This window comes from Pseudanabaena minima str. Chao 2107 (assembly GCF_051131155.1).
In the GTDB taxonomy this organism is placed as follows: Bacteria; Cyanobacteriota; Cyanobacteriia; order Pseudanabaenales; family Pseudanabaenaceae; genus Pseudanabaena; species Pseudanabaena minima.
Genome location: NZ_CP159508.1, coordinates 2,363,935 through 2,421,605 on the forward strand (window position 1 = coordinate 2,363,935; position 57,671 = coordinate 2,421,605).

Below are 57,671 nucleotides of genomic sequence, written 5' to 3' on the forward strand. Positions count from 1 at the left end.
ATCTTGATCGTCATCGCGGGCATACTCGCGCTGAGAGTGACAAAATGACTTCCTGATAAGTCTGTCCCTGTAAAAATGTGAAACACTTTCCCACATTCCCGACACTTGTATTTGACGATTGGTGCGCGTTGGCGATCGTGTGGCGCTTGTCCTGCTGGTATTGCGTGTCCACTTGGACAATGCAATCCCTTCGGATGCAGGATCTTTAATAACCATTCATAGCACGCTTGTTCATCTAACAATTCGGTCAGGGGAAATTTGTTCATGGCATCTCTGGCGATTCTTGAAAATTACTTCCTCCTATTTTGCCATTTCACCTGCTTCCCCAGATGAGCGTACAGATTAACACCAAAGCAAAAAATAGCTACGCCATTTTTTGCTTTTAAAACCCTTACTGGGTTTGGTTTTCAATTCACAAAAGTGTCGTCACATTTTTGTGAACTAGTTCTGCATAGATTGCTCAGAGCGTGATTCCACTAAAATGACAGGGATAAGACTTGTTTCTATAACTGCTTGAGAAACGGAACCCACTAGAACCTGTTCCAAAGGTTGATGTCCTCGCTTGCCAATTACAATATCCGTTACTTTACGAGATTCAGCCACCCGAACAATCTCTTCGGGAACTGTACCTGACAGGCTTAAAAACTCATAGCGAATATCTGATAAGAGCTTCTGTGATTTTCCTTGCAAAAGCGCGATCGCCTGTTGATCGCCAAGGTTATCCACATACAAAACAATCACCTCACCATCACTACGCCTTGCTAAATCTGCGGTTTTAGTTAAAACATCTGTTGATAGGGGCGACTCATCGACAGCAGCAAGGAAAACTGGACAGCCCAAAATTGCTACTTTGGTGGGATCGACTTCACCTCGTTCTAGAAGTTTGGGGGCAAAGGTAGGAATCGCCCATGCCCCTAAAGGAGCAGTGACTAAAATCGAAAGAGCGGCGATCGCTAAAATTGTCTCACCACCAGCAAGCCCTTGAGCCAAAGGAATCGCCCCAATAGCAGCCTGTACTGTCGCCTTAGCTGAGTTGGCTGGCAATAAAAACAATTGCTCTTTCCATGTCCAATTACTCCCCACAGTAGACAAATACCAACCAAGCGATCGCCCGACCAAAGTTCCAATTCCTAATATCAACAGCCCTACTAGCAGATTATTACCTAAAACATTTAGTTGAATACTTGCTCCTAGTAGCACAAATAAAATTATTTCGGCGATCGTCCATAAACTATCAAAGCCGCTCCGTAGTCTGCGAGCTAGAGGTGCATCTAGTTCTATTAAGAAAAATCCCATCGCCATCACCGCCAAATAGCCAGAGAAAACAGGAAGATGGTCGGCTAGTACTACCAACCAGAGAGCGATACTTGCGGAAACTAAAGAATCTTGAACAGCATTTTGAGTCCAATTTTGCTTGATTAATAGCGATATTAGTATTTGAGCTGAAGCCCATCCCATTAGTACGCCTAATGTAATTTGGACGACGACTTGAAATGGAAGCAATTGCCAAGGGGCTAGGGTAATCCCTAGTAATGTGATACCCGTTGCTGTGCTTTGGGATAGAAATGTGAGCAATAGACTAAACACCAGCAATAGCATCACATCTGACAAGGCACTACCTGTGAGAATGGCATCGGGAATCCCTTTAGTGACTCCCCAACCCAAGCTTTTCAGTCGTAGCATCGCGGGTACAATGACAGCAGGAGATTCTGCGCCGATAATGCAGCCTAGTAATAGCCCCGTTAAAAAATCAAACTGAAGTAACCACATGGATGCAAAGGCGATCGCGATCGCTTCACAAGCAGCAGGTAAAAATCCCAGTCTTAAGGCTACCGTTCCTTGTTGAGCTAATTTTTCACGATCAAGTCCTAGCCCTGCTTTCATCAAAATCACCATCACAGCGATCGTGCGGAGGGACTTAGCCGCACCTAGCACTTCGGAACTAATTACATTGCCTACTTGCGTTCCTAAAAGAACGCCCACCACTATCATGCCAACAAGGGCAGGGATTTGCAGCCGTCGAGCGATCTGCCCGACCAAGAAACCCATCACCAAAATCCAAATAATACTTTCTAACATCGCGTCACGTTAATTTTGAAATGTAGAACGTGACTTGTAGAGGAAAGATTGATCTAGGCATCCGCGCAGTCCTACCCTTCCGCCACAAGTCGGAATAAGTAGGAGCCATCAGCCTTTTAAACGTTACAAAAACAATCGATAACGCAAAGCGGTTTCGGCAAGCTCCATTGCCATCTCTATTTTTATACCATTGAGTGAGACAAAAATGTAGAGGCAATTCATGAATTGCTTTTCAAAAGAACCCTGATATTCGCTATGATTCCCGCTTTGTTCTAAATTTGCAAATAGTTTTTATCCCAAACCACAAAATAGCTACGCCATTTTGTAGTTTTAAAACCCTCACTGGGTTTGTTTTTTATTTCACAAAAGTGTTGCCACACTTTCGTGAAATGGTATTACTTGCTCAGACAAAGACAGGGATATTAACCTATAATTTCAAAGCTTTCTTGCATATATAGTAATCCTAAATAGGTTGTGAGAGTGCGCCCCGAAGGGGCGCACTCTCACAAAACTCAAAATCCCACAAGTGAATTAGGAGCGTTATAGCAATCCTAATTCATTTGTGAGAGTAAATAGTTTGGGATAATGTGCCACGAGTGGCACATTATCCCAAACTATTTAGGGTTGATATAGCTGTAGCAATACAATCCTAGATCTCGATCTCTAATGAAAAAAAAGGATAGTTGGTTTCATATTGCCCTACGTTGGAAAGGCTCGGTAGTTCCAGAAGTCTTGCCGCGATCGCTATTATGTGGATTGTTTGGGGTTGTAATTTATATTCTTCATCTCTTAAACATCAAAGTTTCTCTACCAATTTTAGGTAGTATTATTCCTAATATCGTACTAGGTTTATTGCTCGTGTTCCGTACCAATACAGCCTATGAACGTTTTTGGGAAGGACGTAAAGCATGGGGAACTCTCGTAAATACAGTACGAAACCTATCGCGACAAATTTTAGTAGCAATTTCAGAGCATCAACCAAGAGATCGCCAAGCTAAAGTTGCGGCAGTTAAGCTATTACCAGCTTTTGCGATCGCCTTAAAACTACATTTGCGATCGGAACCAGTTAACGCTGAACTCGAAGCCAACCTCTCTTCAGAACAATTTCATCGCCTCAAGACGATGAATCATCCACCCCTTGAAATTGCCTTTTGGATTAGTAGCTATCTTCAAGAACAAGCTCAACAAGACAAGCTTGATCGCTATCAGCTTAGTGATATGGTTCAACTTTTAAACTACATGATTGATGTTGCAGGCATTTGTGAACGTATTCTTAGAACCCCAATTCCTCTTGCTTATTCTATCCATTTAAAGCAATTATTGATGCTCCACTCTTTGTCACTTCCCTTCCAAATGGTTGATCAACTAGAATGGATGACTGGACCAATCGTCGCTCTAATTAGTTTTACTCTCTTAGGAATTGAAGAAATTGGTATTCAAATTGAAGATCCCTTTGGTCATGATGCCAATGATTTACCACTAGATAATATCTGTAATAGCATGATGCGAAATATTGAAGATTTACTGTTGGTTAGCAATGATAAGGAGTCGGCAATCTAACAAGTAATCAATTTGTGATGGCACTGCAAAGCAGCGCCATCACAAATTGATTACTTGGTTTACGAAACCTTTAGCAAAATATCATTGATTATCGCTGGCACTTCATCCTGTGGACAATGCCCGGCATTGGGAATGTCAATAAATTCCTTGACGCAATCAAATCTTGTAAAAGACTTACGTCCCAATTCTATCGGCTCCCAAGGATCGCGATCGCCCCACAGCACGATTGCCTCACAGGGTAAAATCGCCAGCAAATCTTCAGGTCGTGGTCCCTGTGAATAACGCACAAAAGCCATAAACACATCAACAGCATTGGGATTTTGAGCAGGCTTGATTAAGATTTCAATTAACTCATCGGTAATAGCACTGCGATCTACATAGGCTTGTGACAAAATTTGTTTTACCGATCGCGGTTGGCGTACTTGATCAAAAAACAACTTGGCGATCGCCCGGTTACCCAAGATATTTTGAACAGTCTTTACGCCTAAGCGCTTCAACCAAGGCATAGATAATTGATTTTGTTCTTGTAATAGCCGTAATGAACAATTAATTAAGACTGTTTTGGCAATCATCTCAGGCGCATAGATCGCCGCTTGCATCGCCACCACTGCACCGATCGAATTACCCACCAATATGGCGCGATCGCCCACCACCTCACGCACAAAATCAGCAACCTGATGCCCCCAAGTCTCAAAGGTATAGGGCAAATCACTCGGTTTTGGCTGTGCAGAAGATCCAAAACCTATTAAATCGATCGCATAAACTCTAAATTTTTGGGCTAGAACTGGCACATTTTTGCGCCAATGCCCCACCGAAGCACCAAACCCATGAATCAGGACAATCGCAGGCTTATCTTTTTCTAATCCTTGATTCTCTAGTCCCTCAGCACAATAACCAATCTCATAGCCTCGCCATGTCCAAAAGCGATCAGCAAACTTACGGTAATCAAAAAACATGACAACAACTTAATTTATGGGCTAGAAAGAGGTAATACAAGGTTTCGTCTTCTTTCTGAAAAGTAAACTTATGTGAAGCAATTAGAACTAGCTAATTTCGCCTATCCTATCATTGACTAGAGATTAGCCTCTCGTAATTATATTTAGCTTATTTAGCCCCAAACTCATTGTATGTTTGGGAATAGGTATTTTTATAACTTTTCGATAACATTTTGGAGATTTAAACGTGGCTCTTCCTTTGTTGAATTACGCTCCAGCATCGCAAAATTCTCGCGTCGCTGGTTTTACAGTCGGTAGTGACAACACACCTCGCATTTATAACACTGCAAACTTGCTCTCTAGCAGTGATCTAGATGAGTTGATTGAAGCTGCATATCGTCAAATTTTCTTCCATGCTTTTGCAACTGATCGCGAAGTTGCTCTAGAGTCGCAATTGCGTTCTGGCAATATCTCGGTCAGACAGTTTGTGCGTGGACTAGTACTCTCCAAGACTTATAGAAGCAGTTTTTATGACAAAAACAGCAACTATCGTTTTGTAGAGCAAACTGTACAGCGTGTTCTTGGTCGTGATGTTTATAGCGAAAAAGAAAAAATTGCTTGGTCAATCGTAGTTGCGACCAAAGGTATTGAAGGCTTTATTGATGCATTGCTCAACAGCGACGAGTATCTTGAAGCTTTTGGCGATGACATCCTGCCTTACCAACGTCGTCGGGTTCTACCTAGCCAAAGAATTGGTGAAGTGCCTTTCAACCTCAAGTCTCCTCGCTACGATGCATACCATCGTGCACAGTTGGGCTTCCCTCAACTTATTTGGCAAAATACTGTCCGCAGCTATGTGGTTACCGACAGAGCACCAAAAACAGGCGATCCAGCCTTGTTCTTGAATATGGCTCGTAGCATTTCGGCTACTCCTTCTACCTCAACCCCTGTATCTGCTCAAAACCTTGACTACGAACGTTTAGTTCCTCGTCGCTAAATCTCAACTTAAAGAGCAAATTATAAAACGTCTTACTCTTTAAAACCCAGAAAGCAAAGGGGGCGCTAAGCGCCCCCTTTGCTTTGACTACAAATTACTATAAAATTTGTTGGTCTCCATAAGTCTTGTTTTTATTTTTCACTATTTTCACAAATGGATATTCATCAATTTCTCGAACTCTTTGTCGGTCGTTGGCGATCGCAACGCAGCGATCATCAATTTAGTAAGGGAAATGGTAGTGATACTCGTTCTGTGATTGAGATTACCGCCTTAAATGTTGATGATCCAGACTTAGTTGCAATTTGCCAGAAATACGACATTGCTCCCAATACTGTCATGCATCCGATGAAGATGTCGTGGGAAGAAGAATCTCTAAGCAGTAATAAACCCAAAGGTCATGCTTTAATTGTGCCTGTACCTAATGATTTCGCGTCGCCACAGAAAGGCTTGATTTTGACCAAACAAGGGAAGGGGGTATATGAGCTTGGTGCAGACGAAGCTCTAACAATCAATACAGTGACTGCCAACAATGTGATCGAAGAGCGCATTTGGTATGGAAATCCTAACTTAAGATTTCGTGTGGCAACTTTGTTAAAAGGTGATCCTTCTAGCGATCGCCGAGTCCAATCTTCCAAGTTTTATTCAGAAATCCGCAGTATTCCACCAAAGGCATAAAGTATAGTCGTCAAGCTAGAGATAGAGTTGTGTACTTTGCATCACAACTCTATCTCTAGCTTGATGCAGATACGTTACTGAGAGCCGCATTTATAGCTGTCGCTATTCTAAATAGTGTGAAACTGCGCTTTGCGTCGCCTCACACTATTTAGTTTTTGATTTGTACTGATAAAGGTGGCTATAGCTAAAATTTATGTCTTTAAGAAATGAGATATTAATGTCCAGACCTCTAAGCCGATAAAACCTGCTAACAAGACAAAAACTGCAATATTTAAACCAGCTTTAATTTTTTCCATATGCTTTTTATGGGCTCTGTAAATAAATTTAAAACGAACAATGCTTAGCCCCGCCCATCTTAATCTATTCCAGTATGTCGTATAGCATTTTTTGCTTAACTCCAAGCGAAAACGCATAACCTTTAAGCACCTGTGCAAAATAAATTGCCAAAACCCGTAGAGTTGCGCCTCTGCGGGGCGCAACTCTACGGGTTTTGGTTTGTAATTAATTATGCCTAGCTACTTACTGTGATTGTTTTTTGTTTTGCAGATGAGTACTGCTCATTTACAAAACGCTATATCCTGTCATATTTTGGTGAATTAGGTGCTTAAATAAACCAAATAATTTTGACTAGAAAAATCATCCCTTTATTCTAGTTGAGTTAAACTTAACCGTTATTACATTCAAGTGTGAGGATGTACTGCTGTGAATTTGGTCAAAAGGTTTAGTATTCTCGGCTCTGTGGCAATCGCATCTTTGACGATCTCCCAAGCCGCCTCGGCACGTTTTGTGATTTTTGTTGCAGGTAATGACGCTGCAACATTACAGAGAGTTCGCACCGTCTCCCCAACTGCTTTTGCAACCAAGATCAACGATCAACCTGTAGTCCAAGCAGGTACGTTTAATTCTGAAACTAGTGCTGATAGCCTCGCAATCGCCTTGCAACAATCGGGACTGTCTGCTCAAAAGTATTTTAGAGCTTCAGGCGGAAAGGAAAGTAATGTTCAAGTTCCTTTCCCAGAAACCACAGCCTCCTCAGTAGTCTCTTTGCCTAGCCCTCAACAAGTTGTCATTCAACCAAGTTCCACTGTTCAACCAGTAAGCTTTCAGGTAGATTCTCAACCCCAAGTTTTTAGCTCTGTGCCTCAGCAGGCGATCGCCTATAACCAAAACCAATACCAGCAGATCACAACTAATACTGTCGTTCCTCAAGTACAAACCCAACAGGTACTCGTACCCCGTTGGCAACAGGTATTAGTTCCAGAAACTCGCCAAGTTGTAACCCAGACAGTTGTACCCCAAACCCAAATTGTCCAAACAGGCTATGTGCAATCAGGTTATGTGCAACCAACTGCTTACGCTCAATCAACATCCTCATACGTACAACCAACTGTACAAGCAACAGGTTATACACAAACAACTGGTTATGTGCAGCCACAGACAGGATTTATTCCTACGTCATCAGCAACGGTAGTTCCCACAACCTATGACAACTCTATTGTCACAGCTAATAATAACTTTGCAGTGCAACCTCAGCCAATCTCTGCCTATAGTACAAGTGCAACTACTAGCGAGCCACAGTTACCTCAAGCAGCTCAAAATCCTAACTTTCGTTATGTTGCGGCAGTACCTGCTCTCACCAGTAATCAGTTCTTACTAGCGAGAGTCCGCCAATATATCCCTAATGCTTTTTTCTCTAATTCTGGGCGTGGTACATATATTCATGCAGGTGCTTACCAAAGTCGCGATTCAGCAGAAGCGGTATCTCGCTATCTGCGATCGCAAGGTGTTGACTCACGAGTTCTTTACTTCTAAATATGCCTGTGAATAACACTTCAGACATTACCCCTGACCCTAGCCAAAAATCAGTAGGTCGCCTCAAATGGCTTGAGCCTGTAGCCTTGCTTTTTCCTAGTGGCTTTTGGTTGATTGCATTTTTGATTATTCCGACAGCTTTTATTTTAATTCAGAGCCTTGTCCCTTTAGGTAAAACTGAGTTTGGGCTAGACAACTACCAAAGAGTATTTGAGTACGTTGGTGGTAACTTTATCTATCTAGTCGTCGTGTGGCGATCGCTGCTTTATGCAATGATCACGACGGGATTTTGTCTGGTTTTAGGTTTCCCTGTCGCTTACTGGCTGGCGGTGATTGCACCTAAGCGTTGGCGCAATATTTTACTACTTCTATTTGTCTTACCTTTATGGACTTCATCACTATTGCGATCCTATGCATGGATTACAATTTTGCGTCCGACAGGAGTTTTAAACAGTTTTCTTAACTTCATTGGACTATCAGGGATCAATGTGTTGAATAAGGCTGAAGGTGTAATTATTGGCATGATTTATACTTATCTGCCTTATATGGTTTTAGTTTTGTATACTTCACTGGAACGTCTAGATCTACGCCTACTTGAAGCGGCGGCTGACCTTGGTGCTAATGCTAAACAAACTTTCTGGCAGGTTACGGTTCCACAGGTTTCTTCAGGAATTATCGCGGGATCAGCGCTGGTATCAATTACTAGCTTTAGTGATTACATTAACCCTCAGCTATTAGGTGGACCTGGTAGTCGCACGATCGCATCCATTATTGAGTTGCAATTTCTAGGTGCAAGTAGTAACCGAGGGTTTGGATCGGCTCTGAGTATGGTGCTAATTCTTGCCGTCACCATCGTGATAGCTTTGCTAATTAAATATGGCGATCGCAGGGTGGTAAGTGATGGCTAATCAAATCAATGTGCCTACTGTTAAGCGCTGGCAAACTTGGTATACAGTACTCGCCTTCTTTTACATGTACTTGCCAATCGCTGTACTCACGATTTTTAGCTTTAATCAATCCCCTTCTCCGTCGAAATGGACTGGGTTTACTTGGCAATGGTATGCCAAGTTCCTGCAAAATCCAACCCTGCTAGCAGCCTTGAAAAACAGTCTTAGTGTTGCTCTAACTGCGGTATCGATCTCCGCCATATTAGGAACATTAACGGCTGTTGGGTTGGCACGCTATTACTTCCCAGGCAAGAGTCTATATCGTGGCATTACCTATTTACCTCTAATCATCCCTGACATTGCGATCGCGGTAGCAACGCTTGTATTTTTTGCAGCGCTTAAATTACCACTTAGTCTGATCACAATTGTCATTGCCCACATAGTTTTTTGTTTAGCCTATGTCGCTGTAGTCGTTTCCAGTCGTCTTGCCACGATTGATCCCAAACTTGAAGAAGCGGCTCTTGATTTAGGCGCTACACCTGTACAAGCTTTCTTACGAGTACTGCTGCCACAGCTTTTACCAGGGATTGTGTCAGGCTGTCTGCTAGCGTTTATTCTCAGCATGGATGACTTTGTAATTGCTTACTTCACCGCAGGCGTTGGCTCAACTACGCTACCAATCGCCATTTTCTCGTCACTACGAAGTGGGGGGGTTACGCCCGAATTAAATGCCCTCAGCGTATTACTAATTATTGCTTCAGCATCAATGGCGGCGATCGCAGAAGCTATCAGAAGTTGGGGCAATCATGATTAGACTTTGATAGGACTTACTAACTAATCTCAACCCAAGCTTCCATCAAAGTCAGATCTTTCCGTTTATTGTTTATCTAAAACAACGCCATTTGCGGCGTGCGAAGCACGCCGCAAATGGTGCTATATCGAAGTCACGTTGAAACAACGTAAATTTAAGCTTATAGTGGCAACATTTAACTATGTTGGCAATTATTGCAAAGATTGCCAACATAGTTAGATTAAAAACAGCAAAAGGGCTACGCCATTTTGTTCTTTAAATCCTTAACTGGGTTTATTTTTTAATTCACAAGAGTGTCGTGATACTTGTGTGAATTGGTACTAGCCCATAAATTAATGACAAAGTAAATCTCCGTAAAGCCTATAATTTCTGGCTTTTGATATTTACTCATCACTATGAAAAATGCTATCAAAAACTTGGAAATTATGATACTTTTTTGAAAAGCTTTATCAAAAATTAACTGGTTTTGCAAACATAGGTTAAAAACGTGTGGTATATTACATCTGGCAAAGCTAATCAAAGCTACAGAATGACTCCCCATGAGTGAGAAGCCTTTAAAGCTGCGAATCTCAATTCCACCCGTTGAGGGAATCGAGGACATTCCCATCGCAGCAGTCGAAGTACTCGCTACAAAAATGGGGTTTGATCCTGATGCTGTGCAAGATATCGTACAAGCTCTTACGGAAGCTTTAGTTAATGCGGTTCTTTACAGTACATCTGATCTTGACGTAGAAGTTGTAGTTTTCGCGGCACATACCAGCCTAATTGTAGAAGTCCATGATCGTGGATCGGGTTTTGATATTGATAGTGTACCCCCACCAGATTTTGATTTGATATCCGAGATTGGTGTCAAAAATGGTGGATTTGGTATACATATGATCAAAGCGCTGGTTGATAAGGTCGAGATCGAGTCTACTAATCAAGGTACAACAGTCCGTATGAGTAAGTTCCTGTCTATCCCCAAACCCATTCTCCAATCATGACTCATTCCTCATTTTTACAAGATGAACTCAAGATCGTCGAACAAATTGATGGCGATCAAGTTATTCTCAAACTGAATGGTGCTTTGAGTGTAACCACGGTTCCCTATTTTAGACAAGCCGTGCAACCATTTATTGACCGCAAATTATCAGCGATCGTTTTGGATTTTGAAGGAGTGACCAAGATCGTCAGTAGAGGCGTAGGCGCAGCGATCGATATGGCAGTGCAAGCTAAAAAGCAAGGCGGCAAATTGCGCCTAGAGAACGTTGGTAAATATGGTCGCTCACTATATATCCAAGGTGTACATTTAGTAGCCGAAGTTCCTGAATTAGAGGGATTTGAACCTTAAACATTTTTTAAAGGCACAAATACAAATAGCTAAAGCTATTTGTATTTGTGCCTTTTTTAGTCTTCTTTAGCTATTCATGGATAATACAAATTTGCACCAGTTTTACGACACTCATGTGAATTGAAAACTAAACCCAGCAAGGGTTTTAAATTCACAAAATGGCTATGGCATTTTGTGCTTCATGTAGCTCTTTGTAAGTATTTTTTGGGGTCAGAAAATGAAAATCGTCAGTCGTCAATCGTTGGGCATACAATGTGTTTTCGATATCGGCTTAGAGCAGGATCACAATTTTTTACTAGACAATGGCTATATTGCATCCAATTGCTTTAATAAATCTCATAGCGTCGCCTATGGATATGTAACTTATCAAACCGCATATCTCAAAGCGAATTATCCCGTTGAATATATGGCGGCTCTGTTGTCTTCGGTTAGTGGTGACCAAGACAAAGTACAACGATATATTGCGAACTGTCGCAGTATGGGTATTTCCGTTGTACCACCTGATGTCAACAGTTCAGGCGAAGACTTTACTCCTCGTGGGCAACAAATTTTATTTGGCTTAGCAGCAATTAAGAATCTGGGAGCAGGACCGATCGCGGCAATTTTACAGGCTCGTCAAGATGGTGCTTTTACTTCTTTAGCAGATTTATGTAGTCGCCTCGATTCGCGATCGCTAAACAAAAAAGCTTTAGAAGCTCTAATTCAAACTGGGGCTTTAGATTTACTAGAGCCAAATCGTCATCAGTTAATGAATGATCTGGATATCACGATGGAATGGGCTTCTCGACGCGCTAAGGAACAAGCGTCTGGACAAGGTAATATTTTTGATTTTTTTGGTGAAAGTAGCCAAACGAAAACTTTTGATACTGCGCCAACCACAACTCGTGTTCAAGACTATTCATCTCAAGAAAAGCTGAGGATGGAAAAGGAATTGTTAGGTTTCTATATTTCCGATCATCCCCTCAGTGTGGTCAGCCGTTCCGCAAAATTAATGGCTCCGATCAATCTCTGTGATATTCCCGATTCGACTGAAACTAAAATCGTGACAGCGATCGCCTTAATTCTTGACATCAAAGAAGTGGTCACCAAAAAAGGCGATCGCATGGCTATTTTGCAACTAGAAGATCTGACTGGCAGCACTGAAGCTGTGGTTTTCCCAAAAACCTTTGACAAAGTAAAGCATCTTCTCGAAAAAGATAAACGTTTGATGGTGTGGGGAAAAATCGATCGCCGTGATGAGCAGACACAATTAATTATTGACAATATGCAGCCAATTGAGTCAGTAAGGATGGTGCGGGTTGAACTTACTCGCGAACAGGCAAGCGATCGTCAAGTCTTACAACAACTCAAAACCGCCTTAAATCCTAATCCTAACTATGGTAATTCCAATCAAGGCAATTCTAGCTATGGCAGAAATGAACCTGATAACTCTGGCAAAATCCCTGTAATTGCGGCGATCGAATATATGCCAAAGTTAGTACGTCTAGGCAATCAGTTTTGGGTTGAAGATGAAGAAACTGCTGTTAAAGCTTTACAACAAGCAGGCTTTAAAGCAACTTATGACGCACTAGTTACTTAAAACTTACAACGCTCTGTCCTCAAACCCAAACCAAGAGATTTTTTGAAAGTTTTGCGAAGCAAAACTTTCAAAAAATCTCTTGGTTCATTTGCGTCGAACTGATGTTCTTTTACATTCCTAATTGTCGTCTAGCTTCAAACAAGCCGAGAGCAGCACTCACAGAGAGATTGAGACTGCGGACGTTGGGGTTTTCCATAGGAATATAAACCGCAGGATTATTAGCAAGTACTTCTGGCGGTAAGCCACTGGATTCACTACCAAATAACAGCCAATCACCATCTTGGTATTGAAATTCTCGAAAATGTTTTGCTCCACGCGCACTAAAGCAAATCCATCTTGCCCCATTGGACGCTTCGCGTAAAGATTCGATATTGGGATGCACAGTCACGTTTACATAGTCCCAATAGTCTATGCCTGCCCGCTTAAGTTGGCGATCGCTAATTTCAAAGCCCAGAGGCTCAACTAAATGCAAATGGGTATTTGTGGCAGCACAGGTGCGAGCGATATTGCCAGTATTAGGCGGAATTTCGGGATAGATGAGAGCAACTTGCAGCATTGACTATAAATATATTTAAAGACTGTGTAAACAACACAGTCTTTAAATATAGAAGAATTAAGGTACGAAGTGCCGCAATTCTTTTGATTAGCATTGGGTACGTTCTTCGATATCTTCTAGGGTTTGGAGGACTAGACGTTTAGCCTGAAGTTTCCATCCCCATTTTTGTAAGGCGATCGCTGCTCCAGTACCAACAACAGTTGCAATAAAATCTAAAGGCTGTTCCATTGATATACCTAGCAACAAGCCTAGCCCTGCAATACCCCAAAAAGGCAGAGAGACAGATTGACGATTTTTTTCTACGATTTTGCTAATGTCGTCAGTGGGCATGACTGCGAGTAACTCGGCTTTTGCCTGTTTTTGTTCAGCCTTATTGAGGGATAAGCCGATTTTTTGGCGTAGTTTTTCGATTTTGTGGGCGTTTGTGCTGTACTGCACCAACTCATCTTCCGCCAGCATAATTAAACGCTCTAGTTTTGCCATTGGTAAAAATTTATTAGATTAATTAAATTAGGGATTAGTTCACACAGTTTCTCAATCTAAACATCATAGCGATCGCGATCGCAATTACCAAAAGTAATACCAAGGCGAGAAATGGCTACGCCATTTCTCGCCTTGGTATTACTGGATTTAGTTCTTAATTCACAAAAGTGTCTATCACACTTTTGTGAATTGGTATAAGGCGATCGCCATAAAAAGCATCAAAGAAATATTTGACAAGATACGCCATTCTTGTTGTATGATATAAATCTTGAAAAAAGGGCGAATGGCGGAATTGGTAGACGCATCAGACTCAAAATCTGACGACTTCGGTCATGAGAGTTCGATTCTCTCTTTGCCCATAAAAAACAAAAAGACCTCTCACTTTGTGAGAGGTCTTTTTTACTTGGAAATTTTTTGTAAAACTGAACTTGTGGAAACGATATGACGATCTAAGCCGAGAACTTTTGGCTCAATACCGATCGCTAATCCGATCAATTGAGGTAAATGCAAAATCGGAATCCCTAATTTGTGACCAATCACCTTTTCAACTTCAGGTTGACGCGAATCGAGATTGAGATGACAGAGTGGACATGGCGTAACGATGCAATCTGCGCCTGCGGCGATCGCTGCCGTTAGATGTCGTCCTGCCATCGAGAAAGATTCTTTGGGGGCATAGCTGGAAATCGGCCATCCACAACATTGCACCCGACCTTCGTAATACACAGGAGTTGCGCCGACAGTACGAAAAATATTTTCCAGAGATTCAGGTTTGAAGGGATCGTCGAAACGAGTAACTGTTTGCGATCTCAATAAGTAGCAACCATAAAAGGAAGCACATTTAAGATTAGCTAAAGAACGAGTTACTTTAGCGGCGATATTTTCTAAACCATAGTCACGAATCAGAATCCAGAGTAAATGCAAAACTTCCGTAGAACCTTGAAAATTATGTCCTTGAGTATTCAGCAGTGCATTTACTTCATCTCTGCGTGTGGAATCTGAGCTTTTAAGCTTGTCGTTAACACGTCCCAGTACCCCCTGACAGGTGCTACATTGCGTCATTACAGTGAGATTTAATTCTTCGGCAAGAGAAATGTTACGGGCATTAATCACATCCTCCATCAGTTCGTCGGTTTCCTTGAACGTACCTGAACCACAGCAGGTAGCCTTATGCAATTCTACAAGTTCAATTCCTAATGCTTGAGCGATCGCATTTGTCGATGCATGTAGCTCTTTGCAAGCACCCTTAGCAACGCATCCTGAATAATAAGCGTATTTCAATGCTTTAGTTTCTGTCATTTCTCTTATCGCAACATCTTTCCCAGAAGATTCTAAATTACCACCAAAAAGAAAGGCGGCGCTAAGCGCCGCCTTTCTTTTTGATTAATTAAGCAGTGACCAGATCAGGACGCTTGCTGTTGCGAATACCTTTGATTGCTTCAGCATAGTCAGGAGCATTAAATACTGCGGAACCTGCAACAATCGCATTAGCTCCAGCTTCTAGAACTTGCCAAGTATTGTTAGCCTTGAGACCACCATCCACCTCAATCCAAGGATCAAGTCCGCGATCGTCACACATTTGACGCAACTTAGCAATTTTAGGAATCACGTTAGGAATGAAGCTCTGACCACCAAAGCCAGGGTTCACACTCATGATCAAAACTAAGTCACATAGATCAAGAACATACTCAATAAAGCTTAAAGGAGTAGAAGGATTGAGGGAAACACCAGCAAGTTTACCAAGTTCTTTGATTTGGCAGAGATTACGGTGTAAGTGAGGACATGCAGTATGCTCAGCGTGAACAGTGATGATGTCTGCTCCAGCCTTGGCAAAGTCAGGCACATATCTTTCTGGCTCAGCAATCATCAAATGCACATCCAAAATCTTGGTGGTAACAGGACGAATAGCCGAAACTACTAATGGTCCAATGGTGATATTTGGCACAAAGCGTCCATCCATCACATCAACGTGAATCCAATCTGCACCCGCCGCATCAACTGCACGAATGTCGTCACCTAAACGGCTAAAGTCAGCAGACAAGATTGAAGGGGAAATAACTGTGGACTTTTTAGGCATATGATTTACGGGGGGCTTAGCTTTACAAAGATCTAAAAAACAGCAGATAAAGGTAGTTTTAACTACAGTCCTGTATTAATTATTAATTAAATTTAGCAGTTTTGATCAATTAAAGACTAAAAAATAGAAAGGGTGCTAAGCACCCTTTCTATTTTTTAGTCTTTAACTCAAACCTAGAAACTGCAGATGAACGGCAAATAGACTAATAGTATATGTCCCAAATCCAAGCAGAATACAAACTGGTAATGTTAAAAACCAAGCTAGTAGCAAGTTTTTTAAAGTATTGCTCTGAACACCAGTCTGATTTGCTACCATCGATCCAGCAATGCCTGATGAAAGTATGTGGGTAGTGCTAACGGGTAATCCAAAATAATCGGCTGTACCAATCGTGGTCATAGTCACTAGCTCTGCGATCGCACCTTGAGCATAATTAAGAGGTTCTTTCCCAATTTTTTCGCCAACAGTAACAACAACACGCTTCCACCCAATCATCGTTCCCGCGCCAAGTGCAATGGCAATCGTAATCTTTACCCAATAGGGAATGAAATGGGTAGTTTTATCTAATTGTTTTCTATAGTCAATTAATAAATGTTGCTGATCAAGATTCGCTAATTGTTGTTGATTTTCTAATTTAGTAATTGCACTAGCAACAAGATAAATATCATTTCTAATTTGTGCACGATCTCTATCTGACAGATCTACAAAATTACTACTGAGCGACAAACTATTACTAATCAATTGACTTTCAGAAGCTAGCGATCGCCAAGTATTTTCATTTAGTTGACCTTGTGGTTTTAAGAAGTTCGTAAGTTCTATTTGACTATTCTCAAAAATCAAATCATAAACTGAAGATTTAGGTATCTGTGATGTAAATACGGGAATAACAGCTTGTGATGTCGTGACCAATTGGGCGATCTCTTGAGAGCTAGTATCCATATTTAAGGAGAAGCTACTTGGCAATAAAATTACTAAAATCAGCATCATTAGACCCATTCCTTTTTGTCCATCATTAGAGCCATGAGCAAAACTGACTCCTGTACAGGTCAAAATGAGCAACGACCTAATCCCTAATGATGGAGTTTGCTCTGCTGCTGTTGCTTTATAGAGATTTTCTTGTTTAATTAGAGCTTTAGCGATTAGTAATAATAATGCGGCTCCACAAAATCCGAGCAATGGTGAAATAATAAGTGAAAGAAAAACTTCCTGCATCTTTAGCCAATTTATGCCATCCCACCAGCTTTGACCTGTAGATAAAGTGGAATTAGCTAAACCTATTCCCAAAATCACACCAATTAACGTATGTGTACTGGATACAGGTAATCCCAAATACCAAGTTCCCAAGTTCCAAATAATTGCGGAAGTAAGTAAAGCCAAAACCATCATCAAGCTTTTACTTGAATCAGCCTTAACTAATAATTCCATAGGCAACAAAGACACAATTGAAAAAGCGACAGCACCGCTCGATGTGATCACACCTAATAAATTGCAAATCCCTGACCAAATAACTGCGTATGTGGGCTTGAGTGTATTTGTATAAATAACAGTCGCTACAGCATTAGCGGTGTCGTGAAATCCATTCACGAACTCAAAACCGATCACCAAAGCGATCGCTAAGCCTAAAAACAGATATTCCATAGATATTCCATTTTTATTCCACGATACTTGTGTTATAGCTATTGCCGCTAGGACAAATCAAAACGCAAGAATTTATTGGCGGCGCAAAGCGCCGCTAATCCTTACCTATTTAGCACTACTCAAGGTGCTATCAAATTAATCTTCCTGTTTCTCTAGAGATCGCCACCAACGGCTAAGGGGAAAGTAAATAGCAGGCGACCATAAACTACTCAAAATCGCTGAACTAAGAGCTATCCGCTGCTGTAAAGTCCAAACATTATCCATGTCGGCTCCCATGGCAGTTAATTGCAATGCATGCATGGTCTCAACAATTACTGCCATGCCAAACACAATTAAAGCGATCGAAATAAAGTCCTCTTGCATATATCGCTGTTTCTGCAAAAGTGAGGTTAGTCCACCAGTGATTGCTAGGCCCAAAGCATGAGTTGGTGAAACATGCATGTCCACAAAAGTCATACCGTCTTGTATAAATCCTATGGCAACCCCTGCCATTACTGACAAAAATACAGGACGATTAACGCTCCAAGCCACTAGCCAGATTAGTAACCAGTTAGGAGCAATTCCCATCAAAGTCATGCCTGGAAATCTGGTATACATCGCTAAAACACAAATTAGCAGTGAACCAATGGTCACAGCCCAGTTTAAAAATTTTTTGGATAGGGAAACTTTGCGATCGAGCATTATTTCTGATGACTGGGCTACAGCTTCTCTTGGAAAGGATATACCTCAACGTAATCTAGTAGTCCTAAAGGAGTCGAAAACTCGACGATCGCTTCAGGGGCAGGTTGCTTATCAAGATTTATGGATTTAATTCGACCTACAGGTACGTTTTCAGGAAATAGCGTACTAAATTGTGATGTATGGACAATATCTCCAACTTTTACATCAGGATCACGCTCGAAGAAGTCTATGGTTGCTGTATTTTGGCTTTGCCCTTTGAGCATTCCACTAAAACGACTGCGACTAACGACAACACCAACCTGACTATTTGGATCACTGATTAGCAAAATCTGACTAGTGTTGGGGGAGACGTGGGTAACACGCCCAACCAAACCTCCAGGAGCAACCACCACAGCACCTGGTTTAATACCATCATTGCTACCTTTCCCAATTAAGATTTGATTCCACCAAGAATCAGCACCACGACCGATCACCGTCGCCCAAACGCCAACATCCTTGGGAGTTACCCTTACCTTCAAAAGTTCCTTCATTCTCTGGTTTTGTGACTCCAATTCAGTCAAGCGATAGCGAAGTTCGCGTACTTGAGCATCTTGCAATAATTCTTGCTTAGATACACTTGATTGGAAAGGGCGGCTAAGAAACTGATATGTTTCCATAATAGCGACACCTTGGGTTTGGCGGATAAACCAAGCAAGCCCAATTCCAGCAGTAACCACAACGGTTTGAAAGCTATAACGCTCCCACCAACTACGGATTGAATCCATGAAAAATTTACCTATAAACTTTTCAAGCGACTGGTTAAGACACGACCAAGATTTTTGTAATCTTCTAAAACACGACCAGCACCGATTACTACGCAGTCCAATGGGGCTGGGGCAATATGAGTGATAATTCCAGTTTCATGACTGATCAGGGTATCAATACCATTTAGCATTGCCCCACCACCAGCCAACATAATACCGCGATCAATAATATCGGCAGCTAGTTCAGGAGGTGTACGCTCTAGGGTTCGCTTTACAGCTTCAATAATCACTGAGAGAGGTTCACTCATGCTTTCACGGATTTCTGAAGACTTTACAGTGACGGTACGAGGTAAGCCCGATAGTAGGTGTAAGCCTCTTACCTCCATCGAAGTTTCTTCTTTAATGGGATAAGCTGAACCAATTTTAATTTTAATTTCCTCTGAAGTACGTTCCCCTACAACGAGGTTATGTACAGTCTTCATGTACTTCATGATTGCTTCACTGAGTTCGTCGCCTGCAACACGCACAGACTCACTCAATACAATTCCCTGCAAACTCATGACGGCAACTTCGGTAGTCCCACCACCAATGTCAATGATCATGTTCCCCGTTGCTTCAGTTACAGGTAGTCCTGCACCGATCGCCGCCGCGATCGGCTCATCGATTGGGTAAACCTCACTTGCGCCAGCACGACGGGCTGCATCCATAACTGCTCGCCATTCCACGCCTGTTACACCACTGGGAATGCCGATCGCAATGCGAGGATTAAAAACACCTTTCTTAACTTTTTGAATGAATGAGCGCAACATCAGCTCAGCCGAGTCAAAGTCAGCAATTACGCCATCTTTGAGGGGGCGCACTGCAATGATGTCACCAGGGGTGCGACCGATCATTTTGTTGGCTTCATTTCCAACTGCATAGGCAGTCTTGTCTCGTTGATCGATTGCGACAACTGATGGCTCTTGCAGAACAATACCTTCACCAGACACATAAATTAGTGTGTTGGCAGTACCGAGGTCAATGCCGATGTCTTTCGTAAAATGGCGTAATAAACCCACAGTAAACTCTTCCAGTGGTCAAACTAGCTATATCGTCTTAACATTTTATTACGATTGTTGTCACTTAGTCTAGTCTTCTTAACTATTCCGAAAGTCTGGTATTTGTCAACGAAAGTGAAAAGCATTGCGTGGCAATGCATTATGGAAACAATTTTGGTGTTTATAGCGCTGAAAGCGCTATAAACACCAAAATTGTTTTTAAGGAGAATTTTTGTTGAGATTGCTTTGTTATTATGGTGGGTGTAAGCAAAAATTAACAATTATCCAATGAGTGATTGGCTAGAACATACCGTCCAAACTGAAGTGGCTATTCCCGTGGAATATGCGTGGTCGTTGTGGTCAGATTTGCAAGCTATGCCCCGTTGGATGAAGTGGATTGACTCTGTAGTGGTCACAGATGATCCTGATATATCCGCTTGGAAACTTGGCACAAACGGCTTAACTTTTACTTGGAAGTCTCGAATTCTTAAACAGATTCCCAATCAAATTATTCAATGGGAATCAATTGGTGGTCTGCCAAATCGTGGGGCTGTAAGATTTTATGGTCGCCCTAATAATATGACAATTGTGAAGTTGAGCATCGCCTATGCGATTCCTGCGATCGGGCAAATTATGGATAATTTATTTTTGGGACAGGTTGTCGAGTCTACTTTACAGGCAGATTTAGACAGATTCAGAATTTATGCACAGGAAGATTTTGCCAAAACCAGTGAATAAAAAAGAGCGCTTTGCGCTCTTTTTTATTCACTGGTTTTAACTATTTACTTATGGAAATTACGCAAAAATGTCCTAAAAAATTGATCGCTGCCCTTCAGGACTGACACCAATAATTGTTAGTTGGCAATCTAAGACAGAGAAGCCATACTTATCAGCAACTTTTTTACTTATCGTAAGAATTTGATCGTTTTTAAACTCAATCACACGATTGGTTTTAACACAGACTAAATGATGATGATGGTGAGGCTTGGGCTGATTAATTTCATAATGTTTATGATCTTCGGTAAGTTCGAGTTCACGCAAAATCCCCATCCTTGCCATCATTTTTACGGTGCGGTAAATTGTCGAAAGACTAATATTCTCACCCTGAGCTTTTAGACGTTCGTAAAGATCCTCAGCACTGAGATGCTGCCCTTCTGGTAAAGTTTGAAAAGTACTTAAAATAACCTCGCGCTGCGGTGTCATGCGACAACCTTTTGAGTTGAGTTCAGCCTTGAGGGATTCAGGTGAATAGGTGGTCTCCGCAGAATTCATAGCATTATCAATAACGATAGCTTCTTGAGAATAACACAAAAGGCATATCCACCAAAACTTAGAGAGCCATAATTCAACAATTCGCATTATAAAAATTGTTTTTTTGAAAACTAGCCGTTGACTGACTTTCAAAAAACCAATTTTGGTGTTTCCAGTGCCTTCGGGACTGGAAACACCAAAATTGGTTTCATAATTGAGAATTGATTTGTACCGATCCTCTTTGGAGTTTTATGCTTGAAATTGTGTTATGTTGAGCAACCCTACTTAAAAGTTTTTAGCTATGTCACCGTTGCCCCGTGCGATTATTCATCGTAAAAAAGTCGATGCGGTTCAGCGTTTCCACCCTTGGATTTTTTCAGGTGCGATCGCCAAAATACAAGGAGAAGTCAATGATGGTGACTTGGTAGAAGCCTATAGCGAAGATGGTAAGTTTTTAGCGATCGGTTTGTGGGGTATGGGTAGTATCGCGATTAAGGTGCTATCGTTCCAACCTGTGGAGTCGATGCAAAGTTTATTGCGCGATCGCCTACAGCAAGCATTTATTCTGAGAAAGCAAATAGGATTAATTGATAATCCAGAAACAAATTGCTATCGCTTAATTAATTCTGAAGGTGATGGTTTAGCAGGATTAATTATTGATGTTTATGGAGAAACGGCAGTTTTGCAATGTCATTCACTGGGAACATATCGCTATCGTCAGGAAATCGCGGACATATTAAAGGAAATTTATAGCGATCGCTTACAAGCAGTTTATGACAAAAGCTCGGCGACTCTTTCACGAAAATCACAAATGCAGTCTCAGGATGGGCTATTAATCGGCGAAAAATCTACTGATAGTGCCGAAGTTTTAGAATATGGACATCACTTTATTGTTGATTGGGAAAGGGGGCAGAAAACAGGCTTTTTCTTAGATCAACGTGAAAATCGGCGTTTGTTTGGTAAATATGCCACAGGTAAAAAAGTTTTAAATACCTTCTGCTATTCGGGCGGGTTCTCTGTTTATGCCGTGGCAGCAGGGGCGCTAGAAGTACATTCGATTGATAGCTCAGTCAAGGCGATGGAATGGACTGATCGCAATATTGCTGCAAATTTTGATGCTCAGCGTCAAGCAACTCATACTTCCTTTACAGGCGATGTGTTTGATTTTTTGAAGCAATGCGATCGCGATTATGATGCGATCGTGCTTGATCCACCAGCTTTTGCTAAAAGTTTATCGGCGCGACATTCAGCGATGCAAGCCTACCGACGGTTGAATTTGCAAGCCATGTCTAAGTTGAAAAGTGGTGGCTTGTTATTCACATTTTCCTGCTCTCAAGTGGTGAATGTGGAGAATTTTACGGGTGCTGTCACGGCGGCGGCGATCGAGTCAGGTCGCACTATCAAGGTTTTACATCATTTAACCCATCCCGCTGATCATCCTACGAGTATTTTTCATCCTGAAGGAGCGTATCTGAAGGGCTTAGTTTTGAGCGTGATTTAGATTTGACTTAAGCAGCCATAATTTGCTCAACAGTGAGATTTAATTCTGGAAAGGTTGGCGAAATTAGGCGATCGTTGTTTTGAAATATTGTCATTTGATATTTGCCTTCTGCATTTAAGGCGAATATCAGCACAGAAGGCATCTTCGGATCACCTAAATAGTCGCGAGAACCGATCGCTAAGTAATCCACAATCCAATATTCAGGAATTCCTAAACGTTCGTATTCTTCGAGTTTATCAATATAATCATCTTCCCAATTGGTAGATACTACTTCGATGGCAAGTTGAATTGGTTCGCGGATGCCCCGATGATTTAGGCGATCGCTCCGCCAAACATCTCGATTTATAACACTGACATCAGGATGTCGCCCCTGTTCTTTACCTTTTTTATTTGTAGTTAAAACTGCTGCTACGTCATTAACCACGTAGTTTAAATTTAACCGCTCAACCTCTCGATCAAAGCTTTTTAAAATTAGCCAAGCGACATCGTAATGAATTCTTGTTGCTAATTTTCTTACCATTTTGCCATCCACCAATTCATAGCGACCATCTTCAGGACATTGCTCTAAAAACTGGTCAAAATTTAGTTCTAGTTTTTGCTCTTGCTCCAGTTCTGAACCAGACTTTGCTTGAGTGAGTGTAATCATAGATTTCCTCAAAATGCTTAGCCTAAATTATATCAAAGCCATATCCATAGGGTTGTGGTGCTTGTGAAGTAGTCCAGAGAAATTGTTGAAAGCAATGCAAAGCACCGCTTTCAACAATTTCTCTAGGTTTTAATTTAGCGTACATCCCTGTATGGAAATAAATGTCAGAAAAAGTCAGAAAACTTCTATAAAAAATTGCTTTTATGTCGCTACAATATGTCCACCTTATTGGTGAGGATGTAGGGATATGTATAGAAAACATCAGAAAATGTCGGTTGCTAATATTGGCGCAACGATCTTAGCGGCAGTTATGGGAGCGATCGTTGTGCCGATGCCAACACAGGCACAGCACACAACTGTTAACCCCGCAAATCCTGCTGTTCGCAATGAAGCCGATCGCTTGCTTGATCTTGGCTATGTACAACTCAAAGAGGGAAAACCACGTGAAGCTATTAAGACTTGGCTCTACGCGATTGGCTATTACCGTCGCATTAATGACCAACCTGCGATCGCCTACACGCTGGCAAGGGTAAGTGATGCCTATGAAATGATGGGAGCAACAGACACGGCTCAGGATACAACTCGCCAAAGAATTCGTTATGCCAATACTTTGCAAGACAATGGTGCAAAGTTGGAAAGCTCTAATAACTTAGTCAGTTTTGAGATTGCCCAAAATAAACTGGAATCTGCGGCGAAACTGAACAAAGAAACTCTTGATCTGGCTATTCAAAATGATCAAGGACTGAATACTGCGCTTGCTCTAAATAATAAGGGCTTAATTGCAGGACGCTATGGTGATCATCTCGCTGCGATCAAGCTCTATTATGCATCGAGCAAAAAATATCCACTCCGTGAGGCGATCGGTGAGGGCTATGTCTACGTCAATAGCGGCGACAGTTTCATGTCGTTGGATAATTACAAGTCAGCGATCAAGGACTATGGGATGGCTTTAACGATCGCCCGCCAATATCGCAATTATCCATTGATGGCAGTGGCAAGCGATCGCTTGATTGCCGCGTATCTCGAAGTCCCTAACTTTTATCGCATTGAAGAATTATTGCAAAATCGCTCTAGGTTGGCTTTGGTAATGGGCGATCAAGAAACGGCGGCGATTGCACAGCGATATTTGGGTGATTTGTACTTATCTTTTGGAAATCTGCCAAAAGCACGCGCCGCTTACCAAGAATCCTATGATTTTGCTGCTATGCTAGAAGATACTTCTAGCTTGCCCCTGCGAGAAGCTTATTACAAATTGCAGGCTCTAGAGAGAATGTAAAATTTTTAAATCGAGGCAAACGGTACAACAACGTGCCGTTTACCTTTATATAAAACGTCTTTATCAAAGTCAATTTAGTAAAAACCTAAAATTTGCCATGACAGCGATCGTCGTTCCGCGTCGGTTAGAGGTAGCTGTGACCGATCATGCTCTCAATGATCTAGCTACAAAAGTGCAATTATCTGCGCCCACTCAGCATGTTCTGCCCAATGGCGTGAAGATTATCGCCGAACAGATTCCTGTGGATGCAGTTAATCTAAGTATTTGGGTTGACGTTGGTTCTGCGGTTGAGAGTGATGATATCAACGGCATGGCACATTTCTTAGAACACATGGTGTTTAAGGGTAGCGATCGCCTTGCCTTGGGCGAATTTGAACAGGCGATCGAGTCGCATGGTGGTAATACCAATGCGGCAACCAGTCAGGACTACACCCATTTTTATATCAATGTTGCACCTAAGGATTTCGCAAAACTCGCGCCTTTGCAACTGGATGTAGTGCTAAAAGCTAGCATTCCCGATGAAGAGTTTCAGCGTGAGCGTCATGTGGTACTAGAGGAAATCCGCCGCAGTGAAGACAATCCCGATCGCCGTATTTATCGCCATATTTCCGAATTGATTTATGATCAGTTGCCCTATCGTCGTGCGGTGTTGGGTCCCGTTGATGTCATCGAAAAAGTCACATCTGAGCAGATGAAGGCTTTTCATCGTCAGTGGTATGCACCGCAAAACATGACGATCGCTGTGGTTGGCAATCTACCTGTGAGCGAGATGATCGGGGTAATCGCTAATTACTTTGAAGGAGATGCGATCGCTGATAAACCAGAACCTAAGACTTTCACTCCCGAAAAGCCCTTTACCAAAATTGTGCGGCGCGAAGTAACCGATACCAGCCTCAAGCAAGCCCGATTGAGCATGACATGGCGCGTTTCTGGCTTGAATGAGCTATCAGAAACCTATCCTCTAAGTATTCTGGCGAATATTCTCGGTAGTGGACGTACTTCGCGGATGGTGCAGGACTTGCGCGAAAATCGGCGCATCGTCGATCGTATTTCCGTTAGTAATTCGGCAATGCGTTGGCAGGGTAATTTCCAAGTATTTGCCAAGTTAAATGTGGAGGGTGTAGCGATCGTGGAGGAAGCGATTCGTGAGCATATTCGCCAACTCCATGAAGTGCCTGTCACCGATGAGGAACTCGCCAAGATTCGCACTCAAGTCAGCAATCGCTTTATCTTTGGCAATGAATCGCCTAAGGAACGCGCAGGCATCTATGGCTATTACGATCGCATTGTCGGTTCCCTAGAGCCAGCCTTAAATTATCCCGATTTAATTAAATCCATCACCAAAGAGGACATCCAAGCCGCCGTTCGCAAATACCTCAATCCTGATGCCTACGGTATTTTGATTGTCAAACCCTAAGTGTAAAATTGTGTGATCGCTATGCTTAAACACATCAGCATCAAAGGCTTTAAATCAATTAAAGAATTAGAATTAGATTTATCTCCCATCAACGTTTTAATTGGCGCGAATGGTTCAGGTAAATCTAATTTTATTTCTTTTTTTAAGCTATTGCGTTGGATGTTGCAGTCCCAAGGAGAATTACAATTCTTTGTTGGACAATCTGGTGGCGCAAGCTCTTTATTATTTGATGGAGTAGAATCTACTACTCAAATTGAAACAGAACTTAGTTTTGAAAGTATCTTAGGCAAATATGACTATTCATTTAGATTGGCTTATGCTGCCTCAGATACTTTTATATTTGCTGAAGAAAGGTTTGGAGAAACTGCCCCAACATTGAATTTAATAGATGTTAATGAAGGTAATAAAATTTCTTCTTCTGACTATCTTAATACAAATCAATTAGTAAATAGTTCTTTGAATCCTGACCATAAGAATTTGAATATTAAAAAGGCAAGATTTTCAAGTCATAGAGAATCCAAACTAATAGATCTATCAATTTCAGAAAATCAGTTAGCTAAAAATATTTTTAGCTTAATTCAAAATTTTGTTATCTATCAGTTCCATAACACATCACACACAGCACGTTTCAAACGAAAATGGGACATTAATGATAATCAATCACTTAAATGGGATGCTGGCAATCTAGCACCATTTCTTTTAAAGATTAAAGAAAACAACTCTCTTTATTATCAAAGAATTGTAGAAAGCCTTAGACAGATCGTCCCGTTTTTTGATGAATTTGCACTAAATCCAATAAAAGATAATGTGCTTTTACAATGGAAAGAGAGAGGGACAGATTTAATTTTTAGTCCTAATCAAGCATCTGACGGAACATTAAGAGCAATGTCTTTAGTAACGCTTTTGTTACAACCTCCCGATAGTTTACCTGATGTTTTAATTTTAGATGAACCAGAATTAGGTTTACATCCCTATGCTATTAATATTATCGGTAGCTTAATCAATAGTGTTTCTAATCGTTGTCAAGTAATTTTAGCCACTCAATCACCATTATTAGTAGATTGTTTTGAGCCAGAAGATATTATTGTTGTTGAAAGAAATGACCGAGAATCTTCTTTCAAAAGATTAGTTGTGGAAGAGTTAGAAGATTGGCTAGAAGAATACTCATTGTCTGAACTATGGAATAAAAATGTAATTGGCGGGAGACCTAGCTGATGATTCGTTTACATGTTATTGCAGAGGGTCAGACAGAAGAAGAATTTGTTAAAACAGTGCTAGCTGATCATTTGGGATATTTTAATATTTCTTCTACTTCTGTACATTGCATTACAACTAAACGAACCAAAAATAAAGTGTATCGAGGAGGATTAACTAGTTATGAACAAGTAAAAAGGGATATCACTCTCTGGTTAAAGCAAGATAAATCTGGGGATGCAAGATTTACAACCATGCTAGATTTATACGCATTACCCAATGATTTCCCGAAATTTGATGAAGCTAAGGAATTAGAATGTTATCAAAAAATTGAATACCTTGAAAATGCTTTTTTTAATGATATTGGTGATCCAAGGTTTATACCCTATATTCAGTTGCATGAATTTGAAGCTTTAATTCTTGTTCAACCAGAAAAATTATCAGAAAGATTTCCTGAGTATGAGCAAGAAATCCAAGAATTATCAAATGTTTGTAATAGTTTTTCTTCTCCTGAGCTAATTAACCAAGGTGCAACTACTGCTCCTTCTAAAAGAATTTTCCAATTTGTTCCTACTTACGAAAAAGTGTCTGCTGGATCTTTGATAGTCCAGAAAATTGGTTTGGCAAGCATCAGAGGAAAATGTCCACATTTTAATCAGTGGATTACACGGTTAGAAAACTTGCAAGTCTGATCCAAATCACGATATATGCCAAAATGAGAACAATGACGATATTGATTTAGCCATGCAGCAGTTACTTTACATCGAGATTCCGACACCTCAAGTTGCAGCCGTGAAAACATGGCTTCAGACTGAGTACCAACCACCCTTTGGTAAAAAATCCGTTGCTAAGCATGGCTTTATCCTTGATCGCCAAAATCGTTCAGGAGCGATCGCGCAATTATCAGTATTTATCTGGACATTGCAACGCACGACTTACCTAAAAGTGTTTCGCTGGTCGGATGAGGTCATGGATGGGGAAAAGGAATTTCTTGAGCATTTTACGAAAGCGGTGCGTCAAGCTTTTCCCTACGAGTTTAAACAACCACCTGCGATCGCTCCAAATCAATCAATTTTTGAAGCCTTAGCTGGAGAATATCCGCTTACAGTTAAATTCTTTCAACGGATTCCTAATGGTGAATATGATCTCAATCGCGTCTATTGGTGGGAAAAGCGCTGGCGAGAAAGTGTTAAGAATCCTGAAATTCCCAAGCAGGTTATTTTTGAAGATTCACAAACTCATTCCGCAAAACCAGACTTAATCTATGACATCGTGTATCTCGGTGGAGCACTGGGCGCGATCCATGCGGCGATGATGGCGAAGTTAGGCTATCGCGTTTGCTTAGTGGAGCGCATTCCCTTTGGGCGGATGAATCGGGAATGGAATATCTCTCGTGCCGAATTTCAGAATCTGATCGACTTTGGACTCTTCACTAAAGAAGAATTTGAAGCGATGATTACGGCGGAATATGTCGATGGATTCAACAAGTTCTTTGATAGCAATAATCCCCCGCATCTCAAGGCAAAGGTGCTCCATACGCCAACGGTTTTAAATATTGCGATCGATACTAATCGTTTGTTAGAAATTTGCAGTAAGAAATTACATCAGTATGGCGCAGTAATTTGCGATCGCACCGAATTTCAAAAGGTGGTCATTGGTGAAAATGGCGCGACCATCTTTGCTAAGAATCTAGAAACGGATGCCGAGGTAATTCTAAATTCGCGTTTGGTGATCGATGCGATGGGATCGGCTTCAGCGATCGCGCAACAACTAAATGCAGGACAAGCCTTTGATAGTGTCTGTCCGACCGTAGGCGCAGTTTTGGAGGGCATTGATAAACAGGTTTGGGATTCTCAGTATGGCGATGTGTTGTTTAGTCATGGCGATATCTCGCGAGGACGGCAATTAATTTGGGAACTCTTTCCAGCCGAGAAAGATGAATTGACAATTTATCTGTTCCATTATCACCAAGTCCATCCCGAAAATCCGGGATCGTTACTGGAAATGTATGAGGACTTCTTCACGATTTTGCCTGAATATCGTCGTTGTGACATGGAGAAACTGACTTGGAAGAAGGCGACCTTTGGCTATATCACGGGACATTACAGCCTCAATGAGAACTCTAAAAAATGTGCCTTTGACCGTATTCTCGCGATCGGTGATGCCGCGTCTCTGCAATCACCCCTAGTCTTTACAGGCTTTGGTTCCCTCGTTCGCAATTTGCCACGTCTCGCAACATTACTAGATACTGCCCTGAAACATGATTTGCTCAGTGCCAATGATCTCAGTCAGATTAATGCCTATCAAAGCAATATTGCCGTTACATGGCTATTCTCAAAAGGAATGATGGTTCCAACAGGAATGCACTTGCCACCTGAGCGAGTGAACTCGATGCTAAATACTTTCTTTGGACTGCTTGCTGATGAGCCACAACCCGTTAGCGATCGCTTTATCAAAGATCGCCTAAATTGGTTAATGTTTAACCGCCTTGCTCTCATCGCCGCCTTTAAAAATCCGAAATTAGTACTTTGGATTTTGGAAATGGCAGGAATACAGGACTTACTGAAATGGCTATCTAGCTATGGATCATTTACCCGTAGTTCGTTGGCTAACGCATTACTAGGTGGATGGTTGCCGAAACTTATGCGTAGTTGTCAATCTTGGCTTGAGCCGACAAATCCTCGTTTGTGGTTGCGTTTACTGAGTTGGAGTTATGCGCTGAATTACTCCGTTGGTAAGCCTGTTGATTAAGCCGACCAATCAGGTTCCATTTCAACAGACACTTCGTTTTGTCATAACGGTGAAACTCAACTGCGGCAGACATAACACACCACCAAGGTCTATCTTAAGGCCGTTGCAGCATAGACAGTTTTAGCTGTGTGACCTTAACAAATTACATAATTAAGGTCAATCAACTCCCGTTGGCTCCTGTGTTACCCTTAATTATTGACTTTACGCTTTCAGTCTTTTAAAAACGTTAAGTCTATTCCCTGTTAAGGTATACCGATGGCGAAAGACGCTATGCCCAACAACTATGGCAAATAGCAAGTGTGCACCTCAAATCCACCGAAGTAAGTCGTGAGTATGGACATCAGAAGGTATGGCGACAGATTAGAAGTTGCTATCAAAATTAAAAGTTCACAGGGCAAGCGTCGTGTCGAATGGCTCAAACCAGAGCATCCCTATACGGCTATTAGTGATAAGAGTGACATTCATGCCAATCACAATGAAGCAAACAATAGTGCTTTGAGAAGGAGGTGTAGCGCTTATCGCCGTAGACAAAACCTGTATGCGAAGAATACCGAAGGATTACAACGAGCAATCACTGTGCAAAGATTAGTGCATAACTGGGTGAGACCTCATGTGGGCTTGGGGAAGAATAAGACTCCTGCTATGGCGATCGGGCTATATCATCGACCGCTATCCATGATGGAGTTGCTTTCACTACGGGGTTTTCACTCCCTCACGATTTAACTGACCAGTGCCTGATACCATTAGGCGAGTTGTGTTGATGAACTTCTCTATAAGTACCAAAATTGACGTATCCAGTCCAAAGTATAGGTCCCGAAGTATTAGCTTCAAAGCTTTGTTTTAGCAGTGGAAAAAATCTTAAAAAAGTACTCTTACCTGAACTATTCTCTCCAACAAGGATAGTTAGTGGCTTTATATCAATAGAACCTGTATCAGTAAGAGAGCGTAGACCTTCAATTCTGATAGCTTGTAACATAATCTTGCACTAACTAAATCTTAAAAACTAACAAGTGAAGTAAATAAATTACCCCACCTGTTACTGAATTTTACTAAATCAAAAACTATTCGACACCTTCAATGCGGTCTTCGAGTTCTTGATAGAGTTCACGCAATCTATCCAGATTCTCTTCACTGGTTTCCCAATAGCCGCGACCATTGACTTCTAGGAGAGTACCAACAATCTTACGGAACGAATTGGGGTTGAGATTTTTGAGGCGATCGCACATCTCCTTATCGTTCACATAGACATCATTGACATCTTCGTAAACCCAGTTATCCACTGCACCAGCCGTTGCTGACCAACCCATTGTGTTGACAAGACGCTTGGAGATTTCGCGGACACCTTCGTAACCACTCTTGAGCATTCCCTCATACCATTTGGGATTGAGAATCTTTGTGCGGGTATCGAGGCGAACTGTCTCGGTGAGGGTGCGAACTTGAGCATTAGCGGTGGTAGTATCAGCGATAAAGGAAGCAGGTTTTTTACCATCTTTACGGAGACTGCCAACGAGCTTGGTGGGGTCAGAGTCAAAGTAGTGGGATACATCGGTGAGACTGATTTCTGACGAATCCAAGTTTTGGAAGGTCATGTCAACGGTCTTCAGAGAGGCTTCGTAAAGCTGACGCTGTTGGGTGTTGCTGACATTGCCACCAAAGGCGAAGGACTTACGCGATAGATACATCTGTTGCAATTCTTCTTCGTTTTCCCATGTGCTGTTTTCCACAGCGAGGTTAACGTTGGAAGAGTAAGAACCCGATGAGTTACTGAATACGCGAGTTGCCGCTTGACTGATAGTTAAGCCAAATTCCTCTGCTTGGGCGATCGCGTGTTTGCGGACAAAGTTCATTTCCAAAGGCTCATCGGCTTCGGCTGCCATTCTCACGGCGCGATCGATTAAGTCCATTTGGTTAACGAATAAATCGCGGAATACGCCAGAGCAGTTAACCACCACATCAACGCGAGGACGACCCAACTCCTCAAGGGGAATCAATTCTAAACGGTTGACACGACCGAGTGCATCGGGCATGGGCTTTACGCCGATCATGCAGAGAACTTGAGCGAGAGATTCGCCGTAGGTCTTGATGTTGTCGGTTCCCCAGAGGACGACGGCGATCGTTTCGGGATAGACTCCATTGTTGTCTTGACGTTGACGCTCTAAGAGGCGATCAACCACAGTTTTTGCGGCTTGCACTGCCGCACTCGTAGGAATCGAGTTAGGATCGAGGGCGTGCATATTCTTGCCAGTAGGCAATACCAAGGGATTACGGATCGGGTCACCACCGGGGCTAGGTGTAATGTAATCACCTTCCAGAGCTTTAATCAAGCCGCCAAGTTCGTTGTCAGCGACAATTTGTTTGAGACAGAACTCTAGGAATTCAAAGAGAGGCTTGATGTCATCTTTATTAACATTGGGATAGCCATTCTCTTGGAAAACTTCAATCCAAGGTTCAGTTTTGCCCATTCTAAAGAAATTGAGAACGGAGAGTTTGGAAACTCTGCCATCATCATCAGCCTTTGCTTTGACCAATGCGCCCACAGCTTTATTGGCGATCGCCCGAATGTTTGCCAAGAGTTCTACATCGGCGTAAATACCCTTGTCGCTGGATTTGTAAAGCTGTTCGATATCGCGCCCGATGCTTTCACAGATGATTCTCAACAGAGACTTCATATTGTCTTCGGGGCGATCGAAGCTAGCGATGCTGGTCAACACATCGGTGACATCTTCCACTTTAGGAGGTTCACCAACAACGTGTAGACCGCAAGGGAGAACGCGGGACTCAATTTCCATCAGCTTGTTGTAAACCTGACCGATGACGTTATCGCGTTCCTCAAGGGACATATCCTTAGCATCTTGTTCAGGAAGTTCCACATCCTTATCGAGATTTACTAAGCGCACCTTATCCATAATCGTATTGGTGATTTGCACACCACGACCACCAAGGCGCAGATCCTTGTAAGACGCAATCAATTCGCTCAGTTCTTGCAAGTTGCGGCTCAAGCCTGCATTTTCAGGCGCAGGGGTGATGTAGCTGATGATCGTGGCATAACCGCGACGTTTTGCGATCGTTGCTTCTGAAGGATTGTTGACAGCATAGTAATAGATATTTGGCAAAGCCCCAATCAAGCTATCAGGGAAACATTCACCTGACATACCCACTTGCTTACCTGGCATGAATTCCATTGAGCCGTGAGTACCAAAGTGAAGGACGGCATCGGCTCCCCAGATATGGTTGAGATAGGTATAGTAAGCGACAAAGCCGTGGTGTGGTGAAGCAGATTTGCTAAAGAGCAAGCGCATAGGGTCACCTTCATAACCAAAGGTCGGTTGTACGCCTACAAATAGGTTTCCATATTGCTTACCGTAGATGAGCAAGTTCTGTCCATCGGAATTGAGATGCCCTGGGGCTGCGCCCCATTGCTCAATGATGCGATCCACATAGGGGGTGTGAGCTTCATACTCAGGCACAGACATCTTGTAAGCAACATTCAATTCAGGACTGCCAACCATTGCTTCAGGGTTATGCAGGATTTCTGACATCATGTCGTGGGATGTCTTTGGCAAGCCTTGCACATCATAGCCATTGTTCCCCAGAGCTTCGGCGACTTTGTGAATGGAAGAGAAAACATCCAAGTAAGCGGCTGTGCCAATATTTCCCTTATCAGGTGGGAAACTGAAAATGGTAATGGCGAGTTTCTTTTCGTGGCGAGGTTTGCGGCGCAGATTTGCCCATTTGACCGCCCGATTTGCAATTGTTTCTAAACGATCGCCGATTGCATGAGATCTTCCCGTCATACTATCGCGTCCCGAAAGCACAATCGGATCAAGTCCGCCATCGAGTTCTGGTAAGGCAACCTGAAGGGCAACTTGTACAGGATGCAATCCGAGATCGCTATCTTGCCATTCTTCTGTGGTTTGGAAAACGAGGGGTAAAGCCACCATGTAGGGACGATTTAGCTTTTCAAGAGCTTCGATCGCTTTGGGGTGATCTTGCTTTGCTGGTCCCCCAACTAGCGCGAACCCAGTCAGTGAAACTACACTATCAACGATCGCCCGATCTTTCTGTTTAGGATCGTAGAAATACTCGTTTACCGCTGTTGAGAAATCTAAGCCTCCATTAAATACAGAAATCACCCTTGCTCCCAGTGATTCTAATTCTTGTACCATCGCCACATAATGAGCATCATCGCCTGTGACAAGGTGCGTGCGAGCCATCAATAGCCCCACACATGGAGCGAGAGGATCTTTCATCTCCTCAGGAATATCTGTGCGTGAGTTAAACCAATTTAAATATTCGGTAGTATTCTCAAACATCTTGGGTGCAAGCGGATGCCACAAACCCATATCTAGATAGGTAACAGGATCTTTAATTTGGAGTGGAGCCGAACCATTTTCTTTCGATCTAGCTTTAACAGTGGGCAAATAATTCTGTGCCAACATCAATAGGAAATTTTCTAGATTTTCCGTTGATCCCCCTAGCCAGTATTGGAAACTCAACATAAAGTTGCGAGCATCCTGTGCCTTGTCCATCGGCATGTATTTGAGAATCTTCGGCAGGGTCTGTACGACCTTAAGCATACTGTCTTGAAAAGAACTGCCTGATTTCTCTTTGCGCTTCCGCATAAACTGGGCGATCGCACTTTTCGACTGCCCCAAGTTTTCCATACTAAAGCTGCCCATTTTATTGAGACGCATCACCTCTGGCATTGATGGGAATACCACACATGCTGATAAGCGATCACGATGGGGCTGGACGGCTTGAGCGATCTTCGTAGCGAGATCGTCAATAAAAATTAATGAGGCAATAAATATATCGGCTTCCGCAATATCTTCTTTAAAGGCTTCGTAATTTTCTGGACTACGTAGCTCCTCGATTAAATAGCCATTTACCTCGATCGCCAGATGAGGATTGTTTTTGTTGATTGACTTTACAGCCGCCGACATAGCGCTCTGATATTGAGGTTCAAGCACTACATAGACCAACTTCATTAAGACCCGACCCTGTAGATTTTCGGGAATGATACGTCTACCAGATAATGTTGCGATCGGTGGCACAGAAGTGAACATGCAGTCTCCTTAAATTACTGTCCTGATTTTTTGGGGATTTTATATATTGCGTTTGGTTATTGTGTTGCTAAAACTGTTACATACAGTAACAATTAGCAATTAAAGATTTATACCTACCCACTATTTAATACCAGACAAGCATTGATGTGGTTGATTTTGGGCAATAAATGCAATAATTTTAAATTGATTTGTTTACATTCCGTTACATTTCGTAGTCTTTGTGACTACAAAATGTAAATATTTTTTAAATCTCTTTAAAAGACTTGAGTTAAAATCAAATCCATACATAGCAATCTTGAGTAGTTTGAAAGTGGGTTTACACACTCTCAAACTACTTCAATCTCACAAATGAATTAGGATTGCTATAAATCTAATAACAACACAGAACTTAAAGGAAATTGTTATGACATGGCAGCAATCTGTAACACCTCTGCACCGCTTTTATAGTTGCTTGCCTTACCTACTGCCCATATCGGCGGGTGTAATCTATGGGGCAACATTGTTTCAGCAGTTCCCAATGCTTGTACTTCCCTTTTTCCCGTTTATTTGGCTGTATGGAAATGTTTTAGCATTTCCTCTAGTACCTGTACTTGGTTTAACAGGCGAATTTTTCTTGTTTATGGGATTATTCTTTTTGGTGGTTAGAGATATTCGTGTCCCTCATTTTATTCGTTTTAATACAATGCAAGCTTTACTAATGCAAATTGTATTGTTTATTGCTCAACTTTTCTTTCAAGTTGTCCAACAGTTATCTAGCAACGGATTGCCATCTGTAATCAGTGCAACCATAGCAAATACTATTTTTATTGGTACAAATCTAATAGCTAGCTACGCCATTTATCAAAGTATCAAAGGTGAATATTCTGACATCCCGACGCTTTCACAAGCTGCATCATTTCAGTGTGAATCATAAAAACTGTTCTAGGTATAGATCTTATAAAACCTAGTGATATTTAGACAGCTTAAAAACAATTTGAAAATTGATAGATACTTATGCCAAGACGTAGTTCAGTTGATAATTTAGATAAATTATATTCAAGTTTACCTTATCTATTGCCAATTACCGCAGTAGTTGGGTTTGGGGCATTTCTGTTTGTACAATTCCCTCCATTATTTACTGTTTTTTTACCAGTTTTGAAATTAAATCAACTGCTATCTATTTCAATTATTGATTTTATTTCGATCCGCTTTGTTGCTTGGTTTTGTGTATTTATTTTTGTAGTTAGAAGCTATAAGGTAAATCATTTTACGCGCTTTAATGCCATGCAAGCATTACTCTTAGATATTATTGTCGCTCTTGTAGGAGCAGTAACTCAGATTTTAGAAGTAATTTTAGGGCAAATATCTTTCTACCCATTCATATTGCAAATTATTGCAAGTGTTACTTTTTTAGGAATAACGGCAGCTTTTGTATATTCAGTTTTTCAATGCATATGTGGAAAATATGCTGAAATGCCCTTAATTTCTGAGGTTGCTTACTATCAGGTACGTTAATTAACGTCAGTTCGACGAAGGCAAAAAATGGTAAGAATCGCTAAGCGATTCTTACCATTTTTTGCCATTTGCGGCGTGCTTCGCACGCCGCAAATGGCTATATCGAACTCATGTTTAATTAATCAAAACTCAAATCAATGAATGCGGCTCTTCGAGCCGCATTCATTGATTTGAGTTTTGAAAAGATATATGCACTTCTCAAGCAAGCGAGGTACAAAGGTTTATTTCTCCGCCTAAATCCGTATTTCATTAGACTGATAAACGCTATATAGCAATCCTAAATGAGTTGTGGAAAAATAGAGGAGAAGAAATCAAAGCAAAGACTTGGAAGAATTAACTGAATTTATCGAGAGTAACCCCAAGAGCAAGGAACTCAAAAGAGCAATCGCGGTACAGATGGTGCAACAAAATATGACCTATGAGAGCATAGCCAAAATGTTATGTGTATCCACTAGTTTCGTAGGAAAGTGGAAACAGGTATTTGAAAAAGAAGGAGTTGCGGGTCTAAAGCTCAAGTATCAGGGGTCTCAAGGATATTTAGACGCAGCCCAAAAGCAAGAAATAATTGAGTGTTGCAACAAAAACAATACTGGGAGTTGCAAGAATTAATGACTGAAATTGAGGATCGCTATCAAGTGGTATTTGCGTCGAAACAAAGTTACTATGAGATTTTTAAAGCAGCAGATATTAGCTGGAAGAAGACCCAAAAATATAACCCTAAAAAAGACCCAATCCTAGTTCAAAAAAAAAGACGAAATTACGGATTGGTTAAAAGCTCGTCAGGAAAAGATAAGTTCGGGCGAATTAGTTGTCTTGTTTGCAGATGAATGTCATTTATTATGGGGAGATGTTTGTGGATATGTATGGGGTAAGACTAACGAACGTATAGAAGTACCCATAGTCAATGAGCGTGAGCGTCAAACTTATTATGGGGCGCTCAATCTTCAGACCCAAGTATGTATGATTCAAGCCTATGAGAAAGGTAACTCTGATTCTACGGTTGCCTTTATGCAATATCTAGTCAATATGTATCCTAATAGTCAAATTGTTTTGTTCTGGGATGGGGCAAGCTATCATCGTTCTCAAGAAGTTAAAGACTATTTGGCAACAATCAATGACGGTAAAAGCGAATCAGATTGGAAAATTACCTGTATCCGTTTTGCTCCAAACGATCCTACTCAGAATCCAATTGAGGATGTGTGGTTGCAAGCAAAGCGTTTTATCCGTCATTACTATCACTTACTAAAGAACTTTGACAATGTGAAAAGGTTATTTGAGTTAGTCACTCATCTTCAAGTCTTTTGCTTTGAGAAGATTTTTAAATATGGCTTTTTTCCACAAATCATTTAGGATTGCTATATAACAATTTAGGTGATACTTACTTTTTATTTGCTGATACAAAACGTTTGATCGCTGCGTAATCTTGATGTATTTGGATATTGGTATATCTACCATTTATTTGTAATAGAGATCGCACGACTTCTGCTTGTCCCGCCATTAGTTCCACAATCCAAAATCCACCTGAAATCAAATATTGTGGTGCATTATTTATGAGTTCTCGAATAGCATCTAGTCCATCATCACCACCATCAAGAGCTAAGTGTGGTTCATGATTGGTAACTTCTGGCTGTAAATTTACAACTTCGATACTAGGAATATAAGGTGGATTAGAAACTATTCCTGCAAGCTTATTTTCTAAATTGTGATTAGCTAATGGTTCAAACCAACTGCCATGATGAAATTGAACTTGCTGATGATTTCTATTAGAGTTAGTTTTAGCAATTTCTAAAGCTGCTTGACTGTAATCAACTGCATGAATTTCTGCTTGGGAAAATTTCTGTGCTAAAGCGATCGCGATCGCACCACTACCAGTACCTAAGTCAACCCAAACACCATTTTCATACATAGAATCTTGGCAATTTTCAGCAACAATATCAATAATTAATTCGGTTTCAGGACGAGGAATTAATACATCGGGAGAAACCTTCAAATCTAAGTCGCGCCATGTGACGGAACCAACAAGATACTGCAAGGGAACGCGATCGCTTAATCTTTTTTGCCAAAGTTGATCGAGTTTAGTTAATATTTCGGGTGTAATTTTTTGCGCGATATCTGGCGATCGCAATCTGAGGTCTAATTTATCTAGAGAAGTAAGCCTCAATATGAGCCAATCCAATTCAAAAATTTGTACGTTTTCTTGTTGAGCCGCTGATAAATTGCAATCATACCATTCCCAAAAATTCATAGTTAATTTATCCTGCAATTGGCAAGGGGCTTAAGCCCCTTTTATATAAACAAAAGGCTCGCATTGCGAGCCTTTTGTTTATTTTTTACGTTTATTCATGTCTTCGAGATAAGCCTGTTGGTAATTCAAAAAGCTGTTATGCCATTCTTGAAAACGGCGATCGCCATCACGCACCAACATTTGACGATACTTTTCCGAAGAAATATATGGTTTTGAAGTTGACATAATACATACCCCTCTAAATTGAGCCTATTGTAAATGAAAGAGCACTTTTTACCCCCTCTAACTCCCCCTTGAAAGGGGGAGAATTTAGATTTAGGATTCCCCCTTTAAGGAGAAAAATTTAGATTTATGCTTCCCCCCTTCCAAGGGGGGACTGAGGGGGGTATTTACAGCTTCACCACAAAGGCATCAGTAACACCTTGAATATGCACAATTTCATCAAGTAAACCGCTAGGCAATGGATCGTCAATATTCAAGACCATGACTGCTTCACCGCGCACCATGCGACGACCAACTTGCATACTAGCAATGTTCACATTGAAATTACCAAGCAACGAGCCAATTCGACCGATGATCCCTGGCATATCACGATGCAAAGTCAGCAACATATAGTGAGTTGGCGCAACGTTGATCGGAAACTCATTGATGCTAGTGATCCGAATCTCTGACTTACCAAGTAATGCACCAGTTACCTCTTGCTGACCTTGGCTACCATGAGCAGTCAAGTGAATCGAGCCGCTGTAATCTTCAACAGAAGGATCGCGTGTTTCAGTAACGTGAATACCTCGTTCCTTCGCTTCAATACTGGCATTCACAAAATTAACTCGTTCGCGCAGAGCAGGAGAGAGTAAACCTTTAAGCGCAGCTACAACGATTGGCTGACTTTCACTGTTGGCGATTTCACCTTGGAGCTTGACATTGAGAGTATCCACACGACCTCCAGCCAACTGACCAACTAAATTGCCCAACATTTCGGCAAGTTGCAGGTAGGGCTTGAGTTTTTGCCATACATCAGGACGCAAGCCAGGGATATTCACCGCCGATCGCGCAGGTAATCCGAGCAAAACATCACGGATTTGTTCGGCAACATCAACGGCTACATTGGTTTGAGCTTCTTCGGTAGATGCACCAAGGTGAGGAGTCAAAATCACATTTGCACCAAGTTCACGCAAACCAGACTCAGCTTCAAGTGGCTCATTTTCAAATACATCAAGAGCAATGCCGCCGACTTTACCACTCTTGATCGCGTCAGCGATCGCCACTTCATCAATAATTCCGCCTCTAGCGCAGTTGATGATTCTCACGCCATCTTTCATGATCGCAATGCGATCGGCGTTAATTAGATGTTGAGTATCCTTAGTCTTCGGCAAATGTAGTGTGATGTAATCAGCTTCACGCAACAATATTTCTAGCTCAACTAGATGTACACCGAGTTTCTCAGCACGCTCTGCGGTCAAGAATGGATCGTAGGCAAGAATCCGCATTCCTAAAGACTTAGCAACGGTGGCAACGTGAGAGCCGATCTTACCTAAACCAAGAATACCAAGGGTTTTCTTGTAAACTTCAACACCAGTAAAACTCTTGCGATCCCACTTACCACCTTTGAGGGATGCATTAGCAGCAGGGATAAAACGCGATAGTGACATCATCATCGCGAGAGTATGTTCTGCTGCCGCGATCGTATTGCCTTCAGGAGAATTAACAACAACAATACCCATGCGGGTAGCTGTTGGCACATCCACATTATCGACCCCAACACCAGCACGACCGATGATTTTGAGGTTTTTACCAGCTTCAACAGCTTCTTTAGTGAGTTTTGTCCCAGAGCGAATCATGATCGCGTCGTATTCAGGCAGAACTTGGATCAGTTCTTCGGGACTAAGGGTGGTTTTTACGTCAACGGTGGCGACTTGAGAAAGGATATCGATACCAACTTGATCGATGGGGTCAGAAACGAGAACTTTGGGCATAACGATTAAAAAATGTACCAGTGCCTATAGCGGAAGGTTTGCGGCTACGCTCTAAATCCTAAACGCCCTTGAGTCAATGCAAGATAAACGCTAGATATCGCGCAGCTTAGACACACTAAGACGACAATAATTGCTTACATTAATAATATTAAAGCAAAAATGAACGCTCCCACGTTTCGGTCACTTTGGAGTTGTCATCACTCTATAGCTATTACCCCAAAGAGAGTGGCGGCGCAAAGCGTCGCCACTCTCTTTGGGGTTGGGCTTTGGAAGTAGCTAGCTCTAGTACAAAAAAGGTGATGAGTCGCTAAGCGACTCATCACCTTTTTTGTTTTTTAGTTTTATGACTGTACTTTTAAAATACCGCGTAACTCGCCTGCACGGTTGGATTTGGTATGAAGATCAACGTATAAACCACCACTATTTAGAGCTTGGAGTTGCTCATCTGTAAGTGTATATTCCCCTTTAACATTACCGCTTATCCCATCTGCATTAACTTGCACCTGCAAAGCATACTGGAAAGGTCCATTTGCCTTAGCGGCTCCTCTATGAATATGTACACCAGATGTAATATTTGGATTAGGAGGTACTAAAGGATCAGTAGCATAGTCACGTAAGGGACTGCTCAAACTATAAAAACCACCACGTACAATTAACCGATTGCCGCTTAGAGCTGCTCCAACTACACCTGATGCGTTAGTTGATACTGGACTTGGATAAATCTCATCACCTGACAAGATTGCTGCAAATCTAGTGAAATTGACACTTTGGCTGATCAAACTACTTTCGGCAAGGAGTTCAGCTTCGGCTTGCTGTTGATAGATTGTTAAACTGATAGCATTGTCGGCTAGCTGCGAACTAATGGTTGTGGGGGAGACATTATAAGATTGCGCTGGTGAGCTAATATTTATCGCAAGTAAACAGATAGCAATACCAAGAGCTAGGCTATATAAAAACTTCTTATATCTCTTAAAAGCCTTAATCATATTACTTTTACCGATTTAGTTAACTGGTTCATTTTCTCTAGATTTCTCCAGATATATTTTTTTACGCCCAAAATTTGGATTTGGATGTAACCGCATTAAATTATTTTTTGTTATATATATTTCATGATTCTGCAATACTTACTGATTTTTGGGGCGGCGCTATTGGCAGGTGGGATTAATGGAATTGCAGGGGGAGGCAGTTTTATTTTGTTTCCTGTGCTCATGTTTGTCGGCATTCCGCCCATAACTGCTAATGCCACCAATGCGATCGCTTTGCTGCCAGGGACATTAGCCAGTGCAGGAGCCTATCGCCGTGAATTTAAACAAGACAAGCGATCGCTAATTCAAGTATGTATATTGGGGATAATTGGGGGGCTAGCAGGAGCAATTTTGCTTCTCAGAACGCCATCGGCAACTTTTTTACAAGTTTTGCCTTACTTATTACTGACAGCAACATTAGCTTTTGCCTTTAGCAATAAAATGACGCTATGGGTTGAGCAGCAGCAATCTCGATTTGCGAAGCTCCGAGAATTGCGAACAGTCTTCATTACAATCTTGCAATTAGTTGTGGCTGTGTATGGAGGTTTTTTTGGGGGTGGTATGGGGATTTTATTTTTGGCAACTTTTGCGCTGATGGGGATGACCAATATCCATCGCATGAATGCTTATAAGGTCATACTCACCAGTTGTATTAATGCAGTAATTGTTATTCCTTTTGTTAATGCGGGAGTTATTCTTTGGCAAGAAGGAGCGATCGCAGCGATCGGTGCTTCTATTGGGGGATATATCAGTGCTTACTATGTCCAAAAGATTGCCCCCATAGTAGTAAAGCGCTTTGTGATTGGCGTTGGTTCCGCGATGACACTGTACTTTTTTATTAAAAGTTGGTTTGCCTAAAAACAATAGAGGCGGCGCTTTGCGCCGCCTTCAAAACCGATAAGGGGCGGTGCAAAGCGCCGCCCCTTATCGGTTTTAAGTAATACCTTGACAGAGTTGATTTGGTAGTAGCTGAAGAACACGTCGAAATAGTGCAATATCTTTCAAGCTATGGGACAAAATCAAAGCACCCTGAATCATAATCATGGCATCTTCACCACGCTCCTTTGCCAATTTCTCATCCAACCCTGCGGTGACTAGAACCTTCGCGATCGCCTCTATCCATTGCGAAAAAGCACCACTAATCTGCGCATGAAATAGGTCATCACTCGACTGCTCCATCAGTAAAACTGCCCATAGGCAAGAAGTTTGTCCCTCATTAAAAAACTTACTCACCTCCTCACACATAACCTGAAATTTAGCGATCGCTGGTTCTGGGCGATCGAGAATTTCTAAGATGTTCGTCTCTAGCCAATTGTTGACATGAGTTAGAGCCGTCTCCGCCATTTCTGCCTTGCCTCTAGGAAAATGATGATAGAGACTCGCTTTCCCCAAGCCCGTCTCTTGAGAAATTTTGGAAAGAGTTACCCCCTCATAACCAAACTGGCGAAACAGCTTAATTAAAGTTGGTACATGGGTTTGTTTAGACATAGATTTCTTGTAAGAGAAGTGGTAGCGAAAAGCGCTACCACTTCTCTTTGTGATTTAACAATATTTACCTATTGACATTATACCGAACGAACAGTACAGTATCAACATACCGAACGAACGGTACAAAAAATCAAATTTTAACTTTCTCCACCGAGCAATTGGCAAAGTAATGATTAAACTGCATGGTCACGAAATCTCTGGTAACAGCTACAAAGTACGTTTGATGTTGTCATTGCTCAATCTTGAGTATGAATGGGTGAGAGTCAATCTCATGAAAGGCGAACATAAATCGCCAGAGTATTTAGCAAAGAATCCTTTTGGACAAGTACCTTTGCTAGTCGATGATGAAACTCAAATTGCTGATGCTCAGGCGATTTTGGTCTATTTAGCCAGAAAGTATGGTGGCGAACAATGGCTACCTACCGATGCATTACCAATGGCGCAAGTAGTTCGTTGGTTGTCAACGGCTGCGGGTGAAGTGCGTCAAGGGCCAGAGAATGCCAGACTGTTCTATCTATTTGGCACAGGCACGAAGATCAATATTGAACGCGCCACTGAAAAATCTCATTTCATTCTCAAACACCTTGATCAACATTTGAGTACCAGAACTTGGCTAGAGTGCGATCGCCCTACGATTGCCGATGTCGCTATCTATCCCTACATTTCACTGGCTAAGGATGGCAAAATTGAACTGGATACTTACGCGCATGTTTTAAGTTGGATGGAGCGATTTCAGGGGCTATCTGGCTATGTACCAATGTTAGGAGTATAAACCGATGCCCAGACAATTTGGCACGATCGCTTTCACTCCCGCCGTAAAAGCAATACAAGAAAAAATGGGTTCCCGTGAGAACTACGAGCGCTTTGTGGCAAATGGAGCCGACAATAACACTGTTACTCCCGACATTGCTCAATTTATTGCGAGTATGGAAGGATTTTATCTTGGGACTGTTACTTCCAATGGATATCCTTATATTCAGTTTCGTGGCGGTAAGGCAGGATTTTTAAAGGTTCTTGATGAGAAAACGTTGGGCTTTGCTGATTATCGCGGCAATGTGCAGTATATCTCAGTGGGCAATCTTTCGGAACATGATAAAGCATTCCTATTTTTAATGGATTATCGGAACCGTCATCGTTTGAAAATCCTCGGTCGTGCAAGGATTGTGGAAGATGATACTAATATTCTTGCTCAAGTTCAAGATCGAGACTATCCAGCCACCGTAGAACGAGCGATCATTTTTGAGATCGAAGGTTGTGATTGGAACTGTCCGCAACATATTCCTGTGCGCTATTCACAAGCTGAAGTGGAAGCAATGCAAGCTAGAATTAGTGAATTAGAGCAACTTCTAGCAGAGGCTAAGAACTCATAACTATGAAACTTCATGCAGATCTAAGCCAGCGTGTTGTCATCGAAAGTGAATCCCTCGATTGGGTAGATTCCCCCATGATAGGTGTCCAGCGCCGAATGCTCGAACGAGATGGCGAAGAAGTCGCAAGGGCAACCTCAATTGTGCGATATGCTCCTGACTGTCATTTCTCAGCGCATACCCACGGTGGCGGCGAGGAGTTTTTGGTCTTAGAGGGCATTTTCTCTGATGAGTATGGAGACTATCCTGCGGGAACCTATATTCGTAATCCTGTGGGTTCAACCCATACGCCTTTTAGCAAAGAGGGTTGCACGATTTTAGTCAAGCTTTGGCAAATGCATCCTGATGATCAACAACGAGTAGCGATCGCCACCAAGGAATCGCCTTGGGCTAATGGCTTAGTCAAGGGCTTACAAGTAATGCCATTGCATAGCTATGGAACCGAGAATGTTGCCCTCGTGAAATGGGATGCAGGTACTTACTTTCAGCCTCATATGCATTTAGGCGGCGAAGAAATCTTTGTGGTGGATGGAGTCTTTGAGGATGAGTTTGGAGCTTATCCTAAAGGGACTTGGCTGCGGAATCCTAGTGGCAGTCGGCATATGCCGTTTAGCAAATCAGGCTGTCTGATTTATGTCAAAGTAGGACATCTGGGCTAATCTATTTTCTGTTTTTATCGTTGCTTTTAAAGGTATGAAAACGCAAAGTATTCTGTCTAACTTCGTTCTATATGGTCGCTCGATATGGCAGATAGTGCGATCGCGTCTTAGTCCTAAAAAAGGACTCGAAGATATCTTGAACTATCGATATATCTCAGACAAATTAGCTACAAGTGGTCAACCAACCGCCGCAGAACTGGAATTAATTAGTCAAGCAGGATATAAGACTATTCTCAATTTAGCTCCGCCAACTGCTTCCAATGCTCTACCAGAGGAACAAGCGATCGCGACTAGTTTGGGAATGAATTACATTAACATCCCCGTAGTTTGGGATAATCCGACAATGGCAGACTTTAATCAGTTTTGCGAAGTGATGGATAATCACAAAGATCAACTAATTTTTGTCCATTGTGCGATGAATATGCGCGTATCTGCATTCATGTATCTCTATCGTCATTTGAAGATGGGATTCCCTGCGTCAGAAGCGTATTCCGCCATGAAAACCATCTGGGAACCTAACGCTACTTGGCAAAACTTCATCGAAACTGCGATCGCTTCTAGTTCCAATGACTTCCGATCAAATGAACTACAAGAGAATTTTTAAAAGCATTGCAAAGCAATGCTTTTAAAAATTCTCTTGGTTTGGCTTTAAGTACAAAGCGTTGTAAATTAACTATCATCTAAATCTTAAAAATCATGGAAACTAAACCACCTCTTCCTCCATTTACCCTAGAAACTGCCAAAGCCAAAATCCAAGCTGCGGAAAATGCTTGGAATACTCGCGATCCCGAGCGCGTAGCCCTTGCCTATACCGAAGATTCTGAATGGCGCAATCGTAATGAATTTGTAAATGGACGCGATGAGATTAGAGAATTTCTCAAACGTAAATGGGCAAAAGAACTTGACTATCGATTGAGAAAAGAACTTTGGTGCTTTATGGACAATCGCATTGCAGTACGATTTGAGTATGAATATCATGACGAAGCTGGTAACTGGTATCGTGCCTACGGCAATGAAAATTGGGAATTCGCAGAAAATGGCTTGATGATGCGCCGCTTTGCTAGCATTAACGATCTTGCGATCCAAGAAAGCGATCGCAAGTTTCGCTGGGAACGTTAAATTTACAGCGCTTTGCGCTCAAACCTAAACCAAGAAAACTTTTAAAAGCATTGCTTCGCAATGCTTTTAAAAGTAACGTAGGGTGCGTTCATGAAATGAAATGCACCAAGTAAATCTATTTAGAACCTATTCTATTATTCCAGAGATATCCATCTAAACAAACAAGCTATTTTCTCAAGCTTGTGAGCGATCTTATAAGCTATGGATTGAGTCATTCTCAAATATCTATGAGGATGATAAAATCCCGCAATGATCGACAACATTTGTAAATTCTTAGCAGAAACTTTCCCCACCGACTTTGCCAGTTGGCTGTTAGGAGAACCCATTGCGTTTACCAAACTCGAACCATCGGAACTCTCCGTCGAACCAATTCGGGCTGATTCAGTGATATTACTAAAATCATTAAGAAAGATCCTCCACATAGAGTTTCAGACCGACCCAAACAAAAACATCCCCTTCCGCATGACTGATTACCTGTTGAGATTGCATCGACAATTTCCAGACAGGGAAATCTATCAAGTCGTGATATATCTCACACCCAGCGAATCAAACCTTGTTTACGAAACCACATTTAACCTTGGCGGACTAAGCCATCAATTTAACGTCATCAGGCTTTGGGAACAGCCCACAGAAATATTTCAGCAATACCAAGGACTACTCCCCTTTGCCACACTCTCACAAACCGATGACCCTGAAGAAACCTTAAGACAAGTAGCCAAGCAAATCGAACAAATTAGCGATAAACAAGTACAGAGCAACGTAGCCGCATCGACAGCTATAATATCAGGTATAGCCCTGAATAAAGAAATCATCCAAAGACTTTTGAGGAGCGAAATCATGAAAGAATCAGTTATTTATCAAGAAATCTTGCTTGAGGGTGAAGCTAAAGGTATAGCCAAAGGCGAAGCCAAAGGCAAAACTGAAGAAAGAAACCAAATCGCCATAAACATGATTCGTTCCAACATTTCCTTAGAATTAATTGCCCAATTTACAGGACTAACCCTCAAACAAGTCCAAAAGTTACAAAAAATTTCTGTAAAACATCCCAAGCCTCTGAAATCAGCAAAAACAAAGCGATCGCCAAAATCTTAATGGCAGAGTAATCTGGTGAACTAAAAGTTGACCTCATCACGGACAATTTCTGAATTACCACTAGATTTTTTCTGTAAAGCCGCGATGAGCGCGGCTTTTTCGTTTAAGGATTTGGTGGACACCAGAATAGATTTTGACTAGATATGCCAAGAGATTCGAGAATCTCCTTCATGGTTTTAGTACATTCCATCCAATATTCTTGGTTGTCATACATCCAGTCGGGACTGAAGTGGAGATCATAATGAAGTAGATTGGGAATATTCGCAAACTCATCAGATGTTTGCTTAGAAATAAGCAACACACGGAATGGTTTGCCCATGCATTTAATTGTTAGCTTCTCAATCAGGTCTAGTACATAGTCGCGATTAGTTACACCAGTACGCACAAATAAAACTTCATCGCAATGATCCAAAGTGTATAAAAACCTCTTTGCCCGCGCCGAATAGCGAACACGCATTCTTTCATGAATCGGCTGCATATTATTCGCAGGATCATCAGTATCTTCAACTTCATGTCCAAAAGATAATCCAGACCATTTAGAATGATAAATGCGGCGATCGGTAGGGTTGTAGTGCAAATAAGCAGGATTCCATAGATCTTTGAAGTCATTGACTACTAGATCCGTCACATCACCAAGGTTAGTTGATCGCGCTAAGTCAAAGGGAAATGCAGGTCCATCATATTCCATTTTGTACAGGAGCATTCTCGCAGCACAGCGATCGCCTAATGGCAAAATGGCAATGCGATTAATTTCTGATAGTTTACATTTGTATTTGAGCAACATTGTCGATTTGACTGGTGCTTTGACTCGACTCTCTAAACCCTGTTCGCCAATCATCATCGTCCGAAATGGTGCTTCTGGATTAGCTGGATCGTGATAAACTCCTGCAGGCATGGCTGCTAGAGCAGACCGAATTTCTTTCCACATCGGATGAATGTTATATTCTTCATCAGACTCATTGATAATCCGAATTGTGCGATCGCCTTCCTTGAGAATACCTAGATGTCCATCATAGTAAAGAATTTCTGCGTTTTGAGGAGCAAAAAACTTGAGGGCAGAGCAATATTGAAGATCGACTCCAATCGGAATTTTAACTGTATTCTCAATTGATCCATTAAACCCAACTGAAAGCAATGGAACTAAGCCTAACTCATCATTTTTAGAGACATATGATGTGCCGAAGGTTAAGCCAGCTTTGCGCTTCAGTGCTTCTTGTAATTCCTTCCAAGTAGGAGTGATATTGTAAGTATATTCAGACTTATTGATAATTCTTAAGGTCTGAGCATCAGGGTTAGCAAACACTTGAAATCCATATTTATCCTCATAAATAGAAATCTCGGATGTTTTACTAGAATGCATTATTAGTCTTTGTGCTTGCGATCGCTGAACGCGAGCAATCTGGAAAATGTCGAGATTAATCGCTTGAAACATTAGCTCATGTCCTTTGGTATTGGGATGAGCCACATCTAAAGATATGCCAGACTTCCAGCCTCCATAACCATTGTCCAACACATCCAACCAATCGAGAATAGGAACTCCCCACTTCAACATACGATGGTAAGTATCGCGTAGCAGCCAATTATGTTCGGGGTTGTAGTCTCCATGCGGATATAGACCACCAATAATAGGTAAAGCACCTAAATCTTGAGTCATCTTGATCAATTGGAGGAGACCACTCTCAAAGCGACGCTGTACCGCTCGGCGATCATGAGGACGACAATAGGCTAGCCCTTCATTTCCTAAGGAAAGAGCAATAATGACTACATCTGGTTTTTCAGGCGCAACAACTGAAGCGAAGCGTTCAATCGTGCTGGTGACATTTGCGCCCAATTGCGATCGATTGACTAAATGATGCCCATATTTTTCTTGCAAAGCTTGTCCTAGTTGACTTGCCCAACCCCTGAGCAACCAAGCACTGCATCCCATCGCCACAGAACTACCGATGACTAAGACTTTGAGTCCATCTTGTGAGTGTATTGCTGATTTTCCATCTGGTTCTGAGGCGATCGCCTTTTCCAAATATCCATAGGGTAAGGCGGGAATATAACCAAAAGCATTGTCATCAACAATAATTGTCGAAGTTGGGGAATTCATGTGTTCTAGCTCAATGGGAACCCATCGATTAGAATCATTTTCATATTCCCATACAGGTTTACCATTGGCAGCAACTCGTACATATTTATATTCGATTTTTGCTTCAGGATCAGGCAAGGTTAAGGGATCAATTGTTACATCTACCCACCAAATTGGGTAGCGATCGCCTGATGTACGCAAAGGTAAATATTTTTTAATGTCCCATGATCCCAATTGAGGAATCGAACCGACGATACCAATCATTTCCCCACTTTGAGTGGGAGCTTTTACCTGAAATCGATACATAGAGATGTCTTCTGTGGATAGGGAGGAGTCAGTTCTGCCTAGCTATAACGCTTTGCGCTCAAACCCAAACTAATAGATTTTTTGAAAGCATTGCTTTGTAACGCTTTCAAAAAATCTGTTGTAGTTCGGTTCGATAATTGCTGTATGTCTTAATAAGACATGCTATAGCTTTAACAACCATTAGTATTTTTGGCGATCACATCAGGTTTGAACTGTTTTAGAAACTATCATTCATTAGGTTTTAAGTCTGTTTTAGAAACTACAGCTAATTATCCAGAAATATTAAGTACCTATGCAAAATAAATTACCAAAACCCATAAAGTTTTGCCCCTGCGGGGCGAAACTTTATGGGTTTTGCTTGGTAATAAATTATGCCTAGCTACTTATTCCAGAAATATCGTTATTGATTCGCCAAAATTAAATGACAACTATAGCAAAGCAAGTTTTGCTTAGGACATAAAACCCAAGAAGTGAGGAGCGGCGCTTCGCGCCGCTCCTCACTTCTTGGGTATAGACAAGGCTTTGCATAGCCTCTTATTTTTTTGGGGTTTAAACTGGACGGAATTCTGTAAAATTATTAAGACATTGTAAAAAAGCAACTTTATATACTACGAGTATAAAAATTTATGGCGAAGAAAAGTCTTGCAAGTTTGACTGCGGCGGAATTGGCAGGCAAAAAAGTTTTAGTAAGAGTTGATTTTAACGTTCCTCAAGACGAAACTGGCAAAATTACCGACGATACCCGTATTCGAGCCGCATTACCAACTATTAAATACCTTACCGAAGCTGGTGCTCGCGTAATCCTCACCAGTCACTTTGGTAGACCTAAGGGCGTTACCGAAAGCCTCCGCCTCAACCCTGTAGCAGTGCGTTTATCAGAGTTACTCGGCAAACCTGTAGTTAAGACCGATGACTGCATTGGTGATGCGGTCGCAGCTCAAGTTAATGCTCTCAACAATGGCGATGTCGCTTTGTTGGAAAACGTGCGTTTTTATCCTGAAGAAGAAAAGAACGATCCCGAATTTGCTAAAAAACTAGCATCTTTAGCTGATATTTACGTAAATGACGCTTTTGGTACTGCTCACCGTGCCCATGCTTCGACGGAAGGCGTGACCAAATACCTCAGCACCTCAGTGGCTGGCTTCTTGTTGGATAAAGAATTGCAGTATCTCAGTGGTGCGATCGACAATCCTCAACGTCCTCTAGCGGCGATCGTTGGTGGCTCTAAGGTTTCTAGCAAGATCGGCGTTATCGAAACTTTGCTGGACAAAGTTGATGTGTTACTGCTCGGCGGCGGCATGATCTTCACCTTCTACAAAGCTCGCGGCTTAAGTGTTGGCAAGTCTTTGGTTGAGGAAGATAAGCTAGATTTGGCTCGCGCCCTCGAAAAGAAAGCAGCAGATCGTGGAGTCAAGTTCTTGTTGCCTACGGATGTAGTTGTAGCTGATAACTTCAAGCCTGATGCTAATTCCCAAACCGTGAGCATTGACAATATTCCCGATGGTTGGATGGGCTTGGATATTGGTCCTGACTCTGTGAAAGTGTTCCAAGCTGCGCTTGCTGAATGCAAATCTGCAATCTGGAATGGACCTATGGGTGTGTTTGAGTTTGATAAGTTTGCGGTTGGTACTGAGGCGATCGCGCATACTCTTGCTGATCTCACAGCCACTGGCACAATTACCATTATCGGCGGCGGTGACTCTGTAGCTGCGGTTGAGAAGGTTGGTGTTGCTGACAAGATGAGCCACATCTCCACTGGTGGTGGTGCAAGCTTAGAACTGCTCGAAGGCAAAATTTTGCCTGGTATCGCAGCTTTGAACGAAGCTTAATAAACAAAAAAAGAAGCGGCGCTAAGCGCCGCTTCTTTTTTAACGGAAATTATCGGGATTGAGTTTTCGACCACTACTGCCAGTAAAGCCGCTCTTGTTTAAACTTGCACCAGTGCCACCATCACTAGGATCGAGGAAGGGCTTCAAATACAAATTGCCACTACGTACATTGGATACCGTGCGACTTGGGGATAGCACCGAGCCAAGGACACCATTAATTCCTGTGAGATCAATACCTAAACCAAGATCGCCGCTGATGTCATTTAAAGTGCGATCGCGTCCGCGATAAGTATTCACAGCCGTGGTTTGTTGACCACTATCAGCAGTGGCAAGATTGCCAAAAACCTGATCGCGAGTAGCAATTGGATCTTGACCATTAGGAACGGTCAGCACAATGCGACAAGCTGGATTTTTATCAGTAGTGGCACAGATCACGTTATAGCCATTTTCAGTACTGGTTCGCATTTCTAACAAACCATCGGGACGATATGACTCCAACCGCCGACTAATTTCATTACAACGCCGTTCAGGTGACCAACCATCGCCCATGAGACTCGGAGCAGCCCAAGGGAAATATTTTTGGGGTTGGCTTTTGGGTTGATAAACGACAATATACTGACCATCACGAGATTGACAGCTAAAACGAGCCGTTTTGTTATCAGTGGGATTGGCAGCTTTGTCGTTAGGATTTTCGGAGGGAAGCGTTGAGGGATTTGAGCTAGTGCTAGTCTCGACAGGAATAATCTGCGCGAAACTAGGACTTGCAACTAAAGGTAAACTAAGGGCGATCGCTGATAAGCAGACAAATTGCTTTCTCAACAATTCTGGTAAATTTTGGGTTGAGTATTTCATAGGATTAGCAGGTGTGTGAGGATTAGTAAACAGAGCAAAGCCTCCCCCCAGATATATTTTGTGACTCTTGCGTGGATCGCCTATGAGATTGCGCGTCACTTTTACTGATTTTAACTATAGATCCTTAGATCTTTCTATAGTTGCATGACCTCATGTTCAAAAAATATGTTCCCACCAAAAATGAATCACCCCGCCGCAAGCGGACGGGGTATCAAATTCTTTTTTACTAGAATGTACTAACGCCGCAGAGCGGCGGGGTATTTACCCTCGTTGTTAAAATAAAAAAGGCGTTGCCATGCAACGCCTTTTTTATTTAGTCATCAATTTCGCTTTCTTCAATTTCTTCGTCAGACGGTAAAGGCGATCGCAAAATTACTGTGTTTTGCAGTTTGCCGATGCCCTCAATTTCGATATAAACGCGATCGCCTTCTTGCATCGGACCAACACCTTCAGGCGTACCCGTAAGAATGATATCTCCAGGGAGTAAAGTCATAATTTGGCTAATGTAGGACACGATGTAATCTGGTGAAAACACCATCTCTTCAATTGATGCAGATTGAAAAGGCTTTTTAGTGTCATTTACAAAGGTTTGCAACATAGCGGTAGGACTGATTTCACGCACAATCCAAGGTCCCAGGGGACAGAAAGTATCAAAACCCTTACCCCTAGTCCATTGACTATCGCTTCTTTGAAGATCCCTTGCCGTCACATCGTTAGCGATCGTATAGCCCCAAATCGCAGCGATCGCCTGTTTGGGTGTGAGATTAAAACACCTAGAGCCAATCACTAAAGCTAGCTCACCTTCATATTCCACTCGCTTAGACTGTGGTGGTAAAGCTATTTCTGCCTCAGGCGCAATAATTGTAGTAGTCGGCTTTAAAAATATAATTGGCTCTTTTGGTACTTCTCCACCCATTTCCGCAGCATGAGCGGAATAGTTTTTACCTACAGCAACAATCTTGCTCGGCTCACAGGGAGCTAAAAGTTGATAAGTATCTGGCGCAAGTAATTCCCCATTTGGCTCCCCTCCCAGCCAAGGTGCTGTATTGAGTAGCTTTATAGATTGATTCAACTCTAACAGCCCGTAACAGGCTTCCCCTTGGGAAGTTTTCACGCGAACATAACGATCCGCCATAGCATCTTATTTGTATCTAAATATTAAGAGGGGCAACCTAGCAGACTTGATTATATAGCAATCACCATCATAAACCTAAGAAGGCGCAGTAGCTCATTAGAGATGTTTTCTAAGGGTTCTGAAATCAGATTATTGATGGCGCGGCAAAGTCGCGCCATCAATAATCTGTTCCTTGCTTTACGGTGAACTAAGTTAAGAGTAACCCGCGATCGCAGTTCATTTTGGACTTTCTTGGTGGTCTTACTAAGTTAGTTTGAGATATATAACCGTAAGTTGTCTATCAGTAGCTCATCATAATTAAAAATCCAAGCCAGATCCTGCCACGCCCGCACTAAGCGAGCGAGGTAGGATTCTCGGTTTTAGGGTTAGTTATGCTTAGTTACTCAGCAGTTTTTACATTAGTAAATTGGAATATGAATCTATCTACATTTATCTTAGTTTCACTTGCAGTTGGAGTTGCTTTTGGAACTCTATTAAATACAGCTTTCCCTCAGTATATTGAACTAATTAATCAAAGTTTTTTAGCTCCAGTTGGGGAATCCTTTTTAAGGCTGATTCAGTTTGTGGTCGTTCCCATTGTTTTTTCTTCTTTAATCATGGGATTAACCCGAATTCAAGGAGCAGGACAAGTTGGCAGATATGCAGTCAAGTTAATGACTAGTTACTTGATTACTAGCTCAATAGCACTTTGTGTGGGCATGGGAACAGCTTATTTTTTGCAGCCTGGTAGTGGGGTAACAGGCTTCTCTGTTTCTGAGAATATTAGAATTACGGAAGCTCCTTCTCTTATATCTTGGTTAGTTAGCTTAATTCCTGTCAATCCATTAGAAGCTCTCAGTACTGGCAATCTATTACAAATCATTTTTTCGGCAGTTCTACTAGGCATAGGCGTGCAACTTGCTAAAGAGAAAGCAAACCCCTTTGTAGAATTAATAGAAAGTATCTATCACATTAGCGAAAAGACTTTATCCATAATTTTGTATGTCGCTCCTTTGGGTGTATTTGCCCTCATGAGTTCTACGATCGCCACTCAAGGACTAGAACTAGTTGCTAAATTATTTCTCTATGTTTTGGGTTTAGTGATTGCTTCTTCGATCATGATTTGTTTAGATATGCTGGTTCTGTTTATCCTCAAAGCTGATCCTTTAAGATTTCTACGTAGTCTTTCGGAAGCGATCGCCCTAGCATTTGGAACCGCTAGTTCTAATGCAGCATTGCCAGTAGTATTACAAAATATTCAAGAGAATTATGGTTTGCGCGAAGAAATTGCCAGTTTTGCAATTCCCCTAGGTACTGCACTCAAGCGTGATGGAGCAGCGATTTTACAAGGATTTAACGCCTTATTTGTAGCTCAAATTTATCAAGTCCCTTTAACGCCTTCCCTATTAACCGCGATCGCCGTTAGTAGTTTGTTGGTTTCCTTTAGTACCCCTGGAGTCCCTGGCTCGGCTCTGATCACGATGGCAACTGTTCTTTCAGCTTCAGGTTTACCTTTAGAAGCGATCGCTTTAGTTGCAGGAATTGATCGGCTTACTGATGGCTTTAAAACTGTTGTCAATATTATTGGTAATAGTGTTAACGCTATTATTCTCAGTCATTGGGAAGTAGAACAAATATCTGAAGTAGAACAAATACCTGCTAGCTGAATAGAAAACTCTGCTCAGCAGAATTTTCTATTCAGCATTTATACTGTAGCGATCACTAAACATTACAGCACTTTACGCTCAAGTCTAACCCCCAGAAGATTTTTAAAAGCGTTGCTTAGCAACGCTTTTAAAAATCTCATAGTAGTTCTGTAAGTAGTTCATCATCAATAAAACCTTAATTTAGGCTTTATTTAAACTCATCCCATTAGACTCAGCATAACGATTCATAAATCTCAGAAATCGCTCCCAGTCACGCTCGCCTTCAATTTTATGAATTGCTTCAATCCCTGCCGATTTGCCATTGATGAATTTGGCGTTGACATTGCGCGTCACCATTTCGCCTTCTTCATCAATCATATACATTCCCAATATCTCATTATTGTTAGCATTCTCGCCACTCATGCATTTAGGTGAATCAAAGATAAACACCGCAACACTCGTATCTCCATCCTTAGAGCGCGTAATTTTTACATCGGTGGCTTCTTCGTCAATACCGAGTGCCAACTGTATTTTTGCTGTCATTTTTTAAAACCTTGATCTAAAACTTTAAACTTTGAATAAGACTTTTTTAAAAGCATATTTGTATTAACATAACTCAAAATTAACACCCATTAACAGCAAAGCTATACCTTTGCTGTTAATGGGTGTTAATCAAATACTACAGTTCGCAACCCTAAGCCTGAGCTTGCCGATTGCCCATAAACTAATACGCGGTTTTGTAAATGTTGTCTGACCGCTCTAGCAAGGACAATCCGCTCTAAATCTTTACCTTTACGAATCAGATCAGTAACCGAATCACGATGCGAAACTCGAATGACATCCTGTTCAATAATTGGACCTTCATCTAATTCTTCAGTCACATAATGAGCCGTTGCACCGATAATTTTTACACCACGCTTATAGGCGCGATGATAGGGATTTGCACCTGCAAAGGCTGGCAAAAATGAATGGTGAATATTAATAACTTGCGAGAATTGAGAGAGAAAGTCTGGACTCAAAACTTGCATATACTTAGCGAGAACGACTAAATCTATTTTGTATTGTTTGAGTAAAGCAAGTTGCTGTTTTTCTTGCTCTAACTTATTTTCTGGCGCGATCGCCATGTGATGATAATTAATCCCAAAATTATGGGCAACTTTTTCTAAATCTGGATGATTGCTAATTACCACAGGGATCGTGGCTGAGAGTTCATGCGATCGCTGACGTAAAATCAAATCATATAAGCAATGATCCTGCTTCGAGACAAAAATAGCAATCCGACGCACGTAATCAGAAAATTGAATACTCCATTTAGCATTAATTTCAGTTGCTAATTTCTCAAAGGTCGGATTAATTTCTGACCTCGCTAAATCGAAATTCTCTAGATCCCACTCAACACGCATCAAAAACAGTCCCGCCGTACTATCAGCATGTTGATCCGCATGGAGAATATTCCCCCCATGGGAAAATACCCAGTCCGAAATTTTTGCCACTAACCCTTTTTGGTCAGGACAGGAAACAAGTAAAGTTGCAGTAGTCATAATGTTCGTCGTACTTTGCCCTAAAATAATATGCAAATCCCAAATTTTCGATTAAAAGGGTTGCTTTGCAACCCTTTTAATCGAAAATTTGGGATTTATGTGGTTGCCATAGATATTTTCGCAGATCAATCTTACCTGCATCATTAAAGCTAATTCCTTCACTTTCCAGTAGCGATCGCTGCAAATAGGCTGACCCAAAGCGCAACGGCGAAAGTGAAATCTCCCCCTTCGCATTGACCACATGCTGCCAAGGGATATCTGAAGTTTGCATATCAACGCGATAGAGTGCATATCCCACTAAACGTGCTTTTCCAGCCAAATTTGAAAGTTCAGCAACTTGTCCGTAGGTAGCCACAAACCCTTTGGGGATTTGCCGCACAATTTCATAAATACGATTATAAGTTGTGGTATTACTACTCATGGCTATTGGCTATAGTGTAAATTTATACTCTTTACAGATTTGGTGACTTGAATCACTTCCATTTCCGTAAAACTTTAGCTACTATGGTAAATGTCAAAACACTAAGACATTTGCACTGGAGATACTTCAATGCTAGCGGCGGAATGCATCGATTCCAGAGCTACCGTAAATTTAGAGGAAAAGCGCCGAACGACGACACGCATAGCTATGCGTGTTCCGAGAAGCTGCTATGGAGAGCCTATAATTTCTCGCCTCTCTTGTGAACACGGTTTAATCGTGACTATTATTGCCGCACTTCTAGGCGAAAGTCCAGAAGATGATGGCTGGTTCACGTTAGAACTAACTGGAACAACTCAACAAATTCAAAGTGGAATTATTTATCTAGAAGAGCTAGATTTAGAAATTTGGGATAAAACGGCTGTCGAAGACGAAAGCTGGTAAACACTTAGA

At 41.7% G+C, this 57,671-nt stretch carries 53 protein-coding genes, 1 tRNA gene, 2 pseudogenes and 1 riboswitch; of the genes and pseudogenes, 31 read left to right on the forward strand and 25 right to left on the reverse strand.

Annotated elements, in window-relative coordinates; all coding sequences use genetic code 11:
- Nucleotides 1-441: 441 nt before the first annotated feature.
- On the reverse strand, nt 442-2,079 hold the full coding sequence (locus tag ABM313_RS10725; protein ID WP_434687864.1) for a cation:proton antiporter domain-containing protein: 1,638 nt from the start codon (nt 2,077-2,079) through the stop codon (nt 442-444).
- A gap of 92 nt (nt 2,080-2,171) precedes the next feature.
- Nucleotides 2,172-2,260: riboswitch (Fluoride riboswitch) on the reverse strand.
- Between the two features lie 485 nt (nt 2,261-2,745).
- On the opposite strand from ABM313_RS10725, the gene ABM313_RS10730 reads away from it, so the two are divergent.
- Nucleotides 2,746-3,639, forward strand: coding sequence for a bestrophin family protein (locus ABM313_RS10730; protein ID WP_434687866.1), 894 nt, complete (start codon nt 2,746-2,748; stop codon nt 3,637-3,639).
- Between the two features lie 59 nt (nt 3,640-3,698).
- Here the strand turns inward: ABM313_RS10730 and ABM313_RS10735 are convergent, their stop codons facing one another.
- Nucleotides 3,699-4,595, reverse strand: a complete 897-nt coding sequence (locus ABM313_RS10735) for an alpha/beta fold hydrolase (RefSeq protein WP_434687867.1) — start codon at nt 4,593-4,595, stop codon at nt 3,699-3,701.
- A 226-nt stretch (nt 4,596-4,821) separates the two neighbouring features.
- On the opposite strand from ABM313_RS10735, the gene ABM313_RS10740 reads away from it, so the two are divergent.
- The 8 genes from ABM313_RS10740 to ABM313_RS10775 all read left to right on the forward strand — a co-directional run bounded on the left by ABM313_RS10740 (nt 4,822) and on the right by ABM313_RS10775 (nt 12,665).
- Nucleotides 4,822-5,571, forward strand: a complete 750-nt coding sequence (locus ABM313_RS10740) for a phycobilisome rod-core linker polypeptide (protein WP_434687869.1) — start codon at nt 4,822-4,824, stop codon at nt 5,569-5,571.
- A 153-nt stretch (nt 5,572-5,724) separates the two neighbouring features.
- Complete coding sequence (locus ABM313_RS10745) at nt 5,725-6,246, forward strand: phycobiliprotein lyase (protein ID WP_434687871.1); 522 nt, start codon at nt 5,725-5,727, stop codon at nt 6,244-6,246.
- A 738-nt stretch (nt 6,247-6,984) separates the two neighbouring features.
- Complete coding sequence (locus ABM313_RS10750) at nt 6,985-8,058, forward strand: hypothetical protein (protein WP_434687872.1); 1,074 nt, start codon at nt 6,985-6,987, stop codon at nt 8,056-8,058.
- 2 nt (nt 8,059-8,060) lie between these two features.
- The gene (locus tag ABM313_RS10755; RefSeq protein ID WP_434687874.1) at nt 8,061-8,966 is read left to right on the forward strand and encodes an ABC transporter permease; all 906 of its coding nucleotides are present in this window, start codon (nt 8,061-8,063) and stop codon (nt 8,964-8,966) included.
- Nucleotides 8,959-9,759 (forward strand): ABC transporter permease, encoded by an 801-nt coding sequence (locus ABM313_RS10760; protein WP_434687876.1) that lies wholly within the window; start codon nt 8,959-8,961, stop codon nt 9,757-9,759. Before ABM313_RS10755 ends, ABM313_RS10760 begins: the two co-directional genes overlap by 8 nt.
- Before the next feature lie 536 nt (nt 9,760-10,295).
- On the forward strand, nt 10,296-10,739 hold the full coding sequence (locus ABM313_RS10765; RefSeq protein WP_094536280.1) for an ATP-binding protein: 444 nt from the start codon (nt 10,296-10,298) through the stop codon (nt 10,737-10,739).
- Nucleotides 10,736-11,086 carry an STAS domain-containing protein gene (locus ABM313_RS10770; RefSeq protein ID WP_094536281.1) on the forward strand — a complete coding sequence of 117 codons (351 nt, stop codon included), beginning with the start codon at nt 10,736-10,738 and terminating at the stop codon, nt 11,084-11,086. The genes ABM313_RS10765 and ABM313_RS10770 overlap by 4 nt, the downstream gene beginning before the upstream one ends.
- Before the next feature lie 217 nt (nt 11,087-11,303).
- Nucleotides 11,304-12,665, forward strand: coding sequence for an OB-fold nucleic acid binding domain-containing protein (locus ABM313_RS10775; RefSeq protein ID WP_434687878.1), 1,362 nt, complete (start codon nt 11,304-11,306; stop codon nt 12,663-12,665).
- A 109-nt stretch (nt 12,666-12,774) separates the two neighbouring features.
- Here the strand turns inward: ABM313_RS10775 and ABM313_RS10780 are convergent, their stop codons facing one another.
- A complete protein-coding gene (locus tag ABM313_RS10780) occupies nt 12,775-13,221 on the reverse strand; it encodes a tRNA (cytidine(34)-2'-O)-methyltransferase (protein WP_434687880.1) in 447 nt (148 codons plus the stop codon).
- 87 nt (nt 13,222-13,308) lie between these two features.
- Entirely contained in the window at nt 13,309-13,704 is a 396-nt protein-coding gene (locus ABM313_RS10785) for a hypothetical protein (protein WP_434687882.1), read from the reverse strand.
- Nucleotides 13,705-13,981: 277 nt separating this feature from the next.
- Between ABM313_RS10785 and ABM313_RS10790 the strand changes: the two genes are divergently transcribed.
- Nucleotides 13,982-14,063: transfer RNA gene (locus ABM313_RS10790), tRNA-Leu, on the forward strand.
- Nucleotides 14,064-14,103: 40 nt separating this feature from the next.
- Here the strand turns inward: ABM313_RS10790 and ABM313_RS10795 are convergent.
- The 6 genes from ABM313_RS10795 to ABM313_RS10820 form a co-directional block, all read right to left on the reverse strand.
- Nucleotides 14,104-15,000 carry a CoB--CoM heterodisulfide reductase iron-sulfur subunit B family protein gene (locus ABM313_RS10795; protein WP_434687883.1) on the reverse strand — a complete coding sequence of 299 codons (897 nt, stop codon included), beginning with the start codon at nt 14,998-15,000 and terminating at the stop codon, nt 14,104-14,106.
- A gap of 88 nt (nt 15,001-15,088) precedes the next feature.
- Nucleotides 15,089-15,778, reverse strand: a complete 690-nt coding sequence (gene rpe, locus ABM313_RS10800; protein ID WP_434687885.1) for a ribulose-phosphate 3-epimerase — start codon at nt 15,776-15,778, stop codon at nt 15,089-15,091.
- A 162-nt stretch (nt 15,779-15,940) separates the two neighbouring features.
- Nucleotides 15,941-17,413 (reverse strand): inorganic phosphate transporter, encoded by a 1,473-nt coding sequence (locus ABM313_RS10805; RefSeq protein WP_434687887.1) that lies wholly within the window; start codon nt 17,411-17,413, stop codon nt 15,941-15,943.
- A gap of 135 nt (nt 17,414-17,548) precedes the next feature.
- Nucleotides 17,549-18,094, reverse strand: a complete 546-nt coding sequence (gene mreD / locus ABM313_RS10810) for a rod shape-determining protein MreD (protein WP_434687889.1) — start codon at nt 18,092-18,094, stop codon at nt 17,549-17,551.
- Between the two features lie 17 nt (nt 18,095-18,111).
- Nucleotides 18,112-18,858 (reverse strand): rod shape-determining protein MreC, encoded by a 747-nt coding sequence (gene mreC, locus ABM313_RS10815; protein ID WP_434687891.1) that lies wholly within the window; start codon nt 18,856-18,858, stop codon nt 18,112-18,114.
- An 11-nt stretch (nt 18,859-18,869) separates the two neighbouring features.
- Complete coding sequence (locus tag ABM313_RS10820) at nt 18,870-19,895, reverse strand: rod shape-determining protein (RefSeq protein WP_094534891.1); 1,026 nt, start codon at nt 19,893-19,895, stop codon at nt 18,870-18,872.
- 267 nt (nt 19,896-20,162) lie between these two features.
- On the opposite strand from ABM313_RS10820, the gene ABM313_RS10825 reads away from it, so the two are divergent.
- Nucleotides 20,163-20,612: an SRPBCC family protein gene (locus ABM313_RS10825; RefSeq protein ID WP_434687892.1), complete on the forward strand. Its 450-nt coding sequence runs from the start codon at nt 20,163-20,165 to the stop codon at nt 20,610-20,612.
- Nucleotides 20,613-20,684: 72 nt separating this feature from the next.
- On the opposite strand, the gene ABM313_RS10830 is transcribed toward ABM313_RS10825, so the two are convergent.
- Nucleotides 20,685-21,146, reverse strand: coding sequence for a Fur family transcriptional regulator (locus ABM313_RS10830; RefSeq protein ID WP_434687893.1), 462 nt, complete (start codon nt 21,144-21,146; stop codon nt 20,685-20,687).
- Between the two features lie 280 nt (nt 21,147-21,426).
- Here ABM313_RS10830 and ABM313_RS10835 point away from each other — a divergent pair, with 280 nt between their 5' ends.
- Nucleotides 21,427-22,626 carry a class I SAM-dependent rRNA methyltransferase gene (locus tag ABM313_RS10835; RefSeq protein ID WP_434687895.1) on the forward strand — a complete coding sequence of 400 codons (1,200 nt, stop codon included), beginning with the start codon at nt 21,427-21,429 and terminating at the stop codon, nt 22,624-22,626.
- 7 nt (nt 22,627-22,633) lie between these two features.
- On the opposite strand, the gene ABM313_RS10840 is transcribed toward ABM313_RS10835, so the two are convergent.
- The gene (locus ABM313_RS10840; protein ID WP_434687896.1) at nt 22,634-23,272 is read right to left on the reverse strand and encodes a Uma2 family endonuclease; all 639 of its coding nucleotides are present in this window, start codon (nt 23,270-23,272) and stop codon (nt 22,634-22,636) included.
- Nucleotides 23,273-23,519: 247 nt separating this feature from the next.
- On the opposite strand from ABM313_RS10840, the gene ABM313_RS10845 reads away from it, so the two are divergent.
- From ABM313_RS10845 to ABM313_RS10870, 6 genes and pseudogenes are all read left to right on the forward strand, one after another.
- Nucleotides 23,520-24,548, forward strand: coding sequence for a hypothetical protein (locus ABM313_RS10845; protein WP_434687898.1), 1,029 nt, complete (start codon nt 23,520-23,522; stop codon nt 24,546-24,548).
- 97 nt (nt 24,549-24,645) lie between these two features.
- Complete coding sequence (locus ABM313_RS10850) at nt 24,646-25,965, forward strand: M16 family metallopeptidase (RefSeq protein WP_434687900.1); 1,320 nt, start codon at nt 24,646-24,648, stop codon at nt 25,963-25,965.
- A 21-nt stretch (nt 25,966-25,986) separates the two neighbouring features.
- Complete coding sequence (locus tag ABM313_RS10855; RefSeq protein WP_434687902.1) at nt 25,987-27,180, forward strand: AAA family ATPase; 1,194 nt, start codon at nt 25,987-25,989, stop codon at nt 27,178-27,180.
- Nucleotides 27,180-27,851 (forward strand): DUF4276 family protein, encoded by a 672-nt coding sequence (locus ABM313_RS10860; protein ID WP_434687904.1) that lies wholly within the window; start codon nt 27,180-27,182, stop codon nt 27,849-27,851. The genes ABM313_RS10855 and ABM313_RS10860 overlap by 1 nt, the downstream gene beginning before the upstream one ends.
- A gap of 52 nt (nt 27,852-27,903) precedes the next feature.
- Nucleotides 27,904-29,910, forward strand: a complete 2,007-nt coding sequence (locus ABM313_RS10865; RefSeq protein ID WP_434687906.1) for an NAD(P)/FAD-dependent oxidoreductase — start codon at nt 27,904-27,906, stop codon at nt 29,908-29,910.
- A 248-nt stretch (nt 29,911-30,158) separates the two neighbouring features.
- A pseudogene (locus tag ABM313_RS10870) lies at nt 30,159-30,633 on the forward strand (IS1 family transposase); the annotation flags it as partial.
- Here ABM313_RS10870 and ABM313_RS10875 read toward each other — a convergent pair.
- Nucleotides 30,623-30,886 (reverse strand): AAA family ATPase, encoded by a 264-nt coding sequence (locus ABM313_RS10875; protein ID WP_434687908.1) that lies wholly within the window; start codon nt 30,884-30,886, stop codon nt 30,623-30,625. The pseudogene ABM313_RS10870 and the gene ABM313_RS10875 sit on opposite strands and share 11 nt — an antisense overlap.
- A gap of 85 nt (nt 30,887-30,971) precedes the next feature.
- A complete protein-coding gene (locus tag ABM313_RS10880; protein ID WP_434687910.1) occupies nt 30,972-34,976 on the reverse strand; it encodes a magnesium chelatase subunit H in 4,005 nt (1,334 codons plus the stop codon).
- Between the two features lie 403 nt (nt 34,977-35,379).
- On the opposite strand from ABM313_RS10880, the gene ABM313_RS10885 reads away from it, so the two are divergent.
- The 3 genes and pseudogenes from ABM313_RS10885 (at nt 35,380) to ABM313_RS10895 (ending at nt 37,820) form a co-directional block, all read left to right on the forward strand.
- The gene (locus ABM313_RS10885; protein ID WP_434687911.1) at nt 35,380-35,889 is read left to right on the forward strand and encodes a Tic20 family protein; all 510 of its coding nucleotides are present in this window, start codon (nt 35,380-35,382) and stop codon (nt 35,887-35,889) included.
- Nucleotides 35,890-35,969: 80 nt separating this feature from the next.
- Nucleotides 35,970-36,470, forward strand: coding sequence for a Tic20 family protein (locus tag ABM313_RS10890; protein ID WP_434687913.1), 501 nt, complete (start codon nt 35,970-35,972; stop codon nt 36,468-36,470).
- 324 nt (nt 36,471-36,794) lie between these two features.
- Nucleotides 36,795-37,820, forward strand: a pseudogene (locus tag ABM313_RS10895) (IS630 family transposase).
- Nucleotides 37,821-37,848: 28 nt separating this feature from the next.
- Here the strand turns inward: ABM313_RS10895 and prmC are convergent.
- The 4 genes from prmC to ABM313_RS10915 all read right to left on the reverse strand — a co-directional run bounded on the left by prmC (nt 37,849) and on the right by ABM313_RS10915 (nt 41,674).
- Nucleotides 37,849-38,715 (reverse strand): peptide chain release factor N(5)-glutamine methyltransferase, encoded by an 867-nt coding sequence (prmC, locus tag ABM313_RS10900; RefSeq protein WP_434687915.1) that lies wholly within the window; start codon nt 38,713-38,715, stop codon nt 37,849-37,851.
- Nucleotides 38,716-38,793: 78 nt separating this feature from the next.
- On the reverse strand, nt 38,794-38,940 hold the full coding sequence (locus tag ABM313_RS10905) for a hypothetical protein (protein WP_434687917.1): 147 nt from the start codon (nt 38,938-38,940) through the stop codon (nt 38,794-38,796).
- Nucleotides 38,941-39,104: 164 nt separating this feature from the next.
- Nucleotides 39,105-40,688, reverse strand: coding sequence for a phosphoglycerate dehydrogenase (gene serA / locus ABM313_RS10910; protein ID WP_434687919.1), 1,584 nt, complete (start codon nt 40,686-40,688; stop codon nt 39,105-39,107).
- A gap of 341 nt (nt 40,689-41,029) precedes the next feature.
- Nucleotides 41,030-41,674: a CHRD domain-containing protein gene (locus ABM313_RS10915; protein ID WP_434687920.1), complete on the reverse strand. Its 645-nt coding sequence runs from the start codon at nt 41,672-41,674 to the stop codon at nt 41,030-41,032.
- A gap of 123 nt (nt 41,675-41,797) precedes the next feature.
- Between ABM313_RS10915 and ABM313_RS10920 the strand changes: the two genes are divergently transcribed.
- The gene (locus tag ABM313_RS10920; protein WP_434687922.1) at nt 41,798-42,571 is read left to right on the forward strand and encodes a sulfite exporter TauE/SafE family protein; all 774 of its coding nucleotides are present in this window, start codon (nt 41,798-41,800) and stop codon (nt 42,569-42,571) included.
- A gap of 75 nt (nt 42,572-42,646) precedes the next feature.
- On the opposite strand, the gene ABM313_RS10925 is transcribed toward ABM313_RS10920, so the two are convergent.
- Complete coding sequence (locus tag ABM313_RS10925; protein WP_434687924.1) at nt 42,647-43,201, reverse strand: TetR/AcrR family transcriptional regulator; 555 nt, start codon at nt 43,199-43,201, stop codon at nt 42,647-42,649.
- 169 nt (nt 43,202-43,370) lie between these two features.
- On the opposite strand from ABM313_RS10925, the gene ABM313_RS10930 reads away from it, so the two are divergent.
- The 6 genes from ABM313_RS10930 to ABM313_RS10955 all read left to right on the forward strand — a co-directional run bounded on the left by ABM313_RS10930 (nt 43,371) and on the right by ABM313_RS10955 (nt 47,438).
- On the forward strand, nt 43,371-43,973 hold the full coding sequence (locus ABM313_RS10930) for a glutathione S-transferase family protein (RefSeq protein WP_434687925.1): 603 nt from the start codon (nt 43,371-43,373) through the stop codon (nt 43,971-43,973).
- Between the two features lie 4 nt (nt 43,974-43,977).
- The gene (locus ABM313_RS10935) at nt 43,978-44,571 is read left to right on the forward strand and encodes a pyridoxamine 5'-phosphate oxidase family protein (protein ID WP_434687927.1); all 594 of its coding nucleotides are present in this window, start codon (nt 43,978-43,980) and stop codon (nt 44,569-44,571) included.
- Nucleotides 44,572-44,573: 2 nt separating this feature from the next.
- Nucleotides 44,574-45,227 (forward strand): cupin domain-containing protein, encoded by a 654-nt coding sequence (locus tag ABM313_RS10940; protein WP_434687929.1) that lies wholly within the window; start codon nt 44,574-44,576, stop codon nt 45,225-45,227.
- A gap of 34 nt (nt 45,228-45,261) precedes the next feature.
- Nucleotides 45,262-45,831 (forward strand): protein tyrosine phosphatase family protein, encoded by a 570-nt coding sequence (locus ABM313_RS10945; RefSeq protein WP_434687931.1) that lies wholly within the window; start codon nt 45,262-45,264, stop codon nt 45,829-45,831.
- A 92-nt stretch (nt 45,832-45,923) separates the two neighbouring features.
- The gene (locus ABM313_RS10950; RefSeq protein WP_094535011.1) at nt 45,924-46,346 is read left to right on the forward strand and encodes a DUF1348 family protein; all 423 of its coding nucleotides are present in this window, start codon (nt 45,924-45,926) and stop codon (nt 46,344-46,346) included.
- A 249-nt stretch (nt 46,347-46,595) separates the two neighbouring features.
- Nucleotides 46,596-47,438 (forward strand): Rpn family recombination-promoting nuclease/putative transposase, encoded by an 843-nt coding sequence (locus tag ABM313_RS10955; RefSeq protein WP_434687933.1) that lies wholly within the window; start codon nt 46,596-46,598, stop codon nt 47,436-47,438.
- Between the two features lie 103 nt (nt 47,439-47,541).
- Here ABM313_RS10955 and ABM313_RS10960 read toward each other — a convergent pair whose 3' ends face one another.
- Nucleotides 47,542-49,818 (reverse strand): DUF1796 family putative cysteine peptidase, encoded by a 2,277-nt coding sequence (locus tag ABM313_RS10960; protein WP_434687935.1) that lies wholly within the window; start codon nt 49,816-49,818, stop codon nt 47,542-47,544.
- Between the two features lie 626 nt (nt 49,819-50,444).
- On the opposite strand from ABM313_RS10960, the gene ABM313_RS10965 reads away from it, so the two are divergent.
- The gene (locus ABM313_RS10965; RefSeq protein ID WP_434687937.1) at nt 50,445-51,647 is read left to right on the forward strand and encodes a phosphoglycerate kinase; all 1,203 of its coding nucleotides are present in this window, start codon (nt 50,445-50,447) and stop codon (nt 51,645-51,647) included.
- 39 nt (nt 51,648-51,686) lie between these two features.
- Here ABM313_RS10965 and ABM313_RS10970 read toward each other — a convergent pair whose 3' ends face one another.
- Both ABM313_RS10970 and ABM313_RS10975 read right to left on the reverse strand, forming a co-directional pair.
- Nucleotides 51,687-52,598 (reverse strand): COP23 domain-containing protein, encoded by a 912-nt coding sequence (locus ABM313_RS10970; protein WP_434687939.1) that lies wholly within the window; start codon nt 52,596-52,598, stop codon nt 51,687-51,689.
- A 214-nt stretch (nt 52,599-52,812) separates the two neighbouring features.
- Nucleotides 52,813-53,634 carry a fumarylacetoacetate hydrolase family protein gene (locus tag ABM313_RS10975; protein ID WP_434687941.1) on the reverse strand — a complete coding sequence of 274 codons (822 nt, stop codon included), beginning with the start codon at nt 53,632-53,634 and terminating at the stop codon, nt 52,813-52,815.
- A gap of 413 nt (nt 53,635-54,047) precedes the next feature.
- On the opposite strand from ABM313_RS10975, the gene ABM313_RS10980 reads away from it, so the two are divergent.
- Nucleotides 54,048-55,280: a dicarboxylate/amino acid:cation symporter gene (locus tag ABM313_RS10980; RefSeq protein WP_434687943.1), complete on the forward strand. Its 1,233-nt coding sequence runs from the start codon at nt 54,048-54,050 to the stop codon at nt 55,278-55,280.
- A 180-nt stretch (nt 55,281-55,460) separates the two neighbouring features.
- Here the strand turns inward: ABM313_RS10980 and psb28 are convergent, their stop codons facing one another.
- From psb28 to ABM313_RS10995, 3 genes are all read right to left on the reverse strand, one after another.
- Nucleotides 55,461-55,802 carry a photosystem II reaction center protein Psb28 gene (gene psb28 / locus ABM313_RS10985; protein WP_434687945.1) on the reverse strand — a complete coding sequence of 114 codons (342 nt, stop codon included), beginning with the start codon at nt 55,800-55,802 and terminating at the stop codon, nt 55,461-55,463.
- Between the two features lie 125 nt (nt 55,803-55,927).
- The gene (purU, locus tag ABM313_RS10990) at nt 55,928-56,800 is read right to left on the reverse strand and encodes a formyltetrahydrofolate deformylase (protein ID WP_434687947.1); all 873 of its coding nucleotides are present in this window, start codon (nt 56,798-56,800) and stop codon (nt 55,928-55,930) included.
- A 76-nt stretch (nt 56,801-56,876) separates the two neighbouring features.
- Entirely contained in the window at nt 56,877-57,221 is a 345-nt protein-coding gene (locus tag ABM313_RS10995; protein ID WP_434687948.1) for an MGMT family protein, read from the reverse strand.
- A gap of 129 nt (nt 57,222-57,350) precedes the next feature.
- Here ABM313_RS10995 and ABM313_RS11000 point away from each other — a divergent pair, with 129 nt between their 5' ends.
- A complete protein-coding gene (locus tag ABM313_RS11000; protein ID WP_094535005.1) occupies nt 57,351-57,662 on the forward strand; it encodes an NIL domain-containing protein in 312 nt (103 codons plus the stop codon).
- Nucleotides 57,663-57,671: the final 9 nt, after the last annotated feature.

Bases quoted from the DNA above. Each gene is read 5' to 3' on its own strand.
- ABM313_RS10725 (WP_434687864.1), bottom strand. From the start codon at position 2,079: ATGTTAGAAAGTATTATTTGGATTTTGGTGATGGGTTTCTTGGTCGGG.
- ABM313_RS10730 (WP_434687866.1), top strand. From the start codon at position 2,746: ATGAAAAAAAAGGATAGTTGGTTTCATATTGCCCTACGTTGGAAAGGC.
- ABM313_RS10735 (WP_434687867.1), bottom strand. From the start codon at position 4,595: ATGTTTTTTGATTACCGTAAGTTTGCTGATCGCTTTTGGACATGGCGA.
- ABM313_RS10745 (WP_434687871.1), top strand. From the start codon at position 5,725: ATGGATATTCATCAATTTCTCGAACTCTTTGTCGGTCGTTGGCGATCG.
- ABM313_RS10755 (WP_434687874.1), top strand. From the start codon at position 8,061: ATGCCTGTGAATAACACTTCAGACATTACCCCTGACCCTAGCCAAAAA.
- ABM313_RS10760 (WP_434687876.1), top strand. From the start codon at position 8,959: ATGGCTAATCAAATCAATGTGCCTACTGTTAAGCGCTGGCAAACTTGG.
- ABM313_RS10765 (WP_094536280.1), top strand. From the start codon at position 10,296: ATGAGTGAGAAGCCTTTAAAGCTGCGAATCTCAATTCCACCCGTTGAG.
- ABM313_RS10770 (WP_094536281.1), top strand. From the start codon at position 10,736: ATGACTCATTCCTCATTTTTACAAGATGAACTCAAGATCGTCGAACAA.
- ABM313_RS10775 (WP_434687878.1), top strand. From the start codon at position 11,304: ATGAAAATCGTCAGTCGTCAATCGTTGGGCATACAATGTGTTTTCGAT.
- ABM313_RS10780 (WP_434687880.1), bottom strand. From the start codon at position 13,221: ATGCTGCAAGTTGCTCTCATCTATCCCGAAATTCCGCCTAATACTGGC.
- ABM313_RS10785 (WP_434687882.1), bottom strand. From the start codon at position 13,704: ATGGCAAAACTAGAGCGTTTAATTATGCTGGCGGAAGATGAGTTGGTG.
- ABM313_RS10795 (WP_434687883.1), bottom strand. From the start codon at position 15,000: ATGACAGAAACTAAAGCATTGAAATACGCTTATTATTCAGGATGCGTT.
- rpe (WP_434687885.1), bottom strand. From the start codon at position 15,778: ATGCCTAAAAAGTCCACAGTTATTTCCCCTTCAATCTTGTCTGCTGAC.
- ABM313_RS10805 (WP_434687887.1), bottom strand. From the start codon at position 17,413: ATGGAATATCTGTTTTTAGGCTTAGCGATCGCTTTGGTGATCGGTTTT.
- mreD (WP_434687889.1), bottom strand. From the start codon at position 18,094: ATGCTCGATCGCAAAGTTTCCCTATCCAAAAAATTTTTAAACTGGGCT.
- mreC (WP_434687891.1), bottom strand. From the start codon at position 18,858: ATGGATTCAATCCGTAGTTGGTGGGAGCGTTATAGCTTTCAAACCGTT.
- ABM313_RS10825 (WP_434687892.1), top strand. From the start codon at position 20,163: ATGAGTGATTGGCTAGAACATACCGTCCAAACTGAAGTGGCTATTCCC.
- ABM313_RS10830 (WP_434687893.1), bottom strand. From the start codon at position 21,146: ATGAATTCTGCGGAGACCACCTATTCACCTGAATCCCTCAAGGCTGAA.
- ABM313_RS10835 (WP_434687895.1), top strand. From the start codon at position 21,427: ATGTCACCGTTGCCCCGTGCGATTATTCATCGTAAAAAAGTCGATGCG.
- ABM313_RS10840 (WP_434687896.1), bottom strand. From the start codon at position 23,272: ATGATTACACTCACTCAAGCAAAGTCTGGTTCAGAACTGGAGCAAGAG.
- ABM313_RS10845 (WP_434687898.1), top strand. From the start codon at position 23,520: ATGTATAGAAAACATCAGAAAATGTCGGTTGCTAATATTGGCGCAACG.
- ABM313_RS10850 (WP_434687900.1), top strand. From the start codon at position 24,646: ATGACAGCGATCGTCGTTCCGCGTCGGTTAGAGGTAGCTGTGACCGAT.
- ABM313_RS10855 (WP_434687902.1), top strand. From the start codon at position 25,987: ATGCTTAAACACATCAGCATCAAAGGCTTTAAATCAATTAAAGAATTA.
- ABM313_RS10860 (WP_434687904.1), top strand. From the start codon at position 27,180: ATGATTCGTTTACATGTTATTGCAGAGGGTCAGACAGAAGAAGAATTT.
- ABM313_RS10865 (WP_434687906.1), top strand. From the start codon at position 27,904: ATGCAGCAGTTACTTTACATCGAGATTCCGACACCTCAAGTTGCAGCC.
- ABM313_RS10875 (WP_434687908.1), bottom strand. From the start codon at position 30,886: ATGTTACAAGCTATCAGAATTGAAGGTCTACGCTCTCTTACTGATACA.
- ABM313_RS10880 (WP_434687910.1), bottom strand. From the start codon at position 34,976: ATGTTCACTTCTGTGCCACCGATCGCAACATTATCTGGTAGACGTATC.
- ABM313_RS10885 (WP_434687911.1), top strand. From the start codon at position 35,380: ATGACATGGCAGCAATCTGTAACACCTCTGCACCGCTTTTATAGTTGC.
- ABM313_RS10890 (WP_434687913.1), top strand. From the start codon at position 35,970: ATGCCAAGACGTAGTTCAGTTGATAATTTAGATAAATTATATTCAAGT.
- prmC (WP_434687915.1), bottom strand. From the start codon at position 38,715: ATGAATTTTTGGGAATGGTATGATTGCAATTTATCAGCGGCTCAACAA.
- ABM313_RS10905 (WP_434687917.1), bottom strand. From the start codon at position 38,940: ATGTCAACTTCAAAACCATATATTTCTTCGGAAAAGTATCGTCAAATG.
- serA (WP_434687919.1), bottom strand. From the start codon at position 40,688: ATGCCCAAAGTTCTCGTTTCTGACCCCATCGATCAAGTTGGTATCGAT.
- ABM313_RS10915 (WP_434687920.1), bottom strand. From the start codon at position 41,674: ATGATTAAGGCTTTTAAGAGATATAAGAAGTTTTTATATAGCCTAGCT.
- ABM313_RS10920 (WP_434687922.1), top strand. From the start codon at position 41,798: ATGATTCTGCAATACTTACTGATTTTTGGGGCGGCGCTATTGGCAGGT.
- ABM313_RS10925 (WP_434687924.1), bottom strand. From the start codon at position 43,201: ATGTCTAAACAAACCCATGTACCAACTTTAATTAAGCTGTTTCGCCAG.
- ABM313_RS10930 (WP_434687925.1), top strand. From the start codon at position 43,371: ATGATTAAACTGCATGGTCACGAAATCTCTGGTAACAGCTACAAAGTA.
- ABM313_RS10935 (WP_434687927.1), top strand. From the start codon at position 43,978: ATGCCCAGACAATTTGGCACGATCGCTTTCACTCCCGCCGTAAAAGCA.
- ABM313_RS10940 (WP_434687929.1), top strand. From the start codon at position 44,574: ATGAAACTTCATGCAGATCTAAGCCAGCGTGTTGTCATCGAAAGTGAA.
- ABM313_RS10945 (WP_434687931.1), top strand. From the start codon at position 45,262: ATGAAAACGCAAAGTATTCTGTCTAACTTCGTTCTATATGGTCGCTCG.
- ABM313_RS10950 (WP_094535011.1), top strand. From the start codon at position 45,924: ATGGAAACTAAACCACCTCTTCCTCCATTTACCCTAGAAACTGCCAAA.
- ABM313_RS10955 (WP_434687933.1), top strand. From the start codon at position 46,596: ATGATCGACAACATTTGTAAATTCTTAGCAGAAACTTTCCCCACCGAC.
- ABM313_RS10960 (WP_434687935.1), bottom strand. From the start codon at position 49,818: ATGTATCGATTTCAGGTAAAAGCTCCCACTCAAAGTGGGGAAATGATT.
- ABM313_RS10965 (WP_434687937.1), top strand. From the start codon at position 50,445: ATGGCGAAGAAAAGTCTTGCAAGTTTGACTGCGGCGGAATTGGCAGGC.
- ABM313_RS10975 (WP_434687941.1), bottom strand. From the start codon at position 53,634: ATGGCGGATCGTTATGTTCGCGTGAAAACTTCCCAAGGGGAAGCCTGT.
- ABM313_RS10980 (WP_434687943.1), top strand. From the start codon at position 54,048: ATGAATCTATCTACATTTATCTTAGTTTCACTTGCAGTTGGAGTTGCT.
- psb28 (WP_434687945.1), bottom strand. From the start codon at position 55,802: ATGACAGCAAAAATACAGTTGGCACTCGGTATTGACGAAGAAGCCACC.
- purU (WP_434687947.1), bottom strand. From the start codon at position 56,800: ATGACTACTGCAACTTTACTTGTTTCCTGTCCTGACCAAAAAGGGTTA.
- ABM313_RS10995 (WP_434687948.1), bottom strand. From the start codon at position 57,221: ATGAGTAGTAATACCACAACTTATAATCGTATTTATGAAATTGTGCGG.
- ABM313_RS11000 (WP_094535005.1), top strand. From the start codon at position 57,351: ATGCTAGCGGCGGAATGCATCGATTCCAGAGCTACCGTAAATTTAGAG.